A 53,924-nucleotide genomic window follows, 5' to 3' on the forward strand; every position below is an offset into this window, starting at 1 on the left:
ACTTACATTACTTATATGGTTACCTTTTTTTATTACAATCTTAAATCTATGCAACCTCAATTATTTTATTCCCAAAATTTTAAATGGTCAGAACTAAACAGCAATCCGATACCGCTATAAGGATCTTTTTTTAAATCATAAAAATTAGTTACTCCATCTAAATCTTTATATAAACTAGCAATTATTGTACTAGGCTGGAAACCATCTATTGTATGGTTTATAATAGTATCGGCAAGACAAGTCAGTTCTTTTGTCGAGTTGGTTACGCCTATATTATTACCTGTTTCCCAGTCCCAAATTATCCAATCCCAGCTATGTTGTTTATGTACACAATCCATCCATAAATATGACAGATTTTTAATTTTTATCTTTCCTAATTCCTTTCCTTTCCAGTATTCAACACTTTCTATTATAGCTTGTATAGCGGAATCTGTTCCGTCATAAATAAAACCAGAATTCGAAATCTGAATAATCTTTATAGCATCTTTTATCTTAGTATCAATTGTTTTTAATTCCTTTTCATTTGGCTTTCTTAAAAAAGCAAATTCAATATCTTGTCGTTCAAAAAAAGCTCCATTAGATTTTTCAAGCATTTCTGACGGAATACATTTCGTGTTAGAATATTCGTCAAGAAATTCATCTTTCGGGTTAAAAGAGAAATTTTCATCTTCATAAAAACCCGCACAATATCGCTGCTCAATTTTTTTTAGCAGTTTATAACTCTCATAGTTAATATCCTCTTTTGCTTCATCCTCATTCGCAAACTTGCAAAAATAATCTGGCTGAAGAAACCAATACAAACACAATGCAGTTCCTTTATCACAATGTTTTTGTTTAATAATCCAATCAAAAGGCTCAATTCCATCATCATAATTCCAATGTTGCACAAACTGATGCAACTCGGCAGCAGTTAATTTCTTATAAGACATCTCGCCATTTACAGCTTTAAGAACCCGATTTTTACTTTTCTTATTAAACTCCATTTTTTCTCTTAGTAATAACTATTTTAATTATTTCAATCTCTTTACAAATTTAAAAACCTATCCTTACAAAAGCAGCAAGACAACACATAAAAAAACTCCTATAACAACAAGTCATTAAACTCATTGTTATAGAAGTCTTTAAATTATTAAAAGTCTTTTTATTTACTATCGCCCTTCTTAACAGATAAGACAGAAACATCATATCCTAGATTACGTAACACCTCTAATCCATCAAGAGGTTCCAACTTGTTTTTACCAGTCCATCCTTTTTGCAAACCAAATAAAATACATTCTCTAACATATTTAGGTCTATTCAGGTTCACAACTTCTTTTTCGTCAGTTAATGACTTAACAAGTGGAAATCCAAAATTTAAAGGAAGCCCAATTATCGGATCATCCCATGTCAGAAAATTAACTAATAATGGAGTTAGCTTATAATCCTTTAAAAATATTTTTATTGTCAATGTTCCTACCTGCGCAGGCAAATCGACCTTACCAGTCATTATATAGAGATAAACATTATCCTCGACAGTTATTTTTCTTAATTTCATGTATCTAAATTAAACCTTAGTAAAACTAAACCATCAAACCCATAAAATCAAAAAAACATATTAAATCCCTTTACAAACTATAATTCAGGTTTACGCTCCAGCGGTAATTAGCCTCCATTGCGCCATTAGATAAATTCTGGTTTATAGGAAGCATTCCGTTTACACCAACAGAAAATTTATCTTTCCCAACCTCAATACCAAATTTCCCAAACAAGATATCTCCAGCCGTATTTGGCAAATCCAAGCCATGTTGTTTGTTTGTAGCATAAACTTCGCCCGCAAAACCAAGCTGAGGAACTAATTGTACCGATGGTAAATCGAACAAATAAAAGAACGTTCCTGAGTAATTAAACTGGTTTCCGTATTGGTATTTTTGTTCATTTTCGGTTTTTATAACATAATTAAGCATTGTGTTTAAACCCAAATTTTTTCTCTTAATTACATATTCCGAAACCAGTAAATAATCCCAGCTTCCCGTTCCTAGTTGGAAACTCTTGTTTACACTCCCCACATTATTAGCTTCATTAAACTTTCCTGTTGGCATTTTTACACCACCACCAAGTTCTATTTTATGCGTAAAAACTGTGCTGTCCTTTTGCGTTTCAAACACCGTATAAAGTGCCATTACCGAAATATCTCCCAATCCCGAAATACTCTCGGTTCCGGTCGTTAATTCGCGATTATGAAAATGATACGGAACCAATGCCGAAATCTGGATTCTCTTAGCAACAGGAATACGTGCCCAAGCCTGAACCGTATTAAAGTTCTCATCAATCCAGGGAGAATTAGCAAAAATACCATCACGACTCGTATAACTCTGATTGAAATAACGTATCCCAACAAAATTTGTGTTTAACATCGAGCTAAAACCCATACTTCCGCCACTTGCCGAACAACCACAAGCATCGCAATCAAAGTCTTCCATCATTGCCAAACGCTGAAATGTAAAGCTCGAAATACTATCTTTTACCGTTGCAGCAAAAGTTAGATTACAAACTAGAACTAAACTTAAAACTATTATTTTTTTCATTGTATTTTATTTTTTTTAGGAGCTCCCGATAGCTATCGGGACCCGCTTTCCGTTACAAGCTTTTCTTAAAATCCCATTTTTCTATACGTTTACAAAGTTTCCGCTGGTCACTTTGTAAACCCAAGAAAAAATAAGGGCTTTTCTCAAAAAGGCTTTTCACTACAATCGGGGCTAAAACTTCTATTTTTATTATATTATTTAATCCTAACAGGTTTTTAAAACCTGTTAGGAGAATCTCAAAACTCCGAGAATCGCTTATCAGTCAAGAATTGATTATCGGTCAAGGTTTTCAAGAAAGCGATAATTTGCTTCTTATCCATTTCCGAAAGTTCGATTCCTAGTTTCCCATTTTGTCTCAAGATTGGGTCTAATGTTGCCGAAGCTTCAATGCCGCTGGCATAATGATTAAGAACCGCTTCTAGCGTTCCAAAACGTCCGTCGTGCATATAAGGAGCAGAAACGGCTACATTTCGCAAACTTTGCACTTTAAACTTATAATAATCGCTTGCTAACTCAGTCACTTTGTAACGTCCCACATCGTTTACTTTAGGATTTACTGCAAGACCATTATTACGGAATGAATCGTCGGTCATTAAATCGGTTGCGTGGCACGAAGCACATTTAGAATTAAACAAAGCATATCCAGCTAATTCATCGGCAGTAAGAGTTCCTCCAGATTCATTACGACGGTATTTATCAAAACGAGAATTAGATGATGTTGCCATTACCATAAATTGCGAAAGTGCTTTAAGCATATTCTCCGTAGTAATAGCCCCATCGGTAAAAGCTTGCCCAAACAAAGTTCGATACGTTTTATCGCCTCGCATCATTTCTAGAATAGCATTTAAATCGCCATTCATTTCGATATCGCTCGTTAGCGGAATTATAGGCTGTAAGTCCAGATGATTGGTTACGCCATCGTACATAAAAGTTCTCTGATAAGCCAAGTTCTGGATTGGTGGTGCATTGCGGGTTCCTAAAGCATCTCCAACACCATGACTTACAGTATGACCGTGGTGTGTAAAAGCGTTTTCCTGAATATGACAAAACCCACAGGAAACGATTCCATCAGAGGCCAAACGCCCATCATAGAATAGTTTTTTACCCAGTTCAAACCCTTTTTCTGTTGGCGGATTTGTGGTAATATCATAAACCAAAGCTGGAAAATTAGATGGTACCTTAAAGTCTAAAGGCACATTTATATATTCATCATCCTGATCACTACAACTATATAATAACGGAATCATAACCCAAAGAAAATATTTTATTCTCATGGTTTCTAAATTTAAAAAGAAGCACAAAAGCTCGATTCTAGCCCCGATTGCCGCGATATCCTTTTTTATTTTTCTTTAAAATAAAAAAGATATAGCAAAAAGCGGGACAAGAGTTCCTAATGAAAAATAACTTTTGTGCTCCTAGAAATGAAATTAATCGTTGTGTACGTGATCTACTCTAAACATTGTTGCTACATTGGCAGTAATTAAAGGCAAAGCAGCTCCACCCATAATCATAGCGCCTGTTCCGCCCATGTTGTAATCTGAAAGTTTGATTTTATTAGGTCCGTCAAGAATTTTAGACAAATCGGCTATAATATGTACATCTGGCGAAATATTAGTTCTTACCAAGGCTTTGGTTGGGAAATCCAGCGTTACTTCGGTATAGTTATAATCGGTTCCTGTTTGTCCTGTATGGATCATAAAAGGAAGTCCAGTTGTAACGGTTTCTGAAGTAAAATTACCTTCGAAAGCAAGGAATTTATATCCTGCAGTCCAGTTCCATAACATTTTGGCAGCTTGAGCTTGTGCCAGGAAATCTCCTTGTCCTGATGCTCCCAATTGCCATTGTTCTTTATCTACTCCTATTCCGAATTTTACTTTTATGTAATCTCCCGCTGGAACATCTGATAAGACAAATTTGTAACCAGCCGCGCTTGCTTCGTCAGCAATAAAATAGCTTTTTGCTTTTGGGTATGTAAATGTAGTTCCGTCAGTTTTTGTTAAAACAATATTACTCACGATGTATTTTACCGTTGTAATTTTTAAAACTTCCTTATTTGTAGTTGTGTTTGGCTGAGTTTCAAGAATTAAATCGTTTGATCCAAAAGAGTTATCAAATTTTAATCCGATTTTTCCAGTTCCAGAAACTGATTCATTATTATCATCACTTGAACATGCTGAAATAGTAGCTGTTATAGCCAAAATAGCTATTGCTTTATATAATATTTTTTTCATTTTTGAGTTGTATATCTTTAATAAGTCTTTAAAATAGTATGTGCATAGGCTTACTTCAAATGATAATAATCAAATGAAATAGCAGGTCACAAAAGTGTTTTAATTAAAATTTAAGAAATACGTGCTGGTGGATGAAAAAACAAATCCGCATTAAGATGCGAATACAAATTAGCGTAAGCCGCATTAATTTGTGATTTGGTATTATTTGGATAAAATTGTAGGGTAAACAATTTAGTTGATTCAAACATTAAATCGACTTTATCCAGAAGGGTATTTTTTTTATCAGATGAAGATGGCTTTTCGGCATCGGCTGCTTTGGCTAATTCTTTCATCAAGTGACACTTTCCGTTACACTGCATAACAGGTTGTGCCTTGTTCTCGCAAAGTACGGTCGAAATGTAATCATAATTGACAATATATTCTATAACCGGGAATACAGGTTTTAGAAAAATAGCTAGAATCAATATGAAGACCATTTTTTTCACCATGCGAATTTAAGAAACAAATTTTATTTTATCATCTGTTAAATAAATTATAATTAAAAAAAATGAATTAAACCTATTGATTTCATCAATGTCTAACGACTATAACCTTTAAAACAAACAAATCATGAAAAAATTATTTATCACTGCTTTATTGTTCGTTGGAATGGTAAGCTTTGCTCAAGATGCTACAACAACGACTCCTAAGCAACAAAAAGAAAGATTTACTCCTGAACAACGAAATGAAAAACATTTAAAGAAACTGACTACCGAATTAAATCTAGATGCCAACCAACAAGCTCAAGTTGGAAAATTACTTGCCGAGAAAAGTGCCAAATCACAAAAATACATGGAAACTCGAAAAGCTAGAAAAGACAGCAATGCAAAACCAACTGCCGAAGAAAAAGCTGCTCTTAAAAAAGAAATGATGGATGAGAAAACAGCAACAGAAACTCAAATGAAATCTATCTTAAATGCCGACCAATACAAAAAATGGACTGCAATGAGAGAAGAAAATAAAGAGAAGATGAAAGAAAAAATGAAAGACAGAGCAAACAAACAATAATCCAGAATTCACAAAAAAAAACTTCCAGCGTAAACTGGAAGTTTTTTTGTTTTTACCATTAAGAGATTAAGAAAATTAAGCTTTAGTATATTCAGGATTTAAAAACCTTGCAGGATTGCAACCTTTGAATTCCCTTAATGAAACTTAATTTCTTAATGGTGAAAAAAATATTTAAAAAGTTTTAGAAACTTTATCAATCGCCTGAATTGTAAAGTCTAAATCTTCGTATGTTAATGCATCAGTAATAAACCAAGTTTCATATGCCGAAGGTGCAATGTAAACTCCTTCATTTAACAATCCGTGGAAGAATTTCTTAAATGTTTCGTTATCTCCATTTGCAGCACTTTTAAAATCAGTAACTGGAGCAGCATCAAAATGTACCGAAATCATAGATCCTACTCTATTTATTGTAAAAACTACATTATTAGCTTTAAGAACTCTATCAATTCCAGCTTCTAGATAAGCTGTTTTCTCGTCTAAACGAGTAAAAATAGCACGATCATTATCTAACGCTTGCAACATTGCTAATCCTGCTGCCATTGCCAGCGGATTACCAGATAATGTTCCCGCTTGATAAACTGGTCCTATTGGCGCCAGATAATTCATGATTTCTGCACGAGCAGCAAATGCTCCTACTGGCAAACCACCACCTATTACTTTACCAAATGTTACGATATCGGCCTTAATATTAAATAATTCCTGAACTCCTCCACGTGCAAGTCTAAAACCAGTCATAACCTCATCAAAGATTAATAATATTCCGTTTTCTGTACATAATTCACGTAAACCTTCTAAGAATCCTTTATTTGGCGGAATACAACCCATATTTCCTGCAACAGGTTCTATTATAATGGCTGCGATTTCGTTTTTGTTAGCGTTAATTAATGTCGCTACATTTTCTAAATCATTGTATTTTGCCAGCAAAGTGTCTTTAGCCGTTCCCTCTGTAACTCCTGGACTATTTGGACTTCCGAAAGTAACAGCTCCACTACCAGCCTGAATCAGGAATGAATCTGAATGTCCGTGGTAACAACCTGCAAATTTTATAATTTTATCTCTCTTTGTAAATCCTCTTGCCAAACGTATTGCACTCATACAAGCCTCTGTTCCAGAATTTACAAAACGAATTTTATCGATATTTGGAACCATCGAAACAGCCAAAGCTGCAATTTGTGTTTCCAACTCTGTTGGCATCCCAAAAGATGTTCCTAATTTAGCTTTCTCAATTACTGCATCAACAACTGGAGCATACGCATGACCTAAAACCATTGGTCCCCATGAATTGATGTAATCTATCAATTTGTTTCCGTCTTCATCATATAAATAAGCTCCTTTGGCGCTTTTTACAAAAATTGGAGTTCCTCCTACTGCTTTAAATGCTCTTACAGGCGAATTTACACCACCCGGAATTACTTTTTCTGCTTCAGCAAAAAGCTGACTGCTTCTTTGATATATCATTATTAACTTTAGATTTTAGAGTTCTGATTTTAGATTTACACGATAAATTTAAATCTAAAAATCAATTATAAGCTCATTAAAAATATTTTTATGTTCTGGTTTCTTTAGAATTAAATCTTACTTCACAATTAGCTTCTGTCCGATAGAAAGGGTATTATCAGCAAGATTGTTTTTTTGCTTCAAGTCATCTACAAGTACGTTGAATTTTTTAGAAATAGAATATAATGTGTCTCCTTTCTGGACTTCGTACAAAGAAAGATTACCCGAATTATTATTATTTTGTGTATTAGGTTTTGTAGCAATAACGGTTGTAGTTTTCTCTATTACTACATAGTCTTTGCCCATAGCTATATTATCGTATTGGTGTAATTCGTAACGCTCAATATAACTAATTAATTTTTCCGGATATCTAGGATCTGTTGCATAACCTGCTGCTCTTAGTCCTTTTGCCCATGCTTTATAATCTCCTTTTTCGTAAGTAAACAAGGTCGCATATCGGCTTTTTCCTGTCAGGAATAAAGCATGATCACGAAACGATTCTGATGGATCTTTGTATTTTCTAAAACATTCCTGAGCCGAATCATCATCATGACGAACACTTTCTCCAACCCAGTCTTTATGGCATTTTATACCAAAATGGTTATTAGATGAAAGGGCTAAATCTCCTTTTCCTGCACCCGATTCTAAAATCCCTTGTGCCAGAATAATACTTGCAGGAATTCCGTAATTTTTCATATTACCCATCGCAATATCTTTGTATTGAGCAATGTAATCACTTATAGAAGTATTGGTAACAACTGTTTTTGAAGTCGACTCGATAACTTCAGTCGTATTATTTGATGTAGTTTTTTTAGTATCTGTCTTGGTATAAACCGGCTTTTTCTTAGTTTGAATCGCTACTCTTTGTTTTTGTTGGGTAGTAGCAGCCTTTTTGGTTGTTGCAATAGCAGGTTTGCTTGCATTACAACCTATTAGTGTTATCGTTATTAATAGTACGAGTGTTTTTTTAAACATTGCTTTTAATTATTGGTAAATTTTTATTCATCAGCTTCATATTCATTCCTTGTATTCCTTGTAATCCGCCAGTATGAATCAGCAGGATTTTTGAGTTTTCGGGGAAATAATCTTTCCTAATTAAATCTATAACGCCAAAAACCATCTTTCCTGTATAAATTGGATCCAAAGGGATTTGATTTTCATCAAAAAACTGATTAATAAAGGCAATAAGCTCTAAATTTACTTTACCATAACCGCCAAAATGGTAGTCTGTAATCAATTCCCAATTTTGATTCTTTGCAAAAATACGAATTTCATCTTTTAAAAAATCCCCTTTTAACGCTGGAAACCCTAAAACTTTTTGATTTGGTAACGCACTATTGCTAATTCCCGAGATTGTTCCTCCCGTTCCTACTGCACAACATACATAATTAAACTCGGCATCTTCGGGCGTTAAAATCTCCTCACAACCCCGAACTGCCAGCTCATTTGTTCCCCCTTCGGGCACCAGGTAAAAGTCTCCAAATTTTGCTTTTAGATTATCTAAAAAGCTTATTTCGCTTTTAAGACGATAATCTTCTCGCGAAACAAACTCAAATTGCATTCCGTTTTCCTGAGCAAATTTTAAAGTTGGATTCCCTTCGATTTTATCAATAAGTTCATCCCCACGGATAATCCCAATGGTTTTAAATCCGCTTTCTTTTCCTGCATAAGCAACAGCAGCAATATGATTAGAGAATGCTCCGCCAAATGTGAGCAACGTTTCTTGGTTTTCGGCTTTCGCCTGAAGTAAATTATATTTGAGTTTTCGGTACTTATTTCCAGAAATAAAAGGATGAATCAAATCTTCTCTTTTAATTGTAAGTGAAATATTGTTCGGGAAAACGGTATGGATTTTTTGATTCAAAATCTGATTTTATTTTTGATTTAAATACTGCACAAACCGAAAAAAAGGTCTGCTCTTTAAATAGTTCATATTAGCCTCATTTTTATAAGCTTCTCTCTCAAAACTTATATTCTGATATGCCAAACTTGCATTTTTATATTGAAATAAACGCACCACATATTCTATTACATACCAAATAAAAAATGGCAATATCAATAACTCTAATTGTTGGCGTAAATGTATTTTTTCATGATTAACAAAAACCTGATTGTTTTTGTCCGAAGGGTATTTTACCAATACAAACGGAAATACAGCCATTCCTCGATATCCTTTCGGAATTAAATATTTAGCAATAATCAAAAACATTCGCTGTAAAATTTATAAATTTGTAGTAGTAAATTACTTCTATACAAAGAAAATCATAATCAATTGAATTTACTTAAAATTAAACATAAAAATAGCATTTTGCCAAATTCAGAATTATGAATGAACAAAATAAGGAAAGTAAATTAATTGAGGGCGAAGATTTTTATTATACCCCCGAAGGATATAAATGTTTTACCGAAAAACACCATTTAAAAAGAGGGTATTGTTGCAAAAGTGGTTGTCGCCATTGCCCTTATGGATATGATAAAAAAACAGGAGAAATTAGGAAATAGATTGTTAGACTTCTTAGACTTTTGGTTTTTTGGATTATTCGACTGCTCCAAAACCTGAAAACCCTAAGAAATCTTAAATTCCTTTGAAACAAATTATATAATCTTTAAATTTCCAAATCTTTAAAAAACGATAATTAGAAAATGTATCAATTTGAAGATTAAAAAATTCTACTTAAATGGATTTTTCAATCTTTAAATACTTAAATCTTTAAATACGAAATATGGATATCTGCTCTCAAAAATATAGGATTACTATCCACAAATCCTATCATAGGTCGGATATTCGGTATCCCTAGTTGTTAATTTGAAAATGTGTCAATTTAAAAATTAGATAATTATTTGAAATCGAATTTTCATTGATAGGTATTTCGCTCCTATGGAGCTTTTACCAACTGATCGTATTGTTTTCTATAAATATTACGCCTTTAAAAGGCTGAAAAAATAAATTCGTTGGAATTTTATTTTTATAGAAATAGAATTTATCGATTAGTATTTGAACCCCAGCGGGTCAACAATAATCTAAAAAACAAAAAATTAATCTGTTGTTAATCTAGCTAAAATACCTTAGCAACTTAGAATCTTAGCAACTAAGCAACTTTATAAAAATGACTTTCCAAGAACAAATACAACAAGGAATTCCATCTATATTACCTCCAAAAGCAGTATACGATTTAGCTATAAATCATGCACCAAAGCGTAAAGCAATCCTTTCGGCAGAAGAAAAAAAACTTGCCTTAAAAAATGCATTACGTTATTTTGAACCGCAACATCATGCGGAATTAATAACTGAATTCTCTGAAGAATTAGAAAAATACGGACGTATTTATATGTACCGCTTTCGTCCTGATTACAGAATGTACGCCAGACCAATTAGCGAATATCCTGGAAAATCAGAACAAGCAAAAGCTATTATGTTAATGATTCAGAACAATCTGGATTATGCTGTGGCACAACATCCACATGAATTAATTACTTATGGCGGTAACGGTGCTGTTTTCCAGAACTGGGCTCAATACTTGCTTACGATGCAATATTTGTCGGAAATGACAAATGAGCAAACACTAACTATGTATTCTGGACACCCAATGGGATTATTCCCTTCACATGCCGAAGCTCCACGTGTAGTTGTTACTAACGGAATGGTTATACCAAATTATTCTAAACCGGATGATTGGGAGAAAATGAATGCACTTGGGGTTTCTCAATACGGACAAATGACTGCAGGAAGTTATATGTACATTGGGCCACAAGGAATCGTACACGGAACTACAATTACAGTATTGAATGGTTTCAGAAAAATAAAACTAAATCCCGAAGGAAACTTATTTGTAACTTCTGGATTAGGCGGAATGAGTGGCGCACAACCTAAAGCAGGAAATATTGCTGGTTGTATCACCGTTTGTGCCGAAGTAAACCCTAAGATTACTAAAATCCGTCATGAACAAGGTTGGATTAATGAAATTGTAGAAGACCTTGACGAATTGGTAAAAAGAGTTTCTTTGGCGAAAGCCAATAAAGAAGTAGTCTCTATTGCTTATTTAGGAAACGTAGTAGATGTTTGGGAGAAATTTGACCAGGAAAATATTAAGATTGACTTGGGATCTGATCAAACTTCGCTACATAATCCTTGGGCTGGTGGGTATTATCCTGTTGGAATTACCTTTGAAGCTGCCAATGAAATGATGGCTAATAACCCTGAGTTATTCAAAGAAAAAGTACAAGAAACACTTCGTCGCCATGCCGATGCTATAAATAAGCATACTGCCAAAGGAACTTATTTCTTTGATTATGGAAACGCTTTTTTACTAGAAGCTTCTCGTGCAGGAGCTCAGGTAATGGCCGAAAACAATATCGATTTTAAATATCCTAGTTACGTTCAGGATATTATGGGGCCAATGTGTTTTGATTACGGATTTGGTCCTTTTAGATGGGTTTGTACTTCTGGAAAACCCGAAGATTTACAAAAAACAGACGCTATAGCTTCTCAGGTTTTAGAAGAAATGGCAAAAACTGCTCCCGATGAAATTCAGCAACAAATGCAGGATAATATTAAATGGATAAAAGGTGCTCAGGAAAATAAACTAGTTGTAGGATCACAAGCACGTATTTTATATGCTGATGCCGAAGGTCGTATAAAAATTGCTGAAGCTTTTAACCAGGCTATTGGCAAAGGCGAAATTGGACTAGTCGTTTTAGGACGTGATCATCATGATGTTTCGGGTACAGATTCTCCTTACAGAGAAACATCTAACATTTATGACGGATCAAGATATACAGCCGATATGGCAATACAAAATGTCATTGGTGACAGCTTCAGAGGAGCAACTTGGGTTTCTATACATAATGGTGGTGGCGTAGGCTGGGGAGAGGTTATAAATGGTGGTTTTGGTATGGTTCTTGATGGGTCTAAAGAGGCGTCAAAACGCTTAGCATCAATGCTTTTCTGGGATGTCAACAATGGTATTTCAAGAAGAAGCTGGGCTCGTAATGACGAAGCAATTTTTGCAATAAAAAGAGCCATGGACACGCAACCTTTATTAAAAGTGACCATCCCTAATATAGTAGACGAAAAGTTATTCTAAATTAAAGTCGATATTAAACTTTTAAATTATTTAAACATGAAAAAATTATTTATTTTACCGATTCTATTCCTTTTTATTCTAAGCTCTTGTAGTTCTGTTTCAGTCTATTCAGATTATGATAAAAATGTGGATTTTACTAATTATAAAACATATGCCTATTTTAAAGCCGGTATTGATAAAGTAGAGATTTCTGATTTAGATAAAAGAAGAATTTTACGCGCTATCGATGAGCAAATGGCAGCAAAAGGCTTTACTAAAAGTGATAATCCAGATTTATTAATAAACATTTTTACAAAAGCCAGAGAAGAAGTGAATGTAAACCAGTTTAGTGCTGGTTGGGGTTACGGATGGGGATATGGATGGAATCCTTACTTAATGATGGGAAATCAAACTTCTGTAACAACATCTACCCAAGGAACTTTATACATTGATTTTATCGATGCTAAGAAAAAAGAAATGATCTGGCAAGGTGAAGGTGTAGGTTATTTAACTCAACAAGGTGGAGAGCAAAAAGATAAAATAGTAACCAATTTTGTGACTAAAATATTAGCACAATATCCACCTACAATTGCAAAAAAATAATCTTTTTTGTTGTTCTTATTAAATAATTAATACATTTGTTTTTTCAAATAATAAACAATGAAAAACTTAAATAACATTATTATCGCTATTAACATTATTGTAATTATGCAATAATGGCGAGGTGTTATATAAATAAGTAAACAAAATACAATTTATTAGAACCTCCCAAATCGGGAGGTTTTTTATTTTAAAAAACAACCAAAAAAACACCATGAATTTATTTAATGAAGTAATTACAGCCAAAGAACAACTAAGCAAAGTAGTTGCCGCTACCCCACTAACTCAAAACCTTAATCTTTCGGACGAGTTTAAATCGACTATTTTATTAAAAAGAGAAGACTTACAAATTGTACGTTCGTATAAAATTAGAGGTGCTTATAATAAAATTTCATCATTAAATGATACCGAAAAAGCAAAAGGTGTTGTTTGTGCAAGCGCAGGAAATCATGCTCAAGGCGTAGCTTACTCTTGTAATTTACTACAAATAAAAGGCAAGATTTATATGCCAAAAACGACCCCGAAACAAAAAGTAAAGCAAGTACAATTATTCGGAAAATCTTTTGTTGAAATTGTTCTTATTGGCGATACTTTTGATGATGCTTATGCCTCTGCAACTGAAGATGCTGAAAAAAGCAATAGAATCTTTATCCATCCATTTGATGATTTAAAAGTTATTGCAGGACAAGGCACTGTAGGATTAGAAATTCTGGAATCATACAAAGAACCTATTGATTATGTATTTGTTCCCATCGGTGGCGGCGGACTTGCATCAGGACTTTCAGAAGTCTTTAAACATTTAAGTCCTGAAACCAAAATTATTGGGGTAGAGCCAAAAGGTGCTCCATCGATGAAGACATCTATTATTGATGGCAAAAACACACCATTAAAAACCATTGATAAATTTGTAGATGGTGCAGCAGTAAAGCAAGTTGGCGATATGACTTTTGGTATTTGTCGCAAAAACTTAGATGATATTATTCTTGTTCCCGAAGGCAAAGTTTGCACAACGATTTTGCGCTTATACAATGAAGAAGCTATGGTTGTAGAACCAGCCGGAGCATTAACAATTGCAGCATTAGATTTTTATAAAGATAAAATAAAAGGCAAAACAGTCGTTTGCGTGGTAAGCGGAAGTAATAACGATATAGAGCGCACTGCCGAAATAAAAGAACGTTCGTTACTTTACGAAGGATTAATGCATTATTTCATGATTCAGTTCCCTCAACGTCCTGGCGCGCTTAAGGAATTTGTAAATGATATTTTAGGTCCTAATGATGACATCACTTATTTTCAGTTTGCCAAGAAAAACAGCCGAGAAGTTGGTTCAGTGGTAGTTGGCTTGGAACTTAAAAACAAAAAAGACATCGTGAATATTAAAAACAATATGGTTACCAAGGGATTCGAGTTTCAATATCTCAATGAAAATCAAGATTTATATACGCAGTTAATTGGATAAAAAATAAAGGACTACTTAAAAATCTAGTAATCCTTTTCAATACCATTATACTTTCATTTTATGATTTATAAATGATCAATTATTTAAGAACCATTTTAGATTCATTTAACTAAATATATAAGATAAATCCTCTGTTTTGTGCTATTTTTGCATTTAATTTTTTTTCACATAAAGCCATGGTTATTTTAGACATTACAACAATCGAAGACATAAAACTATTAGTGAATACTTTTTATGCTAAAGTTCAAAAAGACGAACTCATTGGTTCCATTTTTAATGAAAAGATTCAAGGAAGATGGCCAGAACATTTAGAGAAGATGTATAGATTCTGGCAAACAATTTTACTAGAAGAACATACTTATTCCGGAAGTCCATTCCCTCCACACAAACATTTGCCAGTTGACCAATCCCATTTTAATAGATGGATGGAAATTTTTACAAAAACTGTAGATGGTCTTTTTATAGGAATTGTTGCTGAAGAAGCAAAAGTACGAGCAGCTAATATGGCTTATATGTTCAATTACAAAATTGAATATTTTAGGAATGCTGGAAAAAATTCATAAATAGCTCTAATATAAATTAGCTAGTTGTAAAATGGAACTAACTGCCTAAATGTAGAAAATTTTGTAAAACACAAAAGAATCATGTCAGATTTTGATAAAGAAATTAAGAATCTAAAATAGGCTCCAAATTTTCTATCTAAATGATAACACAAAAAATTACTAATAAAGCTAAAAATAGCTTCATAAATTCGTAATTTCGCAGAAGAACTACAACGATTTCGAAATGAACCCAACTATTGAAACAAATCCGTTATTGGACAGATTGCCTAAACACTTAAAGCAATTTATTAAACCTCAAGATTACAGCGATTATACGCCAATTAATCAAGCGGTTTGGAGATATGTAATGCGTAAGAATGTTGACTATTTATCTAAAGTTGCTCACCATTCGTATCTAGACGGATTAAAGAAAACTGGAATCGAAATCAATAATATTCCAAGTATGTACGGCATGAACCGAATCTTAACCGAAATTGGTTGGGCTGCTGTAGCTGTTGACGGTTTTATTCCGCCAAATGCTTTTATGGAATTCCAAGCTTATAATGTCTTGGTAATTGCTTCGGATATTCGTCAGCTAGAACATATTGAATATACTCCCGCACCCGATATTATTCACGAAGGTGCTGGCCACGCTCCTATTATTGCTAATCCTGAATATGCTGAATACTTGCGTCGTTTTGGCGAAATTGGCTGCAAAGCCATTTCTTCGCATAAAGATTACCAAATGTATGAAGCGATTCGATTACTTTCGATTTTAAAAGAAGCCGAAGGTACTCCGCAAGCCGATATCGATCAAGCCGAAAAAGCAGTTGAAGATTTGCAAAACAATATGGGCGAATTGTCTGAAATGGCACAAATAAGAAACTTACACTGGTGGACAGTTGAATATGGTTTAATTGGTACAGTCGAAAACCCTAAGATTTACGGCGCTGGTTTATTATCATCAATTGGAGAAAGCGCTTGGTGTATGACCGATAACGTAACTAAAATCCCTTACGATATCTCGGCAGCAAACCAGAGTTTTGATATTACAAAATTGCAACCTCAACTATATGTTACGCCTACTTTTGCCCATTTAAATCTTGTTCTTGAAGAATTTGCTAATAAAATGGCTTTGCGTACGGGAGGAATTTCCAGCATTCAAAAATTAATAAACTCGAATGCTTTAGGAACAATAGAACTAAGTACAGGTTTACAAATTTCTGGAGTTTTTACTAATGTTATTGAAGCAGAAGGGAAACCCGTTTACGTACAAACAACAGGAAAAACAGCATTATCTTACCGTGAAAAAGAATTAGTTGGACACGGAATTTTAACGCATCCTGAAGGTTTTGGTAGTCCTATCGGAAAACTAAAAGGCTTTAATCTGGCTATTGAAGATATGAGTCCGATGGATTTAAATGCTTATAAAATAGTCGAGAATGAAACTATCAAACTAGAATTTGAAGGTGGGATTATTGTAGAAGGAGATATCATTACTGGCTCTAGAAACTTACACGGTGAGATTATTTTAATCAGTTTTAAAAATTGTACCGTAACTCACGGAGATACTATTTTATTTAAACCTGAGTGGGGTAATTATGATATGGCAATTGGTAAAAAAGTAGTTTCTGCTTTTTCTGGACCTGCCGATGTAAATAGTTTTGATTTAGTCGATTCTATTCCAAAAACAAAAACCATCAAAGCCAAGCATTCTAAAGAGCGTGATGAACTAGAGGAATTATACCAACAAGTTAGAACTATAAGAGAAACTAATTCTCATGAAACTTTACTAACTTCTATATTCGAAAAAATCAAAGCAAATCATCCTAATGATTGGTTACTATCTGTAGAAATAGCTGAACTTTTAAAAAATAGCAATCAGCCTCAATTATTACAGGAAGTATTAGCAAATCTTGAAAATTTAAAAACAAGAAGACCTGAAGTTGCACATTTAATTGCTGGAGGTTTGGATCTGATTTTTGATAAAGAGAAGTGTTAAGCCTTTTTAAAATGCCTTGACTTCGCTCAGCATGATGAAATTATAATATATTTCTTCAATATTGTCTCCCTGAGCGGAGTCGAAGGGCACGTAAACAATTGCGGTGCTTCGACTCCGCTCAGCATGACAAGTTTGTGAGAAGGACAAAATTGCTGTGTTTCTCCTGTCCCGAAACTTCGGGATCGAGACGCTCAGCATGACAAGATTGCAAGAAAACTTTGTGCCTTTTCAGCTTTAAACCTCTGCAACTCTGAGCCTTTGAAACTTTGAACCTTATTATAACCTACAACTTCAAATCATTACTAAGATCAGTTTCGTTTTGGATTGTTTTGCCGTCGTATTGTAATTTCCAACCCATTGTATTTGTCAGGATTAAAATTTTAGACAACTCACTGATTAATCGGTTTTGTGCATTTGCTTTAAGCGAAGACTTCTCAATTTTCTTGGCTAAACTCGCTTTTACAGATTTATTTATTTTATTATAATCATCTCCTGTAAACTCGTTTAACTGACTTTGCTCTACATTATAATACTGAATATCTGGATTGATTGTAATTTCTTCTTTTGGAATCGATACAATCTTTATTACTTTATTTTTTTCGTCGATTTCATATTTCATCTTATGCAAATCGTAGGCAACAGTAACGTTTGCATTTACAATAATCAATGCTTTCTTCTCGAAAGATATCATATCTAGTAAATACTTGTTTGAGTTTTTATAGGTTACTACTTCAGAGAAATGCCCTTCGGTAACTACCAGTTTACCAACGTTTACAATTTGTTGTTGTATTAAATTGGTATTATAATCCAAACTTGTCGAATCATCTTTTTTGAATTCACAATACTTGAATGCAAGGACAATTCCGACTATGATTACGATTCCGACTAAAATTCTTCTCAACATAATTATGTTTTAATGATGGCTATTATGAAGCCAATTTAGTGATTTTTTCAGAAAGCATCACTATGCTTTATTGATGTTATCGATAACCTCTTTAAGAATTTTTATACTTTTCATTTTATCCTGATGGTCAAAAATTGGGCTTGTAATCATCAATTCATCTATACCTGAATAGTCTATAAAATGCTTTAGATCTTTTTCTAATTTCTCTTTGCTTCCCTTAAAGGTACAAGCTGTCATTTGATCTACATGAAATTTTTCTTCTTCGCTCATCAATCCATCTAATGACTCAAGTGGTGGTTGCATTGGTTTTCTATTATTACGAACCAATCCTAAGAACATTTGATATAAGGTAGTCGAGAGAATTTCGGCTTCTTCATTTGTATCTGCTCCAATCGCATTTACACAAGCCATTGTTTTAGGACTACTCAAATATTTTGAAGGAATAAAGTTTTTGCGATAAAACTCAAATGCCTGCAACATCATCTTTGGCGCAAAATGTCCTGCAAAAGCATACGGTAATCCTTTTGCAGCAGCAAGAGCAGCGCTATCCATACTAGATCCTAATATCCAAACTGGTACATTTGCTCCTTCTGCAGGAAATGCTCGTACTTTTGCGGAAGCATTATCTGGCGAAAAATAATCATGAATTGCTTGTACATTTTTTGGGAATTTCTGTGATTGCTCATAAAAATCTTCTCGGATTGCTTGTGCTGTTAACGAGTCTGTTCCTGGTGCTCTGCCTAATCCTAAATCTATTCGGTTTGGGTAAAGTGTTTCTAACGTCCCAAACTGTTCCGCGATAATAAGTGGCGAATGATTAGGAAGCATTATTCCGCCTGAACCTACACGGATGTTTTTAGTCTGGCTTGCTATGTAACCAATTAAAACTACTGTTGCAGTACTTGCCACATGTGCCATATTATGATGTTCGGCCAGCCAGAATCGGTTATAATCTAAACTATCAGCTAGTTGTGCAAGTTCTTTGGTTTTCTGAAAAGTTTCTGCTGCATTACTACCTTCAGTAATAAATGCTAATTCTAATAAGGATATAGGTATATTATTGTTCATGTCTAATTAATCTTTTTACAAAATTAGACATTAATAACCTTTTAATTGTTAATTGAATTGTAAAATTCTAACACCGTTAAATAAATATAACGTCGATAGAAAAAAATCTCTTATTTTGAATAGTTACATAATAGTTCGAAGTCACAAAATTTCTTAGGATAACTTGATGAATCCAAAAGTTATTTTTTGTAACTTTAGATAACAAATCATAAACCTCTTAATTATGAAAACTAGCAGAAAAATTAAATATATCACCAAAAGATATATTTACAGAATTATCAGAGATATAAGCGGCAATAAGGATAAATCTAAAAAATTGCTTTTATCTAATTTATTAAAAACAAACGTCCAATTACTTAAAGGTATAGATGTTAATAGTACGGTGCTTTTTTAACTCTTTATGTTAACAAAACTACATTTTTAACTACTAAATTGATGTTGGGATATCCTTAAAAAGGATACCCAATCGCGATGTTGAGTATTAAATTGTCTTTTCTCCAAGAGCCACTTCCAAAGTTAATATCATCTATTACCCAGCGTTGTCCTTCGGGTAAATAAGGTATTCTTAACGGAAATGCAATATCGGTTCTTAATATCAAGAATGATAAGTCAAAACGTAATCCTGCTCCAGCACCAATTGCAAGTTCCTTCATAAAGTTCTTACTGATTTTTGCTCCGGGTTTATTTGGGTCATTATTAACCAACCAAACATTTCCAGCATCTAGAAAAACGGCTCCTCTTACTATACTAAAAAGTTTTGCTCTATATTCTGTACTAAACTCTAGTTTTAAATCTCCTGATTGATCTGGCAAAAATGTACTTGTTGTGTCTGGACTTTTAAAACTACCTGGTCCTATTGAGCGTGCTCTAAAGGCACGAATACTATTAGTTCCTCCTACTACAAATTGTTTGATCGATGGCAAAGAAGAGGAATTTCCATAAGGCAAACCAGCTCCTACAATAATCCTACTTGCTAATTGACTCTCTTTTCCTAGTTTTAAGTAATGTCTAAAATCGGCTCTTACTTTAACATATTGACTAAAAGGAACATCAAATATTTTTATGGTATCGTTTTTCTTGATATTAGCTCCTGTTACCAAACCTGTAATATTACCTGCAAGATCAATTTCTCCATTAAAATAGAATGTATTCTTTTTTCTTTTTCGCATAGTATTGGTATAAGTATACGAATACGTAGGTCCAAAGATTAATTGTTTTTCGAGTACTTTAGATAATGATTCATCTTCTGCAACTTGTTGTAAATAATAAGGCGTTACATGATTTGGGCTTACATAATTAACTTCTATAATATCCAGTTGATGTTCTTTACGAATATTTTCTTTCCATAAGTAACCAAATGATCCTCTAAAAGAATTTAAGGCATAAAGATTAATTCGGTTTTGATATTCATATCCCAAAGTCGCTTTTGTTTTAGGAACAAACTCGCTAGAGCCTTGAAAGTTAAAAGGCGTAATTAATCTTGGCCAGGTTAAACTGGCTTCTCCTCCTATTTTATATATATTATTCCCTTTATTTTGTCCTGAAATCTGAAAATCGGCTCCTCCAAATATGGATACGGTAAACAATTCAGCTCCTCTTAGTAAATTTCTATTATTCCAATTTACATTAATTTCTGAACCTGTATAACTAGCCGAATTGGTTTTTCCTAAGACCTCAACTCGAATGAATTTCTTTGGCAATAAGGTTAAATAGTAATATGCATCGAGAGCATTTTTTATACTATCGGATTCTTTAAATTCATTTTTAACAAAATTAAATGTTCCTAAGTTTACAAATCGATTAAGGGAAAGATTATGATCTGATCGATTATAAAAATCTCCTTTTTTAAAATACAAAGCTCTGTCAAATACTCTTGGTCTAAATGTATTTGTAGAATCTATAATCGTGAAATCTTTGTATTTTAAGATGTCTTCTTTTTTATAAGCTACACTATCTTTTAAAATCGAAAAATTAGGATACACTACTATATCATTAATTTTATAAGCAATTTTGGCTTTGGCAGGTGTTTCACCTTTTATTTTTAATTTTATATTTACCTCATAATCACCTTTGGTACTATCTACTTGTGCCAAGATATAATCTGGATTAAAATAATAATATCCCTTTTCTTTTAATCGGGAATCAATACGTTCTCTCTCAGATTTTATAACGTCTAAATCATATGGCTTACCAACTTTTAATAATGATCTACGACTAGTTTTTCCTATTTCTTTGGCTATAGCCGAAGAATCATCAGGAAACGTAACACTTTTAATTTTATACTGTCGTTTAGGAAAAACGGTATATTCTGCTGTTGCTCTTTTATCTTTTGCTGTAGAATCGGCAATAACCCTCACTTTAAAGAAACCTTTATTCTCAATAAAATTTCGCAACACTGCCGAGTTATAATCTAAATCGACTTTGCTGTAAAGTACAGGTGCTTCTCCAACTTTATTTCTTAACCAATATCTTGTTCCTTTCTTTTTCTTAGGTTCCCCAGCCACATTGTATATCCATAATTTAGGACGCAATCCCAGAAACTGTTTATTAGGTAAAGGACGTAGTAAACCTTCTAGCTCAGTCTGTAGTTCTTTTTTTTCTTTCTTTGTAAGAATGGTGTCTTCTACTTTTACCGAAGCTCCTGTATATAACAATTCCCCTTTTGGCAAATATTTAGTATTGCTACATCCTAAAGCAAAAAACAAAGAAAGTAGTATAAAATATTTTAGATATTTAGTTTCCATATTACTACGTTTTTTGCTCTTGTTCATTATCTAATTCTTCTTTCTTTTTCTCTTCTTTCTCTTTTTGCTTATCCTTTTCTTTTCGTATTTTTTCTTTTTTAATCAGTTCTTTTTCTTTCTCACTACGATGAAATAATTCTCTAAACTTATTGTAATTCATCGTAATAATAAATGCAACTCCAGTTTCTACAACCTGCCCCTCTACAGCAACCTGATATTGGTTTTTACGATATGCTCTAACCATATATCGTCCGTCTTTAGTAAGTTGATAATCTATAGCAACATCTCCAGCAATATTAGTATCCTGCTCATTGTTATCTTGTCCTTCTAGTCCAAAACTGCTTCCTATGGTTACTTTTAATCTATCATTTAATAATTTTTTAGAAACTCCTACATTCAAATCTGTCTTGTTTTGCTTGGTTCCCGAAGTATAATCATCTGTAGATTCCAAATCAAATTCCAATTGAACACCACTTATTAAATCTCCTGCCAGATTATTTAATTGATCCGAAAGTATTTTACTCACACTTTGTCTCGCCATAGATTCGGCACTTGTACCACCACTTTCGCTTGCAAAAGGATTTTCGCCAACAAATCTATTCAAGAGTAAAAGTGCAAAAACCTGTTTATTTAATTCGGATGGTTCTTGACGTAATTGTTGCAATCTTGCCTGAGACTTTGTTATAATATCCGATGAAACATCATAGTTACCGTCTGGAAGAACAATATCAAACGAGATTTCAGGTTTCATCAATTCTCCGTTCATCTTTAATAAAGTTTGAAACGGAATTTTTTGTTTGTATGTGTTTTTTTCTGCTGCAGACACAGTTCCTAGCTGATTCCCTAATAAATCTATCGGCGCAGTATTTACTTTATATATAGCTGTTAAATTTAAATTTGCCATTGTAGGCTCTCCAGTCCATAAAATATAACTTCCTTTCTGGATATCAAATTTTCGTCTTATCATATTAAAACTCATCTCATATGCACCTTCACTAAACTCATATTTTCCTGTTAGTGTAGTTTTTCCAGATGGATCAATCCCGCCAATAAGATCTGCTTCTCCAAGCAATCTCAGATAATCTCCGTTACCTTTATCTATTACCAATGTAAGTTCTGCTTTTTTATCTATAGAGATGGCAACGCTCACATCCATGCCAATCAGTTTCGATTGATTGAGTTTGCTTTCCATCGCAGCAGTTTGTTTCAGTAGTAAATTATCTTCATTTACAAACTCTACAATTCCTTCTCTATCGGCAATCGAAGGATCTGATTGAGGCATAACAACTGTGAATTTTGTATCCTCATTAATTTTTATATTTCCTCCAACAACAGGATTATCTAATGTTCCTTTTATATTTAGATTTGCATCTAATGATAAATCCCCATAAAACAAATCATTATCAGCTTCTGTAGAATGAATGGCTCTAAACTGATCTGCTTTTATGGTTAAAGCAAAATCATAATTTCTAAAATCTTTGGAGTTGATATTTCCATTTACAAATAATTCATTCTTGTTTTCATCATAAACAGAGAAATTATCAAAGGCAATCGCTTCGTTTTCAAACCTTATTTTCTCATTGGCTATTTTATAAATAGAATTAAACTTCGTCACTTTAAAAGCAGCGTCATTAAAATCTAATTCCCCATTTACTTTAGGTAAATCGGCATTACCAGTAATTTTAAATTTTCCTGATAAATAACCAGAACCATCGGTAACATTACCCATGCTAAAACCTTGAATACTTTTAATATTTAAATGATTGATGGCTATATCAAAATCAAAAGTACTATCATCGATTTTATAATTACCTGTTAGGTTTACGTCATTTCCATTCTCGGTTAATGTAACATTTGCTGCTAATAAATTATCGGTTTTATTATCTACTTTTATACCAATATTACCAACTGGTTCACCTTTAAAAGCAAAATCAACTATTTTTAGATCGGAAGTAAAAGTTGGTTTTGTCATCACATTTTCGACCAAAACTGAACCATCAATCAATCCTTGCATTAATAATTCATCTTTTTTAACCATATTTAAAATGGTCTCAATTTTAAAATTGACAAAATCGACTTGTAAAGGCGCGTTTTTTCCCTCGTTTTGTGATTGAATTTTTAGTTCATTACCCGAATTGCTCAAAAAGAACTTATTAATGTAAAGTCTCTTATCTCCAAATTCAATAGAATTTTCCTGATCTAAATTCCATTTATCATAATTCAATACAAAATTATCTGAATCAAATTTTATAGTGTTTTTGGCATTTTCATGAAGCAATTCTCCTTTAATAAAATACTGTTCTTTATCTTCTTTGTCTTTTATTTGTAATGCATACCCTAAGATGTTATTCTCGATTTTACCTGATAAACTAACAAAAGGAATTTTAAATTCTCCGCTTTCTACCGGAGCTACAGAAACCTGATATTCTAACGCATTCTCTTTTGCTTCTATATTTATCTTTCCATCAGAAATTGTATTTGTATCATAAATAATTTTAGGGATAGTTCCTTTAACCTCTAGAGAATCTACTACGTTATTATATTTTCCTGTAATTTTAATAGGTTCTAAACCTTTAAGCTTTGGAACTAATTGAAAAAGTAATGGATCACTATCTACAGATAAATTAAATGTTAATCGCTGCTCATCTGAATCTCCTTTTGTTTTAGGAACTTGCAAATCCATGTATTTTGATAGCGATTTTTTTAATGCTGCCGATAATGTTGTCAGTTTATATTTCCCGTCAACTTCTGCTTTCAGGAATTGAGATATAACCTTGATATTATTTTTTTCTTTATCGGCATAAGCCAAAATTTTAATGGAATCTAATACAATTGGTTGTGCCTCTTTTAAAACCTGAATATTCGACAAGAAAACCTTTCCGTTTAAAAAATCAGGATTACTATTGGCAATATCTGCATCAACATTTCCTCTAATTTTCATCGGGCCTGCATGAAGATTTAGTTTCTCTAAATCGGCTATATCAAGGTTTAATTTTAGTTTTACTGCGGGATATTTATCATCAAATCTTCCGTTGGCAACTAAACCAAAATTTAAATTTGGGTCTTTAATTCCCGAATTTATTGCAAAAGCTCCTTTGGCAATCTCCCCCTTTAAAGTTAAATCTCGGTAGGTATATTTATTAAATACTGCTTTTTGTACAATTCCGTCCAAATGCGCTTGTGCCGTTTTAGGATCTAGTCCCTTTCCTTTTACTTTTGCTTTAAGCGTAATTTTTCCTAATGAATCGTTTTTTATTAGTTTACCTAAATCAAATTCTGAAAAAGAAATTGTAGCATCATATTTCTCAGATTTTTTAATTCGTTGGTCAAACAAAGCATCTACTTTGGCATTTCCGAAACTACTATTTAGCGCCAAATTAGTTTTAAAATTATTGACTGAACCTTTAAATTTTCCTTTTAAATTAAATTGAGAAGGTAACTGTATACTTTTTGGAATTGTTCCTGCTGGCACAAACGAAATCACATCTTTAGATGTACTCACAAAGTTTTTTATATCCAAATCATAATATGCTTTTTGTGCATCTGGCATTCCTGTAATTTTTCCTGAAATAGAGACTTTTGTCGTTCCTATTCCGCTCATTTCAAACTGCGGAATTGCTAAATCCTTTACTTTCCCACTTACTCGTGCATTTATAGATAAAACTGCATTAGGATTACTCTTAAACGGATTGGTATTTTGTAAATCTGGAACAAAAAGCAATATGTCTTTAAATCCAACTTTTGCCTGACTTAAATTGGCGTCTAAACTTAGATTATCAATATTTTTAGTTACCGCCGCGATTGATGGATAGGCAACTTTAATATTCTTTTGCAATAAAGTTTGTGGTGTTTTTAAATACAGATTATCCAAATATGCATTTTTAGGCCCATAGAAAAAATCTGTTTTAAACGTTTCGATTTTAAGCCCGCTTTTTTCATTTACTGTAAATGATTTTACGCTCCCTGAAACAGTATCATTTGCATAATACAACTTTTCGGCTTTTAAATTAAAATTATCCAAATCAAGATGTCCATAATCAATCCCTTTCTTAGTAGGTTTTGATTGCATATCATCATATTTAAAAGCGATATTTTGTATATCGGCTGACTTCAGTTTTAACTTCCAGCCTGCTTGAGGAATTGCTGTAGAATCTAAATCGGGCGTTTTAAGTTGTTTGTCTTTTATGCCTAATTGTAGATTTCCTTTTAGATCTTTTAGTTCGAAAGTATCAAAATCTAACAACTGATTATTTAAATCTAATTTATTAACCAGTAACTGTAATTTCCCCAGAGTTATTCCTGAAGCGAGTTTAGAATCTTTATTGTCATAAGAAATATCGATTTTAGACAAGTTGATTTTATTTAGTTTTAAATTAAAATCTGGTCTTTTCGAAATTGTATCTACGGTTTTTACTGATGTTTCAGCTATCTTCTCTACTAAATCCTGGTTTAGAACTAATTTTAATCCGTTTAAATCTATATTCGGAATATCAAAATCCATTTTATCCAAATCGAATTTTTTAAATTCTGTTTGAAAATTAGCTAGTTTAACACGAACATCATTTTTGGACAAATCATCTTTAAAATTAAAATTGATTTTATCCAAATTGATTTTAACTACCGATATTTTAAAAGGTTTACTATTGGGATCTGCAGGTTCTGGTTCTTTGGAAGCAAATGCTGCAATTATATAATCGAAATTAAAAACTCCGTCTTTGTTTCTGGAAATATTTGCAGTTGTATTTTCAAGTGAAATAGAATTTATTTCTACTTCGCTACTTATGAGTTTAAACAAATCAATGTCTATCTCTAATCGTTTTCCGCTAAGTAAAGTGTCTTTCTTTTGATCTTCAAAATAGAACCCTTCTAATACGATTTCTTTAGGAAAATTAATGGCAATTCTATCTAAAGCTACTTTGGTTCTTATTTTTTTTTGCAAATAAGTAATTGCCTTATCCTTGGCGTAGTTTTGTACTGCTGGAACCTGAATTAAAATTGTAATTAATAACAATAATGCTACTAATGTAATGACGCACCAAAGTAGCACTCGAAGTATTTTTTTCAGAAAAGAAATTCGTTTCTTATTCATATAAAGAAAATAAGGCTAATAACTGGTTTAGATTATCGATATATGGTTACTAAATTTAACTAACCATATCCAATTTACAAAATTGTAAAAAATATACCTCAATACTTTACATAATTATCCAAACTTATTTTAAAATTAAGGACTATTGTAAGTATATTTCTACTTTAACTTCAAAACAAAGAACGGATTTAAAACTTAATATGAGGCCATTTCTGTTCTATCTTTTTTATTTTATAACTTAGTTTTGATAAGAAAGTACGATGCTGTTCAGAATCAGGATTGAAGCTTCGATGGGAAAGCCCTTTTTGTATTTCGGATACCTCTTTCATGATAAGAATCCCTTCTTTAGAAATATAGTTTTCACTGAATTGCTCCCAAATATAATCGATAGCAACTTGATTAGGATGTAACATATCTTCGGTATAAAAACGATAGTCACGAAGTTCGTCCATCATGATTTCGTACGAAGGAAAATATTTAGTTTGCAGTTTACAGTATTCAGTATTCAGAGTATTGTGCAGAGAAGAAATCAAGTTGGATTTACTCCATTGATTCTCCACAAAACCATCTTTTATATGGCGTACTGGCGAAACGGTAAAAATAATCTTTGCTTCAGGATTTATCGAAGTGATTAAATCTATTGTTTTCTGAATACTATCTTTTATTATATCTACAGATAAAAGCTCTTTTATAAATTGCTTTTGTGGCACTTTATGGCAATTAGCCACAATCTCATTACTTTCTATATTTCTATAAATCCAAGAAGTTCCATAGGTAATAATGATGTGAGTAGATTCAGTTAATTGTTGGTACAATTTTTTAATAATCTCATTCAGATTATTAATTAAATCTTCTTTATTTGTGTTGCTCAAATCTGAATGTACATCAAACGAATGCCATCGTTCGTTATGAAAAAACACATCGCTCTCGGTAAATGTTTTTTGTGAAACTGCAAAGTTTATCAATTTTTCAATCGCCAACGGATGAAACAAAATTCCAAACGGATTACAACTATTATTGAATTTAAAATAATCCAATTTCTCCGCCATATTTACTGCAAAACAAGAACCAAAGGACAATACTCTAGAATTATAATCGATAGGATTGTTACTTTGCGAAATAGGGATTTGGGTTCTGAATTGCATAATCGTTGTTTCGTGTAAATTTCGTCTATTTTTTATAAATACGAAAGCACGATGCAATGACATTCCACTTTTTTAATAGGTATATGATAATCTGTATCCTAACTTTCCATCATTATAAAATGCTTTTGTTAGTACATACCCTTCGGAATCGTAAGTGTAAGTGGCTGTATTTGTAGATTTATAGGGCGTTATTGAATTTCGAAAAGAAGTTATATGCATCGCCAAATCCTGTAAAGATGTGGTATGTGTAGTTTCAATAATATTATTAATAGAATAGTCGACATCTAACAACAAACCAATTCCTATAACATTTTTAAGTGGACTGTTATTTGTATCATACTTAAAAGCTACAATATCGGCACTGCCATAATCTTTACTCTCTTTATCTACCTGTTTTATAATATTGCCATTCTCTAATGTAAATGTTCCAGTCGCAATTTCTGTTGTAGTATTCAATTTATCATTATAAAGATGTACGCTATAGCTTACTGTTTTATCCTTATTATAAGTATACTTTTTTAAGAACTTCTGATTATTAAATATATGAACAGCTTCTTTTAGCTTATTATTTTCATATTCATACAAAGTACAATAAACCAATAGCTTCTTATTAGAAAAATCTTCTTTTTTCGTAATTAAATCTCCAGTATAGGTAAAAACTGTTTTTGATCCATTATCATCCAGAATACTTTCGATTTTGTTACCATTATACCTATAAGTGGATTCATAATTATCTGAAGGAAAATCAATGTATTTATAATATTTGGCTTTAGGCAATTTTATATTCCCATCTCCTTGTTCTGCATTGTTTTTAGAACACGAAGTCAGTATTAACAAAGAAGCAACTAAAAAATAGTGTAATTTTTTTTCCATAATGTCGACATGATAATAAGCAACAAAAAGAAAGATTTTAACTGTAATTAGGTCACAAAAAAAGGTTTAAAAATATCATTTTAAGGCACAACTTGTGTTTGTGTTTATTCTAAAATTTCAACTGTTTTTTTTAATAAAAAACCCAAATACTAAAAAAGTATCTGGGTTTCTCAAAATTAAAAGTTCGCTTTAATTAATACGTATATTCAATCTCATATTCTATCGTTTTACCATCACCCGCAAATGATGTATGCTTTGCTGGATAACCATTATCATTGTAAATGTAAGTTGTTAAATATACAGAAGGTTTTGGGTAATCTGACCTTGTACTAGTTATTTTTATAACGTTATTGCTGCCAAATTCGCTAATTTCATTAAGTAACAAACTAAATCCTAATACATTTTTTAAAGGATTCTTTTTAGCATCATACTCATAAACTCTTATTCCATTACCAAAACTATTGCCTGTATTGTTCACCTCGCTCTTAATAAGATTTCCATCTTTGTAGGTCAAATTACCCGTTCCTTGTTTAGTTTCGACTTGTGTTTTTGAATCAATACCATATACAATATAAGAAATAGTACCATCTTGATTGTGTGTATAAACAGTCTTAGTGATATATACACCATTAGGATTCGCCTCTGAAATACCTGTTTTATAAATTCTAGTTTTTAGTTTCCCATTTTCATATGCATAGGCAACTTCTCTACTTTTAGTTTCTTTACCTTTCTCATCTAAACTAAATTCTTCCTGTTTTGTGATTATACTTCCATCATAGGTAAATATTGTTTTTGAAGTCTCATCGATAATATTCAAAATTTTATTCCCGCTATAAGTATTAATACTTTTACTATTTGTACCTAAAAAAGAGGACGGATAAATATACGATATTGTTTTAGGCAAGATTGATATGTCTTCTGTCGGAACAGCAGTAGAATTATCATCATCTGATGAGCATGAAGTTAGCACTAATAAAGAAGCCGTGAATAAATAGAGTAATTTTTTCATTTATAGATTTAGGTTTTTTGGGCAAATATAGAAGAATTCAAAATTATTAGCTTGATAAAACCCAAATAATCAGAATTACTAAGCCAATCTATTTACTACTTTTGCATCTCCTATAAATTAAAATTCTCAAATGAAATTACTATATTCTTATATAATCAAACATAAAATGCTGTTGTTTCTAGCCTTGATTATGGCGTCTATAAACATCTGTTTCAGTTTATCCGATTCTGTTATTACTGGTAAATTAATGCAAGACTGCGGTGTTGGATTAGCTAAATACAAAGGAAATGAAATCGGTTTTATTAAATCTGTAGCCTTTTGGCTAGGCCTTTCGCTTGGTGCGGCGATGATTTCCAGAATTACCAAAAACTTTCAGGATTATTTCACCAATGTTGTTATCCAGCGTACCGGCGCTCAAATGTATACTGATGGTATTAAAAAATCTCTGGATTTACCTTTTGCTGAATTTGAAGACCAACGTAGTGGGGAAACATTAAGCAAATTAACCAAAGTACGTTCTGATTCCGAAAAATTAATCACGTTATCTATTTCTTTAATTTTCCAAACAGTTATCGGGTTTATATTTGTAATTGTTTATGTTGCTAGAATTGATTACCGTATCTCGTTAATCTTTTTAGTTACTGCTCCAATTATAGCTTTAGTAAGTTCTTATCTGGGTAAGAAGATAAAAATTGTTTCTCGCAAAATTGTAAATCAAACCAATGCATTAGCTGGTTCTACTACCGAAAGTTTAAGAAATATTGAACTTGTAAAAAGTCTTGGATTAACATACCAGGAAGAAAAACGTTTGAATTTAAATACGTTTAAAATTTTACAACTTGAATTACAAAAAATCCGTTTTATAAGAAGTTTAAGTTTTATTCAAGGTACTACGGTTCACTTTTTAAGAACCTGTGTCGTGTTTACTCTATATTATTTCTTGTTTGGACAAAAAATCATCGTGGGTGATTTACTTACTATGGTATTCTTTACTTTTTTCATTTTTGGTCCTTTACAAGAATTAGGTAATTTTATAATTGCGCTAAATGAAACAAAAGTTTCAATGGAAAACTTTAAAACCTTATTAAGTGCTCCAAAAGAATTCCGTCCAAAGAATCCTAAACACGTGGGCGCTATTAGATCTTTACTTTTCTCGAATGTAAGTTTCCAACACAAAACTGCTAAATATAAAGCTGTAGAGAATATTAACTTTGATATTAAGCAAGGACAAACCGTAGCTTTTGTGGGACCATCTGGTTCTGGAAAAACTACTTTAGTTAAATTATTAGTCGGTTTATATACTCCTGCCGAGGGTAAAGTATTTTATAATGATATCGATTCTACCGAAATTGATTTATTAGATTTAAGAAAGCAATTAGGTTTTGTAACCCAAGATGCTCAATTATTCTCAGGAACAATCCGTGAGAATTTACTATTTGTAAGACCATCTGCTACTGATGAGGATTTATACGATGCTTTAAAAAGAGCCAGTTGCGAGACATTATTACATCGTGCCGAAGATGGTTTAAACACCACAATTGGCGAAGGTGGAATTAAAGTTTCAGGTGGAGAGAAACAACGTTTATCTATTGCTCGCGCCATCTTGAGAAATCCGAATTTATTGATTTTTGATGAAGCAACTTCTGCATTGGACTCTATTACCGAGGAAGAAATTAATACTACAATTAGAAATATATCCGACAAGAACAGAATTACGGTTTTAATAGCACATCGATTATCTACCGTAATGCATGCCGATAAAATATTTGTTTTGGAACAAGGAAAAATTATCGAACAAGGGAAACACGATGATTTAGTACTCGAAAAAGGATTGTATTATGCTATGTGGCGTCAGCAAATTGGTGAAAGAAAATAGTCATAAAAAAAGCCCAATATCTATTAAAAAGATATTGGGCTTTTTTTATAAATAAACTAATAAAAATACTCTTTGGTAGTTCCTGTATCTTCAAAATTATCAAATGATTTTACTGGATAACCATCCGCATTATATGTTATTTTTAATGTTGTAGTTTTAGCATCATAACCATATGTTTCAGAAATTATATTACGCAAAACTCCTGATGCTTCACCGTATGTGAAAGCAATTTTATCCATGCCTAAAATATTCTTTTCAGGGTTGTTTTTAGTATCATACGTATATTTGAAATTTGGTGAATTTGTACTTACAATCTCACTTACTTCTCCATTTAAAAAAGTAATAGTTGAGTATTTAAACCAATCTTCGCTATACACTGACACTGTACCATCTGCATTATAAACATAAAATTCATAATGATCCCATTTCTCTTGTCCAGGTTGTGTACTAAAAAATTCAATTATTTTTTTATCTCCATCATACTTATATGTATCTATTTGATCTATAGTTCCATCTGCAAATTTATACTCCAATTTAGTGATTAAATCTCCTGAATATGTATAATACATCCCTGGCTTGGTATCATTATATAATTTACTAACTATCTTATTTCCATCATAATTATAAAGAATTGTTGTCACCAATCCTTTTTCATCTGTACTAATTATTTTTTTTACTAAAATTTGATTATCAATTATTGGATTAGATTCTGGCTTGGGATCAATTATAGGTTCAGTTTTAGTTATTGGCTCAATATCTCTCCCGTCAGTGTCACTAGAACAAGAACTCAATACAAATAAAGAGGCTACCAAAAAATAAAATAATTTTGTTTTCATAATATATTTTCATTTAGAATAATTGTCTGCAAAAAGAAACATTTTTATCAAACTAAACATCTATAGCATGTCTTATATATAACATTTTAAGACATATTAGCTCGAGTGCTCTTCTCTTTTAATACTATGAATAACAAATTATTTTACTCCATAAAAAAAGCCCAACATCCTTTTTAGTAGACATTGGGCTTTTGTTTTTCTTTTAAAAATCAACTAGTAAAAATATTTCGTAGATACTACTTCACCTTGAAAATTATCAATAGATTTTTCTGGATAGCCATCTGCATTATATGTTATTTTTGATGTTTTAGTAACTCCATTATCAATCTTTTGGGAAATGATATTATGCACATTTCCTGAAGCTTCTCCATCTGCAAAAGAAGTTTTATCCAAACCTAGAATGTTTCTATGCGGGTTGTATTTAGTATCATATGTATAAACAAAACTAGATAAATAATCTGAATCAATTTTAGTAACCTCTCCTCCTACAATCGTAAGAATTGAAGTCCCTTCAAAATCAGTTTGAATTTTATCATTTCCCGAATATGCTTTAGCAGTAATAGTATTACCTGCATTATAAGTATAAACTTCTTTAAAACCCTCTTTTAATTCTGTATCAACTCTTACAAAAACACTTAATTTTTTATTAATATCATAAGTATATGTATTTTGCTGAAGTATTGTCCCGTCAGCAAGTTTAATCACCATTTTTGTAATTAAATCCTGGCTATAAGTCCAATAAACTCCTCCTTCTTCATCTGAGTCAATAGTACTAATTAGTTTATTTCCATCATATTTATAGTTCAATATAACAATAGAACCATCTTCGTGCGTTTGAACCATTTTTTTTAACAAAACTTGATTTTCCGTTTTTGGTTCAGTTTTGGTTATTGGTTCAATATCTCTTCCATCAGTGTCACTAGAGCAAGAACTTAACACAAATAAAGAAGCTACCAAAAAATAAAATAATTTTGTTTTCATAATATAAATTTTCTTTTAAAAATAATTCATTGCAAAAAGAAGCTTTTTAAACAAACTAAACCTCTGTAAACCATCATATTACAATACTTTACAATAAATTAACTTGAATGCTTTTCTCTTTTAACAAAACCATCCATTTAAAGTGTAAAGCATTTTGTTCATTCCATAAATTTATTATTATTAATAAAAGTATTCTAACATTTTGCGCCCATTATCAGATGTAATCAAGTAGTTATCACTATTATAAATATTCGAATAAATAAGTGTGACCTCATTATCTTTTCCGTATCTTAGTATTTCTTTTGTTTTATTATTATTTAAACCTACTTCCCTACCAAAAACATCTGAATTGAATATTAAACTAGCTCCAACAATGTTTTTAAAAGGAGTATTTTTAGTATCATATTCCATTAAACTAACATTATAAGGACTAGTAAACATTTCAGCTTTGACTATGTTCTTATTAGAATCTAAAGTTAGGGCACTAAGCGTCATTAGTTTCTGTTTTTGTGTTAAAGGATCAATGTCAATATAAGTTGCTGAAATTTTGCCTTCCACATCATAAGAGAAGATACCTTGCATGGTATTTATTCTATTTTCCGAATAAACCTTTAAAGAAGATCTTAATTTATTACCCTCATATGCAAAAGTTGTTGTGTTTGAATATGCTTTACCATTATGGATTTCTGTTTGAACTGTTTTTGTTATTAAATCCCCAGTATATGTAAACACTGTTGTTGCTCCATCATCATAGATTATTTTGTCTATTTTATTTCCTTCATAGGTATAAATTGCGGTTCTAACAATCCCATTTCCATTAGTTTCGATAGATTTCTTTAACAGATTCTGGCTTTTTGGTGTAATAACAACGTCATCTTCCTTAGTTTCATCATTAGAACAAGAAGTTAATACTAATAAGGCACTAAATAAGTACAGTAATTTTTTTTTCATTTTTTTAACAGGTTATAGATTAACAATTAGCGTGTAAATATAAAAGACTCAGCTCTTAAAAACCTAATAAAATTCATTTTTTTGTAATAAAAAACCCAAATAAAACAATATAAATTGCTATTTGGGTCTTTATTTTAATTCATTATTCTTAAATTTTTAGATACTTAGTATCTAAGAACCTTAGTAACTTAAAACCTTACTTCACATAATCAATAGCTTTCGCTAAAGCTTCTGGAATTCCATCTGCATTTTTTCCTCCTGCAGTAGCGAAGAAAGGTTGTCCTCCTCCTCCACCTTGGATATATTTCCCTAACTCACGAACTACTTGTCCTGCGTTTAGTTTTTTATCAGCAACTAATTCTTTAGAGATATAACACGTTAACATAGGTTTTCCTTCTTCGGCTGTAGCCAATACTACAAATAAATTTGTGTAAGAATTACCTAGTTCATAAACCAAATCTTTAGCTCCTTCTGGAGATAAATCTACTTGTTTTGCTAAGAATTGCACACCATTAATTTCTTGTAATTCCTTAGCCAAATCTCCTTTCATGTTTTTGGCTTTATCTTTTAATAAAACTTCTAACTGTTTTTTAAGTTTAGCATTTTCATCTTGCAATGAAACAACTGCTTTTATAGGATCTTGTGCATTTTTTAAAACTGCATTAATCTCTTTTAATTTTTCTGCTTGATTTGCAAAATATTCTTTCACAGCTCCCGAAGTTATTGCTTCGATACGACGAATTCCTGATGCAACTGCACCTTCGCTCACTATCTTGAAATACCAAATATCAGCTGTATTGTTTACGTGAATTCCTCCACATAATTCCATACTATCTCCAAATTTAATAGCACGTACATGATCACCGTATTTTTCACCAAACAAAGCCATTGCTCCTTCCTGAACTGCTTGCTCAAATGGTACACTTCTTCTTTCTATTAAAGGCAATTGCTCCTGGATTCTTGCATTTACAAAATCCTCTACTTGCTGCAATTCTTCATCAGTTACTTTTGAGAAATGTGAAAAATCAAATCTTAAATGTTTCGGGCTTACTAATGATCCTTTTTGCTCTACATGCGTTCCTAAAATAGAACGTAATGCCTGATGCATTAAGTGCGTAGCTGAGTGATTTGAAGCTGAGCTTTTTCTTGTACTTACATCTACAAAAGCTTTAAAAGTCTCTGTTAGATTATTCGGAATTTCTTTAGCAAAATGTATAATTACATTATTCTCTTTCTTAGTATCAATTATATAAATTACATCTCCGTTACTAGCTTCAAAATATCCTTTATCTCCTACTTGTCCTCCACCTTCTGGATAAAAAGGTGTCATATTAAATACGATTTGATAGATTTCTCCATCTTTAGCACTTTCGACTTTACGGTAACGAGTAATCTTTACCATTGCTTCGGTACGGTCGTATCCTATGAATTCTTCATCTTCATCATCAATCAAAATTTGCCAATCTCCCGCTTTTACTTTCGAAGCTGCACGAGAACGCTCTTTTTGTTTTTGTAATTCTGATTCGAAACCTGCTTCGTCTAATTTTAATCCTTTCTCAGAAAGTATCAAAGCTGTTAAATCGATTGGGAAACCATACGTATCATATAATTCGAATGCTTTTTTACCCGAAACAACTTTATCAGTGTTATTTGCAATAATATTATCTAGTAATACCAATCCCTGATCCAGTGTACGTAAAAATGAATTTTCTTCTTCACGAATTACATTTGCACAAAGTTCTTTTTGCAATTTAATTTCTGGAAACGGAACTCCCATTTGTGTGCTTAGTGTATCTACCAGCTTGTAAATAAAAGGCTCTTTGGTATCTAAAAATGTAAATCCATAACGAATAGCACGACGCAATATTCTACGTATTACATATCCTGCTCCTGTGTTAGATGGTAATTGTCCATCGGCAATTGCAAATGCAACAGCACGAACGTGATCTACTACTACACGAATAGCAATATTAGTTTTGTTTTGTTCTTCACTTATATTTTTAACTTCATCAGAAGTATATTTAAAACCTGTAATTTGTTCTACTTTTTCAATAAGTGGTGTAAAAACATCTGTATCATAATTAGAGGTTTTTCCTTGTAATGCCATACATAAACGCTCAAATCCCATTCCGGTATCAACGTGCTGTGCAGGAAGTTTCTCAAGAGATCCATCGGCTTTACGGTTGAATTCCATGAATACATTATTCCAGATTTCTACCACTTGTGGATGGTCATTATTTACTTCTTCTCTTCCAGGCTTCAATGCTTTTTCTTCCTCTGTACGTAAATCAACATGAATTTCCGAACATGGCCCACAAGGTCCCTGATCACCCATTTCCCAAAAATTATCCTTTTTATTTCCAAGAATAATTCGGTCTTCAGCAACAAGAGTTTTCCAGATATCCCAAGCTTCCTGATCAAAAGGGACATTATCTTCTTTGCTTCCTTCAAAAACAGAAACATACAGATTTTCCTTTGGAATTTTATAAACTTCAGTCAATAATTCCCATGCCCAGTTAATTGCTTCTTTTTTGAAATAATCTCCAAAAGACCAGTTTCCAAGCATTTCAAACATCGTATGGTGATACGTATCAAAACCTACATCTTCTAAATCGTTGTGTTTTCCTGAAACACGAAGACATTTTTGCGTGTCGGCTATTCTAGGACTTTTTGGCGTTCCATTCCCTAAAAAATATTCTTTAAACTGGGCCATTCCCGAGTTATTGAACATAAGGGTTGGGTCGTCTTTAAGAACAATTGGAGCAGATGGAACAATTAAATGCCCTTTGCTCTGAAAAAAGTCTAAAAATTGCTTGCGTACGTCTTGTGATTTCATATTTAAATTTGAAAATGTGCCAATTTGAAAATGTGTCAATTAAAAATGTGATAATTTTTTTATAATTAATTATCTAATTATCCCGTTATCTAATTGACTAATTATTTTTTTATTATTGAAAAAAGGGCGGAACAACTGAAACATTTATTAAATTTGTTCCACTAACATTTTTACAGTGTGCAAAAATAGGGTATTTTAAAATATGGCGAAAGTAAAATATTATTACGATTCGGAAAATTTGGCCTACCGAAAAATAAAAACTAAAAAAAGGACTAAATTTGGCTTTATTGTCTTGTTTTTAGTTGCTTCGACGTTGTTTGGTTTTTTAGGTTTTGTTATTTTATTGAACACTCCTTACTTTGAAACTCCAAAAGACCGCTTACAAACTCGTGAAATTGAGAATTTGAAGTTGAATTATTCGATTTTAAATAAAAAAATGGACCAGATTGATGCTGTTGTTGAGAGCCTTGAGGAACGTGACAATAATTTATACCGAGTTTATTTTAACAAAAAAGAAATTCCAGATTCAATACGAAAAGCTGGTTTTTCGAGAATCGAAAGATATAAAGCTTTAGAAGACTACAATAATTCGCAATTGGTAATTAAAACCACCAAAAGAATCGATGTTCTTTCTAAACAATTAGCAATACAATCGAGATCATTAGACGAAATTTTGAAACTGGCTAGTGCCAAAGAAGATTTATTATCGGCAATTCCTGCCATTCAGCCAGTACAGAACGAAAATTTAAAACGTATGGTTTCTGGTTTTGGTTATAGAACAGATCCATTTACCAAAGTACGTAAGATGCATGAGGGTATGGATTTTACGGCCAAAACAGGAACTCCTGTTTATGCCACTGGAGATGGTGTTATAGATAGAGCCGACAGTAATGCCTCTGGTTTTGGAAATCATGTCGTAATTAGGCACGGTTTTGGTTATGAAACTTTGTATGCCCATTTAAGCAAATACAACTGCCGACCTGGTCAAAAAGTAAAACGTGGTGACGTTATAGGCTATGTAGGTAGCACCGGAAGATCAGAAGGACCTCATTGCCATTACGAAGTTCATAAAGATGGTAAAGTAGTAAACCCTCTTAATTTTTATTACGGAAATATTTCGGCGGTGGAATATGTTGCCATTTCGCAATTAGCAAACCAAGAAAATCAATCATTAGATTAAAATGCATATAGAATTACAACCTGATAAACGATATTATAGTATTGGCGAAATCGCCAAAGCATTTCATGTGAATGCTTCTTTGATACGCTTTTGGGATGGAGAATTTGATATTCTTAAACCCAAAAAAAACGCTAAGGGTAATAGAATGTTTACACCTGAGGATGTGAAAAATTTACAATTAATTTTCCACTTAGTTAAAGAACGCGGTTTTACGCTGGAAGGTGCCAAAATTCACCTGAAGGAAGGCCAAAAGAAAACATTAGATAAATTCGAAATAATACGTAAATTAGAGACGATAAAAACACAATTGACTGAAATTAAAAACGAATTGTAAAAACAAATCAATAAACTTAAATTAAAGCAAATATGAAAAAATGGTTAATCCCTGTAGGAATTATTGTTGTACTAATCGCTATTATAGCTTTTTGGTCAATTGGAATTAAAAATACTGGTTTAAAATATAACCAGGCAGTAAACAAAGAATGGGGAAATGTAAACACAGCTTACCAACGTCGTAATGACCTTATCGGAAACTTAGTGAATACGGTAAAAGGTGCTGCTGATTTTGAAAAATCTACATTGACTGCTGTTATCGAGGCTCGTGCAAAAGCAACTGCGGTAACAATAGACCCAAGTAATGTTACTCCAGAACAATTGGCTCAATTTAACCAAGCACAAAGCGGTGTATCTTCATCTTTATCTAGATTATTAGTTTCGGTTGAGCAATACCCAACTCTAAAAGCGAATGAAAATTTCTTAAAGTTACAAGACGAATTAGCTAGTACAGAAAATCAAATTCTTACTGCAAGAACTCGTTTTAATGAAGCTGTTCAGGAATACAATGGTTACATATTATCAATTCCTAACAAATGGTTCTTAGATTATAAAGAAAAACCATATTTTGAAGCTGTTGCTGGAGCTGATAAACCTGTAGAAGTAAAATTCTAAAAAAATTGATAAACGATTTTTGATTGTAGAAATACTAAATTTAAAAATCATTATTATTCATCTAAAAACTAATTTCAATGTCAAAAGTAGAAGATTTTTTAACCAAGGAAGAAGAAGAAGCAATTGTTGAAGCTATTCGTGTGGCCGAAAAAAATACTTCTGGCGAGATTAGAGTTCATATAGAAAAATCAACTTCTAAAGCCCATTTTGATAGGGCTTTGGAAGTTTTTCATGAATTAAAAATGGACGAAACACATCTTCAAAACGGTGTTTTAGTTTATGTTGCCGTAGACGATCATAAGTTTGTTATTTGCGGAGACAAAGGAATAAATGATGTTGTACATCCTGATTTTTGGGACTCAACCAAAGAAGCAATGGCAGCACAATTCAAACAACAAAATTTTAAACAAGGACTTATTGACGGTATCTTGGTAGCGGGTGAACAATTAAAAAAATATTTCCCTTGGTCTGCTGACAATACTAACGAATTATCAAACGAAATATCTAAAGGATAATGATTACACCCAAACTAAATACCTCGATTTTCCTAAAATTAATCGTTTGTCTGTTCTTTACTCAAATAGGTTTTGCTCAATTTACAATTCCTGAAAAACCAAAATTTCAGACTTCTGTTTACGATTATGCAAATGTTTTAAGCCCTACAGAAAAAGCACAGTTAGAAGAAAAACTAATTCGTTACTCAGATTCTACTACTACTCAAATTGTTGTAATTACCATTGAAAGCCTTAAAGGTGAAGACATTGGTATATTAACTCCAAAATGGGGACAAGAATGGGGAATTGGCGGAACAGCAAAAAATGATAACGGAGTTCTTATTTTATTGGCTAAAGCCGAAAGAAAAATATGGATATCACCTGGTTATGGTCTTGAAGACAAATTAACTGCTGGTATTGGTGGTGAAATTACCCGAAATATTATTATCCCTGAATTTAAAGCAGGAAGTTACTACAAAGGTCTTGACAAAGGCGCCGATGCTCTTTTTGACGTTTTTAAAGGAAAATATAAAGGAAGCCGTAAACAAGACGAAGGACAAAATTTCCCTTTCATCATGTTCATTATTATTGTAGGTGTTATCATATTTCTTATGTCAAGAAATAAAGGTGGTGGCGGAAACTCCGGAAATAGTGGCGGTGGAGGCCCTAGCCTACTCGACGTAATCATTTTAAGCAATCTTGGCCGAAGTGGCGGTGGTGGTTTTGGCGGTTTTGGTGGTGGATCATCTGGCGGAGGCGGCGGTTTTGGTGGAGGCTTTGGCGGAGGAGGATTCTCTGGTGGAGGTTCTGGCGGAAGCTGGTAGTTTTCATTTTTCAGTCCCAATTACCTATCACAGTTTAAAAACTTATAATATATTTGCAAATCATAATTTATAATAATGTTATCACATAAAGCCAAATATGCTCTTAAAGCATTACTTTATTTAGCGGAGCAAGACGAAAATCACATTTCTAAAACTATAGAAATTGCTGAGGGCGCCAATATTCCTAAAAAGTTTTTAGAACAAATTTTACTTGATCTAAAAAGAGGGCATTTTGTGAGTAGTAAACAAGGAAAATATGGTGGTTATTATCTTATAAAATCCAAAAACGATATTACATTAGCCGAAATTCATCGTCTTTTTGATGGAGCAATTGCGCTTTTGCCGTGTGCTTCATTAAACTTTTACGAACCTTGTTCTGATTGTAAAACGGAGTCAGAATGCCACTTAAGACACGGCTTAATGCTTATTAGAGACAAAACTTTACAAGCAATGCAGGGGATTACAATAGCCTCATTAGTAGAAAAATAAAAAAATATATTCTAAAGTCTAGTAATTATGTAGAATTTATATATATTTGCCAAAAATAAACACACACTAATTAAAACCAACCTTATGAAACCACTTAAAAGAATCCTTGTCAAAAAGACAAGTCGGCTGCAGAGTAGCATTTCAAAATTAATTGCAAAAAACAATACCAGTTCTATTTTATGTATGTGTATGTGCTAGTAAAAAAAATTTAATTTAAATTCTACTAATTACATATACTTAATATAAAATGAAACAATCTATAAAAAATACACTTACAATACTATTCGTTTTAACCTTCTCTATATCATTTGCACAAAACATTGAAGGCGTTGTTACAAATAGCGAAAATATTCCCTTAGAAGCCGCTAATGTTATCATAAAAGGAACAACCTCTAATACAACTACAGATCAAAGCGGAAAATTTAGCATTGACTCCAAAGGAAAACTCCCACTAACCCTCTTAGTTCAATATATTGGCTACAAAACTGCAGAGATAGAAATTACAGCTTTACCAATAACCACTCCATTACAAGTTACTCTTAACGAAGAAAATGCCCTTATAGAAGTAGTTGTTTCTTCAAGACGAAGAATAGAAAAAGTTCAAGATGTGCCTATCGCCATATCAGTTATAACTGGTAAACAAGCAGAACAAACAGGAGCATTTAACGTAAACCGTATAAAAGAACTTGTTCCATCAGTACAACTATATTCATCTAACCCAAGAAATACAGGAATCAACATTCGTAGTTTAGGTTCTCCTTTTGGTCTTACAAATGACGGAATCGATCCTGGTGTTGGTTTTTATGTAGATGGTGTATATTATGCCCGTCCAGCAGCAACAACATTAGATTTTATCGATGTAGAACAAATTGAAGTGCTACGTGGACCACAAGGATCTTTGTTTGGTAAAAACACAACTTCGGGTGCATTTAACATTACTACTCGTAAGCCAAGCTTTACTTCGGGTGCAGACTTTGAAGTGAGCTACGGAAATTTTGCTTTCTTGCAAGCCAAAGCTTCGGTTACTGGTGCTTTAGGAAAAAAAATAGCAGGTCGTTTATCTTTTTCAGGAACACAACGTGATGGTTTAGTAGACAATATCGTTACCGGAAGAGCTACAAACACACTAAACAATCAAGGAATTAGAGGACAACTACTTTATACTCCTTCAGAAAATACTAATATTATATTAGCCGCAGATATTACAACACAACGTCCTGATGGATATGCTCAAGTTGTTGCTGGTGTTGCTCCTACTCAAAGAGCTGGTTATCGCCAATTTGATGTCATTATTAAAGATTTAAACTATCAATTACCAAGCTTAAATGCTTTTGATCGTAAAATAGATCAAGATACTCCATGGCGTTCAGGACAAGATTTAGGAGGTATATCTCTTAATGTTGATACAAAAATTGGAGGTGGTACACTTACCTCGACCACAGCATGGAGATTCTGGAATTGGGATCCATCAAATGATAGAGATTTTACAGGATTACAAGTATTAGCAAAATCGCAAAACCCTACAAGACAAACACAAATAACGCAAGAAGTTCGTTATGCGGGACAACTTTCATCTAAAATAAGTGGTGTTGTTGGTGTATTTTTTATCGACCAAACATCTAAAACAAACGGTACCGAAGAATCTGGTAATGCACAATGGAGATTTTCACAAAGCACCACTAGCCCATTATGGAAAACTCCAGGTCTTTTTGAAGGATACGGAATAAAAACCGATGCAAGAATCAGATCATCTAGTGCTGCTGTATTTGGACAATTAGACTGGGCAGTAACAGAACGTTTACATATATTACCTGGTTTACGTTATAACTTTGATAAAAAAGAAGCCGATTACACTCGTACAACATACGGAGGTTTACAAACCACTGATCCAGCATTACTTGCTTTAAAAAAATCTGTTTATAGCGATCAGGCTTTTACATCAGATACTGACAACACAGACTTTTCTGGAAATATAACAGTTACTTACAAAGCTTCAGATAAAATTAATGCTTACGCTACTTATGCAAAAAGTTACAAACCAGTTGGGGTAAACGTAGCTGGTCTTCCAACAGATGCAAAGGGACAACCATTACTTGATCTTGCAGTAATTAAACCTGAAAAAGTAAACCATTACGAAATAGGCATAAAAACATCACCTTTTAAAAACTCAATATTCAACTTAGCATTCTTTAATACAGATATTAAAGATTTCCAAACAAATGTTCAAGCTGCTGAATTGGGTGTTAACCGTGGATATCTTGCCAATGCAGATAAAGTACGTGTAAGAGGTGTAGAACTAGATGCTAGCTTTGTATTCAGTCAACATCTTACAGTAAATGCAGCTGCAACTTATACAGATGGTAAGTATGTAAAATTCACAAACGCACCACTTCCATTAGAAGAAACAGGAGCTCCAGTAGCATTTAAAGATGTTTCGGGAACTGATTTACCAGGTGCATCAAAATGGGCTGGATCTTTAGGAGGCGAGCTTTCTGATAAAGCAAAATTCTTCGGAAATGCTGGTAAAATTTTCGTAGCGATAGATTCTTATGCTCGTTCTGAATTCTCATCAAGCCCATCAGCTTCAAAATATTTAGTAGTTCAAGGCTATGCTATTTTTAATGCTCGTTTTGGTTTCCGTGCAGCCGAAGGTTTATCTGTTCACTTCTGGGGACGTAACCTTTTAAACAAAGATTACTATGAGCAATTATTGCCTGCAGGAGGAAACACAGGACAATATGCAGGAGTATTAGGCGACCAAAGAACTTATGGAGTTACTTTAAAGTATTCTTTATAGCAGAACTTTATTCAACATAAATTAAAAATCTATTAACTGGGATAAGTTTTAAATAACTTGTCCCAGTTTTTTTATTCAAAATTGTCTCAAAAAAGGAACGCGGATGGCGCAGATTTACTAAAGTAAAGACGCGGATAAAAACGGATTTTTAGAATAATTTTCTAATCCTTTTAATCTGTGACAAAAAAATTAACCGCAAAGTTCACAAAGTTTTACGCAAAGAATACAAAGTTTTTTAATCGTTTTAATCATCCAAATCTTCGGCAGTAAAAAGAGAATACGTGTAAAAAGAAAATCAGTTTTTATCCCCGTTTTCGCCTAGCGAATCCGCATAATCAGCGTACCTTCTTTATCACAGATTATAAAGATTTCTCAAAATAAATAAATTTTAAAATCCGTTTTTTATCCGCGTTTTCGCCCGAGCGAATCCGTATAATCCGCGTTCCCTATTTCTCTGATAGCATCCAAATCACAAAATCGAAACAAAAGTCGATTTAATTATCAATATCAATTGTATATATTCGCAGCCTGAATAACAGCTGAATGAAATCTTGCAGATTACTTTTTTTTCTCGTACTAACAAGTCAATTATTGACAGGACAAACCAAAAAAAATATCGACCAGCAAACTCTTACCTGGATAAGATATTACAATATATTGCCGTTAAGCCAAAAGTGGTCCTTACATTCTGAAATTGATAATCGCAGTTTTCTCAATCCTATTCACGAAAACCTATGGGTTTTAAGAGTTCAGGGAAGATACCGAGCAAATAAACTTATTGATCTTGGTGGAGGTCTCGCTTATTTTAATGTCAATACCCAGAGTACAGAAATTGATACCGATTTTTCGATTCCAGAATACAGAGCACAACAAGATATTACACTTATAAACGACATTGCAAAAATCACTTTCCACAATCGTTTTCAGCTAGAAGAACGCTTTATTCACAAAGCCAATCAAGAAGAATTACTCGATGGTTACTCTTTTTCCTTTCGATTTCGGTACCGTTTACAATCTACATTTACCCTTTGGGAGAAAGAAAAACGAAGCTTAAAAGGAACCATTTCTGATGAAGTCTTATTCAATTTCGGAAAAGAAATCAAGAGAAATACCTTCGACCAAAATAGAATTTATGCTGCATTACGTTATCATTTTAATCCAAATGTTGGCTTAGAACTTGGCTACTTAAAAAACTTTCAGCGAAGAGCGAGCGGAGTCGATTTTTACGACAGAGATATTATCAGACTTACACTTTATCACAGAATTAATCGGAAAATGTGAGAGCGTGAAGACTTGAGAATGTGAGATGAAAAGATGCAAGATGCAAGACGAAAAGATTTGGCTAAAGCCCTTTTCCTCTTAATCATTAATATCTCCAGCTTTAGCTGGAGCCAATTCAAACTTTAAGTTTTTCTAACTTTGTTTCTTTTGAACCTATAAAACCTTAGAACCTTTGTTGCTTTGTCCCTTTGAACCTTTGTTGCTTCCTCCCTTTTACCCTTTTCTCTTAGATCCTTTTTTATCAGATGCAAAATTTCCAATTTTATACGATAGAGAAAACATTACATATCGTCTTAAAACAGTATTTTCTTCATCACGAATAGATGTCGCCGAAATTGTTCTTGTGGCGCTTTGGTTTTGGTTTAAAAGATCGTAAACTTTTACTTTCACAAACATTTTCTTATCCAATATTCCATAAGACAGACTTGTATTCCATAGAAAGAAATCCTTCTTAAAATCACTCGAAATATTAGAGTTGTAAGTGTATCCAAAATCATTACCAAAAACCAAGTTTTCTGGCCAATATGTTGTTGCTTGCAAATTAATTTTATGAATCACGTTAGAGGTCGCATCTCTAGAATAGTTCTCATACGTTGTTTCGTTATAAGAAAAACTATATGATGGAGCAATAGTAAGCAACTCACCATAATCGTATGATAAATATACTTTTGGCGTAATTGCAGTAGATTTAGCATTGTACAAAACCGCATTTGTATATCCTTTATCAAAAGAATAACTACCATTTAATCCTAGACCATATCTTAAAACATGAGCATCTTTTTTTATAGACTGGTTCCAGTTACCTCCTGCATTAATAGCATAAGTTCCCGAAATATTAGTGTAAGTAGTCGTTCTTTTTCCGCTATCATCATAAATTGAAGTCGAAACAACATCATTTTTATAATAATCTCCCCTTACAAACAAACTATAACCGGATCGTGTTCGGAAATCAAAATTCCTAAAATTAAAATTAGCACTATTTTTCTCAACAGGATTTAAATCTGGATTTCCTATTATAGTATTCAATGGATTACTCAGATTCAAGACAGGCAATAACTGAGTCGAAGTAGGAAGCGCATTAGAATAATCATACTTAAATGATATATTTTTTGACTTACTAAACTTGTATCTAATTTGGAAATCACCATAAGGCAATGCATATCTTTTATTTAAATCTGTTTCTTTATTTAGATATAAAGAGTGATTATCATAATCGACAATTGCTGTTCTGGAATTCACGTTTATGGTAAACTTATCTTTCTGCCAAGTAATACCAACTTTAGGACTAATCGAATTTTGTTTGGAGGTTATATAATTCGTCAATGATAAATTTAAATCCGAATACGATTCTGTAGTTGGATCAAAATTGAATGTTTTTTCATCATTTATAGTATTTGCCAAATCAAAATTTGATCCAAATCTTACTCTCAACGAATCAGTTATAGGCTCTGTATATTCCAGATCTAACGAGTAAGTATCACTAACAGTATTCTTTTTAGTGTTTTGATTTCTCTGATCGTTAGGCTTACTGTCTTGATAAAAAATAGTTTCCGAAAGATTTAATGCGTCCGAATCATTACTTGTATTATTATTAATAAATACCAAACTTAGGTTACGATGCTTTCTCTCAAAATTTTTATTGAAGTTAATAACATTACTAAAGTTAGTATTGGTACTTTCTGAATAGGATTTCGAATTACTTTCGTTTAAAGATTCCCCGTTTCCATCTTCAGAAAAGCTAGATGAATCTGAATTGTTATTAGAACGAGACTGGCTAAGCTTTGGCGAAACAAAAATTTGAGTAGTTGGGTTAATTTTATACTCTAACTCAAAATTTACATTGTTTCCTGTATTCTCATTTCTTGTGTTCGAATCTGAACTGGTTATAATATTTCCTGTAGGCAAAAAACTAGTTTGATCAGACTTACTTGCGTTTTTATTAACCGTATTAGAGAAATCATAACTCGCCGTAGCTTCCAAATCTTTAGACCATTCATCAGAGTAATTAAAGCCCAGCAAGTTCGATTGTGTGATTCCTTTACCACCACCAGAAGAGTTATTACTTAATCCTTTACTATTTCTTCCTCCTCCCATATTATCAAACACATCATCCATAGAGAATCCCGTAGAATTAATATTATTAGAAGAAGCCAAAACACTAATTTTTTGTTTATTATTAAAAAAATTCATGATAAGGCTACTCTCATATCTATCGTCAGAGCCATAACCGCCAAGAATCTTCCCAAAGAAACCTTTATTTTTCTTTTCGTCTATAGTTAAGTTTATACTCGAATAATCCGAAGTTGATTCTTGTTTAGATAATTCTTCTTTTTTGGTTTTAAAATCAGAAACCTGAACTTTTTTTATAATATCAGCAGGCAAATTTTTCAAAGCAATCGCCCCATCTTTATCAAAAAAAGCTTTCCCATTTACCAAAAACTGAGTTACTTGTTTTCCGTTTACAGTCACCTTACCATCATTATCTACATCTACGCCTGGCAATTGCTTCAATAAAGCTTCTACATTCGAGTCTGGGCGCACTTTATACGAAGCTGCATTAAACTCTAGCGTATCTTTTTTCATTGTAATTGGTGCCGCTTCGCTTTTTATAACCACATTATCTAAGGCATTTACGTTCTCGAGTAAATACAACTTCCCATAATCCTTACTTGCCAGTAATCCTTTTTCCTCCTCATAATACGGCTGATATCCCATGTAATTTATCTTCATAAAAACAGGTTTATCGTATTTCTTAGTATTTATGCTAAAAAAACCATTCTTATCCGTCGTTGCATATTCAATTATAGTCGAATCTTTAACTGTGGTAAAATAAACTGTAGCCAGTTCCAGTGGTAATTGCGTATTAATATCGATGACGGTTCCCTTTATAACAATGTCATTTTGAGCACTAGCTGTATAACCTAAAATAAAAAACAAAACAAAAGAGTATAATCTAAACATGAAAAGGTTTTTTAATACTATAAGACCAAAAAAAAGGCCAAAGGTTTAACTATTTATCATCTATTTTCAAACTTTACAAACCAGCCTTGCAAACAAAGATAATCTGCCAAAAGAAAACGCAGTAAACATACATTAATTGTATAAAAAAATCCCGATTTCTCGGGATTTCTGTTTATTATTTCTCTCTGATATAAATATCGATTGGCACTCCTGAAAAGTCCCAATTTTCTCTAATCTTATTTTCAAGATATCTTTTATATGGTTCCTTAACATATTGTGGCATGTTAGCAAAAAACACAAACTGAGGCGTAGGTGTTGGCAACTGCATACAATATTTAATTTTCACATATTTTCCTTTAGTCGCTGGTGGCGGGTAAGCTTCGATCACCTTCAACATAAATTCATTAAATTTAGATGTAGGTATTCTTTGTTGTCTATTTTCATAAACCTGAACCGTAGCTTCTAATGCTTTCAATAAACGTTGTTTCGTTAAAGCCGAAACGAACAAAATTGGCACATCAGTAAAAGGCATTAATTCTTTTTTGATCTTCTCTTCGTAATCACGAGTCGACATCGTATCTTTTTCAACCAAATCCCATTTGTTCACAAGGATTACAACACCTTTACGGTTTTTCTCAGCCAACCAGAAAATACTTTGATCCTGACCTTCAAATCCACGAGTTGCATCGATAACCAAGATACAAATATCAGCATGCTCAATTGCACGAACTGAACGCATTACTGAGTAAAACTCTAAATCTTCCTTCACTTTAGCCTTACGACGGATTCCCGCAGTATCAACCAAGTTAAATTCAAAACCAAAACGGTCAAATTTAGTATCAATTGCATCACGAGTAGTTCCCGCAATATCTGTTACCATAAAACGTTCTTTACCAATAAGTGCATTGATAAAACTAGATTTTCCAGCATTCGGACGTCCTACAACAGCAAAACGTGGTAAAACCACTTCTTCCTGAACAGGTTCTGGTTTTACAGGGAAAGATTCGATTAAAGCATCTAATAAATCTCCTGTTCCACTTCCCGAAATACTAGCAAACGTATAATATTCACCTAAACCAAGGTTATAAAACTCAATTGCATCTTTCTCACGCATTGCGTTATCTACCTTATTTACAGCAAGTAAAACCGGTTTTGTAACTTTACGCAACAAACGAGCAACAATGTCATCCATTGGTGTAATCCCCTCTTCTACATCTACCACAAAAATAATAACATCAGCCTCATCAATAGCCAATTCTACTTGTTTGCGGATTTCTCCTTCAAAAACGTCATCAGATCCGCGAACGTATCCGCCGGTATCAATAACCGAAAATTCTTTTCCGTTCCACTCGCTTTTACCATAGTTTCTATCACGGGTAACCCCAGATACTGAATCTACAATAGCTTCTCTTCTTTGTATCAGCCTATTAAAAAGGGTTGATTTCCCTACATTAGGTCTTCCTACTATCGCAACAATGTTATTCATTTGTGTAAATTTTAGATCCTGGATTCTAGATTTCAGATTTGTAGTTCCCTAAAAACCTAATCACTTGTAATCCAAAATGCTTTATTTTAATTTTTTGCAAAGGTAGTCTTTTTTAGTTTGCAGTTATCAGTTTTAAATATTCAGTAAAAAAACTGCTAAAACTGTAACTTCAAACTGAAAACTGACTACTTTTATTAGGAGCTCTTTCCTGCTATCCGCTTCAAACGAAGTTCACTGAACTCCGCTTTTAAAAATACATAAAGTAAAGTAATCTTTTGTTCCGCTAAAGGAGCGTCACAAAAGGATTTCCACTACTATCAGGGCTAGACTTTCGATTAAACAATTAACCGATTCAACGATTAACCTTTTTTACAATTAACCAATCAGTGGTAAATATTTTTCTTCAATAAAATCCAAATGATGAATTTGATGACCAATTATATTAAACCCCATTGCCAATACAGACATTCTATATTTCCAATTAATTCCTGTTTTCTGCAAGTCTTCAGCATCAAAACTCTTAAACAATAATGCTGTCGCTCGTCTTACAGCAATTAACTCATCAATGATTTCAGTTATCGATTTAGAATTTGCTTTAGATTTTCTTGCTATTTCATCTTCATCAAAACTTATAACAAAATCCTCCTCACCTCTTGCAAATCTCAAAGTCCCTGAACATAATAATCTTTCGATATCAGTAATATGCTGGATAATTTCATTGACTGTCCATTTACCTTCCAGATATGTTTTCCCTTTTAATGCTATAAAAGTGGAAATATCCAACAATTGTAATTGTTCTATACTTTTCTCAAAAGCTTCTTCTAGTTCTATATCTTCAACAAGATTTATATATCTGTCAAAGTATTCTGACATAGGATTAATATCCGATTTTATCATCAACTTTAGATTATACGTTTAAACGATTCCCGATTAAACAGTTAAACGATTAACCAAATCAACATTTATTGGTTATACCCAAAACGTTTTAGCATATTAGCATTACTTCTCCAGTTTTTATTCACTTTTACGTATAGTTCAATGTGAATTTGTTTTCCGAAGAACTTCTCTAAATCCGCACGAGCTTCCATTCCCACTTTTTTCAAAGCAGCACCTTTATGCCCAATGATAATTCCTTTTTGCGTATCGCGTTCCACCATAATCAAAGAACGAATACGGATGATATTCTCATCTTCAAAAAATTCTTCGGTTACAATTTCTACTGCGTATGGGATTTCTTTACTATAATTCAATAAGATTTTTTCACGGATAGTTTCGTTTACAAAGAAACGTTCCGGCTTATCTGTCAATTGATCTTTTGGGTAATACGCTGGCGATTCAGGTAATAATTCGATGATTCTACCAAAAACCTCAGGCACATTAAAGTTTTGTAAAGCCGAAATTGGGAAAATCTCAGCATTAGGAACTTTAGCTGTCCAGAACGCAACTTGCTCTTCTAATTGTTCCTGATTCGAATTATCGATTTTATTCAATAACAATAGAACTGGAATTTTGGCATGTATGATTTTATTAAAGAAAGCTTCGTCTTTTAGCTCCTGCTCCCCTATCTCTACCATATAAACTAGGATATCAGCATCTTCAAAAGCCGATTTTACAAAGTTCATCATCGATTCCTGCATTTCGTATGCTGGTTTGATAATTCCCGGAGTATCAGATAAGATTAACTGAAAATCCTCTCCATTTACGATTCCTAGGATTCTATGACGTGTAGTTTGTGCTTTAGATGTTATTATAGACAATCGTTCTCCAACGAAGGCATTCATTAGTGTTGATTTTCCAACGTTTGGATTTCCGATAATGTTTACGAAACCTGCTTTATGTGACATTTGTGTACTATTTATTCTGCAAAGGTAGTCATATCAAGTCAATACAGAAAATAAAACATTTTTTAAAGTTTTTGTTGAAATATCCAATAATTGGTTATACCTTTGCACCCGAAACAACGCGGGATAGAGCAGTAGGCAGCTCGTCGGGCTCATAACCCGAAGGTCACAGGTTCGAGTCCTGTTCCCGCTACTAAGACAAAGCTTCAGAGAAATCTGGAGCTTTTTTTTATTATACTAAAATTCGATTTAGATTGCGGATGCGAAGTCAGGAGACATTCGCACAGCACTCGCTACAAATTTATCTTTTGCAAGAACTCTTCGCAGAGCAGGGGACCGAGTTTTCTCTACCAAGTATGAATTTTCTTCATGAAATAACAACTTCTACTAAGACAATTTTAGTTTAATCTTATCGACGTAATTTTTCTTTAAATAATTTGTCAAATTCAATTAGTCCTTGGTTACAAACTTTTTCTAAATAAAGAAAATAACTTTCGTATGAATCGAAATTTATATTTAAATCTCTCATAGAGTATGGGAAAAGTTTATCAAACATTTCAATGTCAAATTCTTTTGTTTCTTCATTTTTGTAATCAATATTTCCCGTGGCAAAAACAGGGTTAAAGTATTTTTCCGTTAAGTAGTAGTATTTTTCAAGTTTATCTTGAGAAAGTTTAGAAAGTTGTTCTTTAAAAAGCACTATAAAACCTACACCAACATAATCATATAAAGGTTTTGTCGTCTTAGAAATGGCAATTAACTTTTTTCTGATCCATTCTGCCCTAAAAGTATTTTCAAATTCAGACCAATTAACTAATTGAACATTAGTATTTTTAATTGCTTCAAATGCCCCGCTCTGAAAGCCAATTTTTGAAATTATAAGCCCGTAATTAGCTCCATAGTCATTTATAACTGTACGAAAAGAGTGCACAACATGTTTCGGAACTTTTTTTTTCCAGAATTTACATTCACAGATAATTACGCTTCTAGACACTTGGTTACTTATTTCTGCATACACATCAACATTAATTTTTTCCCTCACCGTAATTATGTCTTTCTCTGTTTCGCATAGATAGCCACATACAGTTAAAATCTCGGCAACTTTGTTTTGTAAATCTTTCCATGTTTTTGGTTCATTTTCGTATATAGTCATTTATTTTATATGAGTTTTTCAAAGATTTATAAAAGTCATTTTTATGCATCATATCAATCTAGCTTCGAACATGTGTATTCAATAAACAATTTGTAATATTTAAATAATTGCACAAAAGATTAGAAGCAATGATATGCCTTATTCTTCCCAAACTACGCTTATTATAGTTTTAAGTTGCTTGTAAGGAATGCAATATTCAAAAAAATCACTATCCTCCTCTTCATCTTTTAACTCAAACCATGTCGATTTATAAATTGATTGCGCTTTATCTTTACCTGAATATAAAAAATCATATTTACCATCAATATATTCTTGGGCAACAGAGTCCTCGGGAGGAGATAATTTAGTAATTTCTTTAATCTTTATCCAATAACCATCTGACTTACTCCAATATTTAACTTGACCATTATTAATAAAAACAACAAATAAGGGATAGATATTTAATGATAATAATCTATAAATAATTGAGGTTAAACTGGTTTTGAATCTTTCTGATAATTCTTTTACTAAATCAGGAGAGAACTTTTTTTTAAATGCAGCTTTCCGGATTATATCTTCCGGCATTAAAAGCTCTGATGCAAAATCGTTAGCTTCCCATTCCTGAATTCCTTTTTTTGCTTGCTGCTCTGCATTATTAAACCAGTTTAGTGTATTAGATGTTTCATCGTGAATTTCTAAATCTAGTTTGTCATGTAGTAAAAAATGCCCGATTTCATGGGCGACAGTAAACCTTTTTCTCTCTTCAAACTGAATATTGGAGTTTACTTTTATTAATGTTTTGGAATTACCTCTGATAATTTTACCGTCCGAACTTGGCAATTTCTCTTCTATTAATGTTGCTCCAAGTCCAGCAACAAAAATATCCAAAGGAATATCAGTTATTTCATCGAAGCCAATTTCTTCTAATAGTGCTTTAGCTCTATTTGAACCTCTTCTATTTCTGATCATTTTCCAATTGTTCCAGTAGTTCTAATAAATTTTGATCTTTAATAATTTCTTTAATTTCATCAATTCCTAGATTATCTAAATTTCTATATTGTACATGAAATTGATTATTTGCAATTAAAGATTTTAAATAACTAATTGGTTTGTCAATATTTTTCTCGATTGCATTTTGTAGTAATGCAGAAGCTTTTTCTAATAAATCGGTATC

The 53,924-nt window shown here is 32.6% G+C and carries 44 protein-coding genes and 1 tRNA gene; 17 read left to right on the plus strand and 28 right to left on the minus strand.

Going from position 1 to position 53,924, the window contains the following annotated elements; genetic code table 11:
* Positions 1-65 precede the first annotated feature (65 nt).
* The 6 genes from B8T70_RS05095 to B8T70_RS05120 form a co-directional block, all read right to left on the minus strand.
* Complete coding sequence (locus tag B8T70_RS05095) at positions 66-983, minus strand: DUF4274 domain-containing protein (protein ID WP_086894145.1); 918 nt, start codon at positions 981-983, stop codon at positions 66-68.
* A gap of 158 nt (positions 984-1,141) precedes the next feature.
* Entirely contained in the window at positions 1,142-1,486 is a 345-nt protein-coding gene (locus B8T70_RS05100; protein WP_123912074.1) for a hypothetical protein, read from the minus strand.
* Between the two features lie 118 nt (positions 1,487-1,604).
* Positions 1,605-2,564 carry a hypothetical protein gene (locus B8T70_RS05105; RefSeq protein WP_039111412.1) on the minus strand — a complete coding sequence of 320 codons (960 nt, stop codon included), beginning with the start codon at positions 2,562-2,564 and terminating at the stop codon, positions 1,605-1,607.
* 236 nt (positions 2,565-2,800) lie between these two features.
* Positions 2,801-3,838, minus strand: a complete 1,038-nt coding sequence (locus B8T70_RS05110; RefSeq protein ID WP_086894147.1) for a cytochrome-c peroxidase — start codon at positions 3,836-3,838, stop codon at positions 2,801-2,803.
* A 153-nt stretch (positions 3,839-3,991) separates the two neighbouring features.
* Positions 3,992-4,795 (minus strand): MbnP family protein, encoded by an 804-nt coding sequence (locus B8T70_RS05115; protein ID WP_086894148.1) that lies wholly within the window; start codon positions 4,793-4,795, stop codon positions 3,992-3,994.
* Positions 4,796-4,905: 110 nt separating this feature from the next.
* Entirely contained in the window at positions 4,906-5,271 is a 366-nt protein-coding gene (locus B8T70_RS05120) for a hypothetical protein (RefSeq protein WP_039111590.1), read from the minus strand.
* 133 nt (positions 5,272-5,404) lie between these two features.
* Between B8T70_RS05120 and B8T70_RS05125 the strand changes: the two genes are divergently transcribed.
* Entirely contained in the window at positions 5,405-5,842 is a 438-nt protein-coding gene (locus B8T70_RS05125; RefSeq protein ID WP_086894149.1) for a hypothetical protein, read from the plus strand.
* 171 nt (positions 5,843-6,013) lie between these two features.
* Here the strand turns inward: B8T70_RS05125 and hemL are convergent, their stop codons facing one another.
* The 4 genes from hemL to B8T70_RS05145 all read right to left on the minus strand — a co-directional run bounded on the left by hemL (position 6,014) and on the right by B8T70_RS05145 (position 9,548).
* Complete coding sequence (hemL, locus tag B8T70_RS05130; RefSeq protein WP_086894150.1) at positions 6,014-7,300, minus strand: glutamate-1-semialdehyde 2,1-aminomutase; 1,287 nt, start codon at positions 7,298-7,300, stop codon at positions 6,014-6,016.
* Positions 7,301-7,417: 117 nt separating this feature from the next.
* Entirely contained in the window at positions 7,418-8,314 is an 897-nt protein-coding gene (locus B8T70_RS05135) for a glucosaminidase domain-containing protein (RefSeq protein ID WP_086894151.1), read from the minus strand.
* Complete coding sequence (locus tag B8T70_RS05140) at positions 8,307-9,203, minus strand: 1-aminocyclopropane-1-carboxylate deaminase/D-cysteine desulfhydrase (protein WP_086894152.1); 897 nt, start codon at positions 9,201-9,203, stop codon at positions 8,307-8,309. The genes B8T70_RS05135 and B8T70_RS05140 overlap by 8 nt, the downstream gene beginning before the upstream one ends.
* 9 nt (positions 9,204-9,212) lie before the next feature.
* On the minus strand, positions 9,213-9,548 hold the full coding sequence (locus B8T70_RS05145; RefSeq protein ID WP_086894153.1) for a hypothetical protein: 336 nt from the start codon (positions 9,546-9,548) through the stop codon (positions 9,213-9,215).
* Positions 9,549-9,664: 116 nt separating this feature from the next.
* On the opposite strand from B8T70_RS05145, the gene B8T70_RS23775 reads away from it, so the two are divergent.
* The 6 genes from B8T70_RS23775 to B8T70_RS05170 all read left to right on the plus strand — a co-directional run bounded on the left by B8T70_RS23775 (position 9,665) and on the right by B8T70_RS05170 (position 17,005).
* Entirely contained in the window at positions 9,665-9,841 is a 177-nt protein-coding gene (locus B8T70_RS23775; protein ID WP_165763191.1) for a DUF5522 domain-containing protein, read from the plus strand.
* A gap of 605 nt (positions 9,842-10,446) precedes the next feature.
* Positions 10,447-12,423: a urocanate hydratase gene (locus B8T70_RS05150; protein ID WP_086894154.1), complete on the plus strand. Its 1,977-nt coding sequence runs from the start codon at positions 10,447-10,449 to the stop codon at positions 12,421-12,423.
* 36 nt (positions 12,424-12,459) lie between these two features.
* Positions 12,460-13,005, plus strand: a complete 546-nt coding sequence (locus B8T70_RS05155; protein WP_039111423.1) for a DUF4136 domain-containing protein — start codon at positions 12,460-12,462, stop codon at positions 13,003-13,005.
* 211 nt (positions 13,006-13,216) lie between these two features.
* Positions 13,217-14,461, plus strand: coding sequence for a threonine ammonia-lyase IlvA (gene ilvA, locus B8T70_RS05160; protein ID WP_086894155.1), 1,245 nt, complete (start codon positions 13,217-13,219; stop codon positions 14,459-14,461).
* A gap of 176 nt (positions 14,462-14,637) precedes the next feature.
* Positions 14,638-15,024: a group III truncated hemoglobin gene (locus tag B8T70_RS05165; RefSeq protein WP_086894156.1), complete on the plus strand. Its 387-nt coding sequence runs from the start codon at positions 14,638-14,640 to the stop codon at positions 15,022-15,024.
* Positions 15,025-15,247: 223 nt separating this feature from the next.
* Positions 15,248-17,005, plus strand: a complete 1,758-nt coding sequence (locus B8T70_RS05170) for an aromatic amino acid hydroxylase (protein WP_086894157.1) — start codon at positions 15,248-15,250, stop codon at positions 17,003-17,005.
* 283 nt (positions 17,006-17,288) lie between these two features.
* Here B8T70_RS05170 and B8T70_RS05175 read toward each other — a convergent pair whose 3' ends face one another.
* The 7 genes from B8T70_RS05175 to B8T70_RS05205 form a co-directional block, all read right to left on the minus strand.
* A complete protein-coding gene (locus B8T70_RS05175; RefSeq protein WP_039111430.1) occupies positions 17,289-17,909 on the minus strand; it encodes a DUF4230 domain-containing protein in 621 nt (206 codons plus the stop codon).
* A 60-nt stretch (positions 17,910-17,969) separates the two neighbouring features.
* A complete protein-coding gene (locus tag B8T70_RS05180) occupies positions 17,970-18,977 on the minus strand; it encodes an LLM class flavin-dependent oxidoreductase (RefSeq protein ID WP_039111431.1) in 1,008 nt (335 codons plus the stop codon).
* Positions 18,978-19,426: 449 nt separating this feature from the next.
* Positions 19,427-21,721, minus strand: a complete 2,295-nt coding sequence (locus B8T70_RS05185; RefSeq protein WP_086894173.1) for a BamA/TamA family outer membrane protein — start codon at positions 21,719-21,721, stop codon at positions 19,427-19,429.
* Between the two features lie 4 nt (positions 21,722-21,725).
* Complete coding sequence (locus B8T70_RS05190) at positions 21,726-26,810, minus strand: translocation/assembly module TamB (protein ID WP_086894158.1); 5,085 nt, start codon at positions 26,808-26,810, stop codon at positions 21,726-21,728.
* A 188-nt stretch (positions 26,811-26,998) separates the two neighbouring features.
* The gene (locus tag B8T70_RS05195) at positions 26,999-27,955 is read right to left on the minus strand and encodes a GSCFA domain-containing protein (RefSeq protein ID WP_086894159.1); all 957 of its coding nucleotides are present in this window, start codon (positions 27,953-27,955) and stop codon (positions 26,999-27,001) included.
* A gap of 72 nt (positions 27,956-28,027) precedes the next feature.
* A complete protein-coding gene (locus B8T70_RS05200) occupies positions 28,028-28,828 on the minus strand; it encodes a hypothetical protein (RefSeq protein WP_086894160.1) in 801 nt (266 codons plus the stop codon).
* A 193-nt stretch (positions 28,829-29,021) separates the two neighbouring features.
* Complete coding sequence (locus B8T70_RS05205; protein ID WP_086894161.1) at positions 29,022-29,837, minus strand: hypothetical protein; 816 nt, start codon at positions 29,835-29,837, stop codon at positions 29,022-29,024.
* 130 nt (positions 29,838-29,967) lie between these two features.
* Here B8T70_RS05205 and B8T70_RS05210 point away from each other — a divergent pair, with 130 nt between their 5' ends.
* Positions 29,968-31,713 carry an ABC transporter ATP-binding protein gene (locus B8T70_RS05210; RefSeq protein ID WP_039117533.1) on the plus strand — a complete coding sequence of 582 codons (1,746 nt, stop codon included), beginning with the start codon at positions 29,968-29,970 and terminating at the stop codon, positions 31,711-31,713.
* Positions 31,714-31,769: 56 nt separating this feature from the next.
* Here the strand turns inward: B8T70_RS05210 and B8T70_RS05215 are convergent, their stop codons facing one another.
* From B8T70_RS05215 to alaS, 4 genes are all read right to left on the minus strand, one after another.
* Entirely contained in the window at positions 31,770-32,549 is a 780-nt protein-coding gene (locus B8T70_RS05215) for a hypothetical protein (protein WP_086894162.1), read from the minus strand.
* A gap of 213 nt (positions 32,550-32,762) precedes the next feature.
* The gene (locus B8T70_RS05220) at positions 32,763-33,530 is read right to left on the minus strand and encodes a hypothetical protein (protein ID WP_086894163.1); all 768 of its coding nucleotides are present in this window, start codon (positions 33,528-33,530) and stop codon (positions 32,763-32,765) included.
* Between the two features lie 180 nt (positions 33,531-33,710).
* Complete coding sequence (locus B8T70_RS05225; RefSeq protein WP_086894164.1) at positions 33,711-34,481, minus strand: hypothetical protein; 771 nt, start codon at positions 34,479-34,481, stop codon at positions 33,711-33,713.
* Between the two features lie 196 nt (positions 34,482-34,677).
* On the minus strand, positions 34,678-37,317 hold the full coding sequence (gene alaS / locus B8T70_RS05230) for an alanine--tRNA ligase (RefSeq protein ID WP_086894165.1): 2,640 nt from the start codon (positions 37,315-37,317) through the stop codon (positions 34,678-34,680).
* 202 nt (positions 37,318-37,519) lie between these two features.
* On the opposite strand from alaS, the gene B8T70_RS05235 reads away from it, so the two are divergent.
* From B8T70_RS05235 to B8T70_RS05270, 8 genes are all read left to right on the plus strand, one after another.
* Positions 37,520-38,497, plus strand: coding sequence for a M23 family metallopeptidase (locus B8T70_RS05235; protein ID WP_086894166.1), 978 nt, complete (start codon positions 37,520-37,522; stop codon positions 38,495-38,497).
* Between the two features lies 1 nt (position 38,498).
* Positions 38,499-38,831, plus strand: coding sequence for a MerR family transcriptional regulator (locus tag B8T70_RS05240; protein WP_035619327.1), 333 nt, complete (start codon positions 38,499-38,501; stop codon positions 38,829-38,831).
* A gap of 32 nt (positions 38,832-38,863) precedes the next feature.
* Positions 38,864-39,445 (plus strand): LemA family protein, encoded by a 582-nt coding sequence (locus tag B8T70_RS05245; protein ID WP_035619329.1) that lies wholly within the window; start codon positions 38,864-38,866, stop codon positions 39,443-39,445.
* Between the two features lie 77 nt (positions 39,446-39,522).
* Entirely contained in the window at positions 39,523-39,960 is a 438-nt protein-coding gene (locus B8T70_RS05250) for a TPM domain-containing protein (protein ID WP_039117528.1), read from the plus strand.
* The gene (locus tag B8T70_RS05255; protein WP_039111446.1) at positions 39,960-40,763 is read left to right on the plus strand and encodes a YgcG family protein; all 804 of its coding nucleotides are present in this window, start codon (positions 39,960-39,962) and stop codon (positions 40,761-40,763) included. The genes B8T70_RS05250 and B8T70_RS05255 overlap by 1 nt, the downstream gene beginning before the upstream one ends.
* Positions 40,764-40,838: 75 nt before the next feature.
* Positions 40,839-41,252 carry an Rrf2 family transcriptional regulator gene (locus tag B8T70_RS05260; RefSeq protein WP_035619335.1) on the plus strand — a complete coding sequence of 138 codons (414 nt, stop codon included), beginning with the start codon at positions 40,839-40,841 and terminating at the stop codon, positions 41,250-41,252.
* A gap of 247 nt (positions 41,253-41,499) precedes the next feature.
* Positions 41,500-44,049 carry a TonB-dependent receptor gene (locus B8T70_RS05265; protein ID WP_086894167.1) on the plus strand — a complete coding sequence of 850 codons (2,550 nt, stop codon included), beginning with the start codon at positions 41,500-41,502 and terminating at the stop codon, positions 44,047-44,049.
* A gap of 543 nt (positions 44,050-44,592) precedes the next feature.
* A complete protein-coding gene (locus tag B8T70_RS05270; RefSeq protein ID WP_086894168.1) occupies positions 44,593-45,330 on the plus strand; it encodes a DUF2490 domain-containing protein in 738 nt (245 codons plus the stop codon).
* Between the two features lie 213 nt (positions 45,331-45,543).
* Here B8T70_RS05270 and B8T70_RS05275 read toward each other — a convergent pair whose 3' ends face one another.
* The 4 genes from B8T70_RS05275 to era all read right to left on the minus strand — a co-directional run bounded on the left by B8T70_RS05275 (position 45,544) and on the right by era (position 51,621).
* Entirely contained in the window at positions 45,544-48,291 is a 2,748-nt protein-coding gene (locus tag B8T70_RS05275; RefSeq protein WP_086894169.1) for an outer membrane beta-barrel protein, read from the minus strand.
* 175 nt (positions 48,292-48,466) lie between these two features.
* Positions 48,467-49,777, minus strand: coding sequence for a ribosome biogenesis GTPase Der (gene der, locus B8T70_RS05280; RefSeq protein ID WP_039111450.1), 1,311 nt, complete (start codon positions 49,775-49,777; stop codon positions 48,467-48,469).
* A gap of 375 nt (positions 49,778-50,152) precedes the next feature.
* On the minus strand, positions 50,153-50,650 hold the full coding sequence (locus tag B8T70_RS05285) for a DinB family protein (protein ID WP_165763192.1): 498 nt from the start codon (positions 50,648-50,650) through the stop codon (positions 50,153-50,155).
* A gap of 89 nt (positions 50,651-50,739) precedes the next feature.
* Positions 50,740-51,621 (minus strand): GTPase Era, encoded by an 882-nt coding sequence (gene era / locus B8T70_RS05290; RefSeq protein WP_039111452.1) that lies wholly within the window; start codon positions 51,619-51,621, stop codon positions 50,740-50,742.
* Positions 51,622-51,738: 117 nt separating this feature from the next.
* Between era and B8T70_RS05295 the strand changes: the two genes are divergently transcribed.
* A tRNA-Met gene (locus B8T70_RS05295) sits at positions 51,739-51,811 on the plus strand.
* A 216-nt stretch (positions 51,812-52,027) separates the two neighbouring features.
* Here the strand turns inward: B8T70_RS05295 and B8T70_RS05300 are convergent.
* The 3 genes from B8T70_RS05300 to B8T70_RS23780 all read right to left on the minus strand — a co-directional run.
* Positions 52,028-52,771: a restriction endonuclease gene (locus B8T70_RS05300; protein ID WP_086894171.1), complete on the minus strand. Its 744-nt coding sequence runs from the start codon at positions 52,769-52,771 to the stop codon at positions 52,028-52,030.
* 138 nt (positions 52,772-52,909) lie between these two features.
* Positions 52,910-53,719, minus strand: coding sequence for an ImmA/IrrE family metallo-endopeptidase (locus B8T70_RS05305; RefSeq protein WP_086894172.1), 810 nt, complete (start codon positions 53,717-53,719; stop codon positions 52,910-52,912).
* Positions 53,706-53,924: hypothetical protein (locus B8T70_RS23780; protein WP_165763193.1), on the minus strand; the 219-nt coding region annotated here is incomplete at its 5' end. The genes B8T70_RS05305 and B8T70_RS23780, both read right to left, overlap by 14 nt.

The sequence above is a fragment of the Flavobacterium sp. AJR genome (assembly GCF_002156885.1).
Taxonomy (GTDB): Bacteria; Bacteroidota; Bacteroidia; order Flavobacteriales; family Flavobacteriaceae; genus Flavobacterium.

Coding starts and splice junctions, on each gene's coding strand:
- B8T70_RS05210 (WP_039117533.1), top strand. CDS start 29,968: ATGAAATTACTATATTCTTATATAATCAAACATAAAATGCTGTTGTTT.
- B8T70_RS05255 (WP_039111446.1), top strand. CDS start 39,960: ATGATTACACCCAAACTAAATACCTCGATTTTCCTAAAATTAATCGTT.
- B8T70_RS05190 (WP_086894158.1), bottom strand. CDS start 26,810: ATGAATAAGAAACGAATTTCTTTTCTGAAAAAAATACTTCGAGTGCTA.
- B8T70_RS05250 (WP_039117528.1), top strand. CDS start 39,523: ATGTCAAAAGTAGAAGATTTTTTAACCAAGGAAGAAGAAGAAGCAATT.
- B8T70_RS05100 (WP_123912074.1), bottom strand. CDS start 1,486: ATGACTGGTAAGGTCGATTTGCCTGCGCAGGTAGGAACATTGACAATA.
- B8T70_RS05275 (WP_086894169.1), bottom strand. CDS start 48,291: ATGTTTAGATTATACTCTTTTGTTTTGTTTTTTATTTTAGGTTATACA.
- B8T70_RS05245 (WP_035619329.1), top strand. CDS start 38,864: ATGAAAAAATGGTTAATCCCTGTAGGAATTATTGTTGTACTAATCGCT.
- B8T70_RS23775 (WP_165763191.1), top strand. CDS start 9,665: ATGAATGAACAAAATAAGGAAAGTAAATTAATTGAGGGCGAAGATTTT.
- B8T70_RS05195 (WP_086894159.1), bottom strand. CDS start 27,955: ATGCAATTCAGAACCCAAATCCCTATTTCGCAAAGTAACAATCCTATC.
- B8T70_RS05120 (WP_039111590.1), bottom strand. CDS start 5,271: ATGGTCTTCATATTGATTCTAGCTATTTTTCTAAAACCTGTATTCCCG.
- B8T70_RS05215 (WP_086894162.1), bottom strand. CDS start 32,549: ATGAAAACAAAATTATTTTATTTTTTGGTAGCCTCTTTATTTGTATTG.
- B8T70_RS05150 (WP_086894154.1), top strand. CDS start 10,447: ATGACTTTCCAAGAACAAATACAACAAGGAATTCCATCTATATTACCT.
- B8T70_RS05115 (WP_086894148.1), bottom strand. CDS start 4,795: ATGAAAAAAATATTATATAAAGCAATAGCTATTTTGGCTATAACAGCT.
- B8T70_RS05260 (WP_035619335.1), top strand. CDS start 40,839: ATGTTATCACATAAAGCCAAATATGCTCTTAAAGCATTACTTTATTTA.
- B8T70_RS05270 (WP_086894168.1), top strand. CDS start 44,593: ATGAAATCTTGCAGATTACTTTTTTTTCTCGTACTAACAAGTCAATTA.
- B8T70_RS05225 (WP_086894164.1), bottom strand. CDS start 34,481: ATGAAAAAAAAATTACTGTACTTATTTAGTGCCTTATTAGTATTAACT.
- B8T70_RS05305 (WP_086894172.1), bottom strand. CDS start 53,719: ATGATCAGAAATAGAAGAGGTTCAAATAGAGCTAAAGCACTATTAGAA.
- B8T70_RS05110 (WP_086894147.1), bottom strand. CDS start 3,838: ATGAGAATAAAATATTTTCTTTGGGTTATGATTCCGTTATTATATAGT.
- B8T70_RS05200 (WP_086894160.1), bottom strand. CDS start 28,828: ATGGAAAAAAAATTACACTATTTTTTAGTTGCTTCTTTGTTAATACTG.
- B8T70_RS05165 (WP_086894156.1), top strand. CDS start 14,638: ATGGTTATTTTAGACATTACAACAATCGAAGACATAAAACTATTAGTG.
- B8T70_RS05265 (WP_086894167.1), top strand. CDS start 41,500: ATGAAACAATCTATAAAAAATACACTTACAATACTATTCGTTTTAACC.
- B8T70_RS05180 (WP_039111431.1), bottom strand. CDS start 18,977: ATGAACAATAATATACCTATATCCTTATTAGAATTAGCATTTATTACT.
- ilvA (WP_086894155.1), top strand. CDS start 13,217: ATGAATTTATTTAATGAAGTAATTACAGCCAAAGAACAACTAAGCAAA.
- B8T70_RS05095 (WP_086894145.1), bottom strand. CDS start 983: ATGGAGTTTAATAAGAAAAGTAAAAATCGGGTTCTTAAAGCTGTAAAT.
- alaS (WP_086894165.1), bottom strand. CDS start 37,317: ATGAAATCACAAGACGTACGCAAGCAATTTTTAGACTTTTTTCAGAGC.
- B8T70_RS05105 (WP_039111412.1), bottom strand. CDS start 2,564: ATGAAAAAAATAATAGTTTTAAGTTTAGTTCTAGTTTGTAATCTAACT.
- B8T70_RS05155 (WP_039111423.1), top strand. CDS start 12,460: ATGAAAAAATTATTTATTTTACCGATTCTATTCCTTTTTATTCTAAGC.
- era (WP_039111452.1), bottom strand. CDS start 51,621: ATGTCACATAAAGCAGGTTTCGTAAACATTATCGGAAATCCAAACGTT.
- B8T70_RS05285 (WP_165763192.1), bottom strand. CDS start 50,650: ATGTCAGAATACTTTGACAGATATATAAATCTTGTTGAAGATATAGAA.
- B8T70_RS05135 (WP_086894151.1), bottom strand. CDS start 8,314: ATGTTTAAAAAAACACTCGTACTATTAATAACGATAACACTAATAGGT.
- B8T70_RS05145 (WP_086894153.1), bottom strand. CDS start 9,548: ATGTTTTTGATTATTGCTAAATATTTAATTCCGAAAGGATATCGAGGA.
- B8T70_RS05235 (WP_086894166.1), top strand. CDS start 37,520: ATGGCGAAAGTAAAATATTATTACGATTCGGAAAATTTGGCCTACCGA.
- B8T70_RS05300 (WP_086894171.1), bottom strand. CDS start 52,771: ATGACTATATACGAAAATGAACCAAAAACATGGAAAGATTTACAAAAC.
- B8T70_RS05240 (WP_035619327.1), top strand. CDS start 38,499: ATGCATATAGAATTACAACCTGATAAACGATATTATAGTATTGGCGAA.
- B8T70_RS05220 (WP_086894163.1), bottom strand. CDS start 33,530: ATGAAAACAAAATTATTTTATTTTTTGGTAGCTTCTTTATTTGTGTTA.
- B8T70_RS05185 (WP_086894173.1), bottom strand. CDS start 21,721: ATGGAAACTAAATATCTAAAATATTTTATACTACTTTCTTTGTTTTTT.
- B8T70_RS05205 (WP_086894161.1), bottom strand. CDS start 29,837: ATGAAAAAATTACTCTATTTATTCACGGCTTCTTTATTAGTGCTAACT.
- der (WP_039111450.1), bottom strand. CDS start 49,777: ATGAATAACATTGTTGCGATAGTAGGAAGACCTAATGTAGGGAAATCA.
- B8T70_RS05175 (WP_039111430.1), bottom strand. CDS start 17,909: ATGTTGAGAAGAATTTTAGTCGGAATCGTAATCATAGTCGGAATTGTC.
- B8T70_RS05125 (WP_086894149.1), top strand. CDS start 5,405: ATGAAAAAATTATTTATCACTGCTTTATTGTTCGTTGGAATGGTAAGC.
- B8T70_RS05170 (WP_086894157.1), top strand. CDS start 15,248: ATGAACCCAACTATTGAAACAAATCCGTTATTGGACAGATTGCCTAAA.
- hemL (WP_086894150.1), bottom strand. CDS start 7,300: ATGATATATCAAAGAAGCAGTCAGCTTTTTGCTGAAGCAGAAAAAGTA.